Genomic DNA, 57,671 nt, shown 5'->3' with positions numbered 1-57,671 from the left:
GCAAACGATTACGTTGCTGCGCCGCAGCATGAACGCGTGTTTGGAACGTGTGGCACAGAAGAGGGGGTGAGCCCGTGCGCGGCCGATCGGGCGAAATGTGCGGCGCGGGCCGGTTTGCGCGGTACGGAAAACATCTTTCACGCCCTGGCTGCGGTGGAAGGTTGATTACGCTTTCCCTGATAGGGTGCGAATTTTGTCGGGCGTACGATCGCGATTCGATCAACGTTTCGTCAGGAGAAAAGCATGGATCGCCGCTTACGCTGGCTGGCCGTCGCGCTGTCCTGTGCGCTGGCGGGTAGCGCGCACGCGCAGGCCCTCACCGGCACGCTGAAGAAGATCAAGGACACGGGCGTCGTGTCGCTGGGCATTCGCGAATCGTCGGTGCCGTTCTCGTATTCGGACAACCAGCAGAAGAACATCGGCTATTCGCGCGACATCGCGTCGCGCATCATCGACCAGCTGAAGACGGAACTGAACCTGCCGAATCTCGCGGTGAAGGAAATCCCGATCACGTCGCAGAACCGGATTCCGCTGCTGCAGAACGGGACGATCGATTTCGAATGCGGATCGACGACGAATACGCTCGAACGGCAGAAGCAGGCCGCGTTTTCCAACAGCATCTTTTTGTACGGCATCCGCTTCAGCACGCGCAAGGATTCGGGCGTGAAGGACTTTTCCGACCTGGCCGGCAAGACGGTTGCGACGACCGCCGGCACGTCGGACGAGCGCCTGCTGCGCAAGCTCAATGAAGAAAAGGCGATGAACATGACGATCATCAGCGCGAAGGATCACGCCGAAGCGTTCATGAACGTGACGACCGGGCGCGCGGTGGCGTTCGTGATGGACGAGCCGCTGCTGTACGGCGAGATCGCGAAGGACCGCAATCCGGGCGCGTACACGGTGGCGGGCACACCGCTCGTCCACGAGAACTACGCGTGCATGATGCGCAGGGACGATCCGGCGTTCAAGCATGTCGTCGACGGCGTGATTGCGAAAATGCAGACGTCGGGCGCGGCCGAGAAGCTCTACAACCAGTGGTTCACGCAGCCGATTCCGCCGAAGGGCGTAAGCCTCAACTATCCGCTGTCGGCGGAGATGAGGCAGCTGTTCAGGAATCCGACGGATCAGGCGCAGTATTGATCGTCATCTGGCAGTGTGGCGGGGGCCGGTGCGGCGTTTTGCGGGCCCCTGCAGTCGATGCGCGCCGCGTATGCCGGCTGACCAGTCGGCTTTCATGTCGGCTGCGTTGCAGAAATCGTTGCGTTCGCAACGGGCGCGTGCACCTCGGCGGTGATCCTTCGGGATAGCCGCCTTCTCCCGTTCGTTTCCCTTTCCTTGTCGTTATTCAGAGGTACGCCTGATTATCGAAAGTTCGGCCGATATCGCCCATGCCGAACCCCACGCGCACGGCCCGGGCTGGGACAGCAAGCGCATGATCGTCAAGCAGGACGGCGTCGGCTGTTCGGTTCACGAGACGCGCGTGCATGAAGGGGCGGAATTGCATCGGCACGACAAGCACCATTTCGAAACCAACTACGGCGTGGCGGGCGAAGGGGAAGTCGTCGAAACGGCCACCGGCAAGGGGCACCCGATCACGCCCGGCGCGATCTACGCACTGAACCTGAATGATCCGCACCTCCTGCGCGCGACGCGCGACGCGCGGCGATCTGCATCTCGTGTGCGTGATCAATCCGCCGCTGACGGGGCTCGACACGCATCGGTCGAACGGCAGCTACGCGCCGCCCGCGGGGCGAGCAAGCCTGACGACATTCGATGCCGGATTCGTGCGTGCCGCGTTGCGCGGCGCGACGGGAAGGGCGCCGCCGGCGGCGTGCGGGCAACGGCGGCGACAATGAAAAACCGCCGGCGCGTGCCGGCGGTTTCGGTAGCGACGCTGGTCGGCCGGCGACGCGAAACGCGTCAGGCCTTGATTTCCGGCCCGCGTGCGACCGGCACTGCCGGCGCCGTGGAGCGCGCGGGCGGCTGCGCCGGCACGATGACGAGCACCGGCTCGGGCATTGCCCACGGCGGCATCGCGAACCCGACCGGTTGCGGCGCCGACATCCCGAATGCGTTGGCGAGCGCGACGTGCTGGAGCGCCATCATCTGCTGCTGCATCGCGGCCATCTGCGCCTGGGCCGCCTGCATCTGGTACTGCGCGGCCTGCATCTGCCGAAGCGCCGCGGCCGGCGGCATGCCGCCCGACGACGACGTCTGCATCTCGAAGCTCGCGCCGCCTTGCGGGCTCTGCCAGCGCCACGTGCTGACCTTCATCGGGCCGACGGCCGTCTGTACCACGCGTGTTTCGGCTTTCACGGGCACGGTCTGCCCGTTGACGTTGACGAATATCGGCTGGGCGACGGCGGCGCCGGTCTGCCCGGCCAGCGCGAACACGGGCGCGAGCGCCAGTGTGCCCGCCGCCATGAACGAACGGAATCGCATCTTCATATCTCCATCAAACAAGACTGATCGAAGCAATAATGAACGAATCGTGCGGCTCGCGGAGAGAGCCATCGGCGACTATGCGGGGGCCGGCTTAAACCAGAATTAAAGCGGCGCGAGGCCGCCGGTGTCTTACCGACAGCGGATTCCCGGCCATCCCGCAACCGGCATTCAACCTCGCCCGTGCCAGGGTAATCCGGCCGCGCGACCCCACAACAGGCACAATACGGAATTCGCCGCGCCGCACGCGTGTTCGCAATTCGAACATCGCGTGGCTGCGTCACCGCTGCCTGAATCCTTCCCGGTCGTCATGAACGCCACGCCCACTCCCGCGCGCGAGTCGAATTCGCCGCGATTCCTGTTGTTCCTGATCTGCCTGTTCGCGTCCGCCGGCCAGCTCGCAATCGACATCTACGTGCCCGCGCTGCCCGACATGGCACGTTCGTTCGCGACCACGCCGCAGGCGATCCAGTCGAGCGTGTCCGGCTACATGGCGGCCTATGCGCTCGGCCAGCTCATCTTCGGGCCGGTCGCCGATGCATACGGGCGCAAGCGCGTGCTCGCGTTCGGGCTCGTGATCTACACGATCGGCTGCCTGCTGTCGCTCGGCGCGCAGAACCTGGAGACGTTCGTGCTGGCGCGCTGCCTGCAGGGCTTCGGGATCGCGACCACCAACCTGCTCGCGAAGGCGATCATCACCGATTCGTTCTCCGGCCAGGCGCTGATGCACGCGTTTACGTACATGTCGATCGCGTGGGGGCTCGCGCCGATCGTTGCGCCGGTGATCGGCGCGCACCTGCAGGAATGGTTCGGCTGGCGCGCGTGCCTCGTGTTCCTGCTGGTGTACTCGCTGGTGATGTGGGCGCTGCTGTGGCGTTACCGCGAAACCTTGCCGAAACCGGTGCATCTCGAGCCGCGCACGCTGATGACGAACGCGGGCAAGGTGCTGGCGAGCCCGGTGTTCCAGAGCTGCTTCCTGGCACAAGGGCTGTGCTACAGCATCCTGCTCGTGTTCAACATCGTCGGGCCGTTCATGGTGCAGACCACGCTGCACAAGCCGCCGACTTTCTTCGGCTATCTCGCGCTCGGGATCGGGCTGATGTATTTCCTCGGCGGCTTGTCGAACCGGATTCACGGGCCCGGGCTGCCGAGCGCCGAGCAACGGCTGCGCATCGGCGCGCGCGTGATGGCAGGCGCGTCGGTCGCGATGCTGGTGCTGGCGCTGACCGTCGGGCTGCGCGTCTGGACGCTGGCGATGCCGGTGCTCGTGATGGGCTTCTGCGCGGGCGCGATGTACCCGACGCTGATGGCCAAGGGCAACTCGCTGTTTCCGCATATCGCGGGCCTGACGAGCGCGATCCTCGGATGTGCGCTGCTGCTGGTGTCGTCCGCGATGATGGGGCTGGCCGGTTTCGTGTCGATTCATGTGCTGACGCCGCTCGCGGTGTTCTTCGTCGCGCTGTCGTGCATCGTCGTGTGGATGGTCACCAAGCTGCTGCGGTACCTGTCGCAGCAACAGGCGCAGGCCGCGCCCGTCGTGTGCGGGCGCGGAGAGGCCGCGTAAGTGCCGCCTGTCGACCGACCCATGAGCCCGATCCTGCTGAACCGCGTCGCCCGAACCGACGCCGCCGACCTGATCGCCGCCAATCGCGCGAGCCGGCGTCACCATCTGCCGTGGGTCGACGCGTTCACCGACCAGGCGGGTTTCGACCAGTGGTTCGCCCGTTGCCTGACGGGGCCGAACGTCGGCCTCGTCGCGCGCGAGCGTACGTCAGGGGCGGTGGTCGGCGTGGTGAACCTCAACGAGATCGTCGGCGGCGTGTTCCAGAGTGCGTATCTCGGGTACTACGGCATGGCGGCGTTCAGCCGCAAGGGGCTGATGACCGAGGCCATGCGCGCGGCGATCGGCGTCGCGTTCGGCGAACTCGGGCTGCATCGGCTCGAAGCGAACATCCAGCCCGGCAACCACGCGTCGCTTGCGCTGGTTCGGCGGCTCGGTTTCACGAAAGAGGGGTTTTCGCCGCGCTATCTGCGCATCGGCGGCGAATGGCGCGACCACGAACGCTGGGCGCTGCTGGCCGACGGCGAGCCCGAAGCGCGCACCTGACGCCCGCTACCGGGCGATCTTCTTCCCGCCGCCGGCCGCTTACAGCGGATGCGCCGCGCCGGCCTGCGTCAGCAGCGACACGGCAGCCGGGTCCGGCATCCCGTTCGAGTCGATCGCGCCGGCTTTCGCGAGCGCGACGAGATCGCCGTCGACACCCGGCTGCCCGACCGTGAACGGCGTGCTCAGGAAGGCCGATGCCGCGAGCGTGACCGAATAGCGCTGCTGCAGGTTCGTGACCACGGCCGATTGCGCGGCCTGCACGGTGCTCGAGCTGTTCATCGCCTGCTGATAGCGCGGATTACCCTGGAAATTGCCGATCATTGTGGCCGTGTTCGTGCCGAGCTGGGCGGCGAGATAGGCCAGCATCAGTTCGGTCTCGGGGGTTGTATTGAACGTGCCGCCCGCGTACGCGAGCGAATGCAGGCTCGTGCCGCCCGACGTCACGGTGATCGCGCACGGCAGCGCGGCATTGACCGTTACGCTGTAGTTGCCGCCGCCATCCGTCAGCGTTGTCGCCGAACCCGTCACGCAACTGATCGTTACCTGCGCGCTGGCGAGTGCGTCGCCCGTCGCGGCCGTGCCCGAGATCGCGACGGTCTGCGTGTTGTTGTTGAAGCAGACATCCACACCGAAGCAGGCATCGCCGTTGCAAGCCTGCAGCGTCGCGAGGGTGGCGAGGCAGAGCGTGCCCAGCGCGGGGCGGATGAAACGCCTGGGGGGAGTGTTCATGGTCGCTGGCCTTGAGGAGAGTGGGGCAACCGGTCGGCGCCGAAGGTGCGGTGCCGTTCATATTCTAGGTCCCGAATCGGGGCGCTGCTTGCCCGTTTGGCTCGTCAGGCCTGCCTGCGACCGGGAGCGACCTGCCGTCGAGCGTGTCGTGCGCAGTCCTGCTCTGGCGGTTACGCGCGTCAGTTGCGCGGCGGACGAGCCGGCGCCATCACGTAGCCGAGCAACAGGCTCAGTACCATGCTGAGCACGAGCGTGTGCCAATGGCCGATCAGCAACTGCTGATAGTGCTCGCCCATATCCGGCGTGATCCAGCAGCACGTCATGGGATGCAACCGGGCCTGGTGACACTCCAGGATGCCGCCATGCAGATAGGCATCCTACAGCGCATCGCCTGAATACAGCCCCAGGAAGAGCGGGACGATCTGTACGCCGTACTGGAGCAGCTTCCCCTCGGTTTCGGTTGTCATTCTGGTCGACTCCGGAATCGGCCTGCGTCGGTTTGTCGTTTGTGTCCGAATGCATCGCGTGCTCGATATTGTCGACCGAATCCATCGCGGCGCACAATGGCTTGCGGCTTGAGAGGACCGTTCGGAACGTCAGGTGGAAACGGCCTGGAGCGAAGAAAAAGCGGCGACCGATAAAGGTATCCGGATTCACTGCAATCACGGTAAGGCAAGCACCGGGGAAATGATGAGCAAGATCAGTTGTATATGCGGAGACACGATTCGGGACAACTGCGATTCGCTGCCTTACAAGGCAAGGATTCTCAAGGATACGGCGTACGGACCGTTTTTCGACTGGCTGGTGAGCGAGGTGCAAAGCTACGTCGTGGCCGCGCAGCTGGGCGAGACGTCTGATTGGCTCGTGAGTCGCGGTTATTCGAGCGACTACATCGGCTTGCAACTCGATCATGGCAACGTGCTTCACGACCATTTGCACACGCGCCTCCACTGTCTTGAAAGAACCGCGTACGAATGCACCGCGTGCGGCCGGCTGCTGATCGAAACCGCGGAGGACAACCGTTTTGAAACGTATGCGCCGGTATCGGGGAGATATGGCGGCATATTGAAATGACGAGGCCCGGAAGTCGGCTGGAAACCTTTCAGTTCCTTTCACAATTGGTTATGCTGCGGGACGATTAAAAACGACGAGAGAACGCGCCGTTCCCGATGGAGCCGGCGCGCCGTTTCCGACATGAACTTGAAACGACAGACGGGCCGGCCGGGCGGTGAGGGCGATCCGGCATCGCGGGCAGGCACGACCCGAAACGGCATTCGGCGCACGCGCGGCATGAAGGGTGCGGCCGGCAGGCCCGGCTTCTGGCAGGCCGCGGCCTTGCTGGCAAGCGCGGTCCTGCTGTTCGGCGGCGCGGCCACGGCAGCGCCCACCGAAGACGGCGGTACCGCCGTCGCGGCTTCGTCGGTCGCCGCGCTTTTCACCCCGGCCCAGTCGGCCTGTACGCATGTGGCTGCCGCAGCGGCCTATCCGGTCGCCGCACAACCCGAAGCCGCGCCACCGCTGAAAGGCCGCGTGACGGACACGACGGGCGTGCTCGGCACCGCCTGCGCATCCGAACTGACCGACCGCCTCGCTGCGCTCGAACAACGGCTCGGCGTACAGGCAGCGATCCTGCTGGTCGCGTCGACCGGGCAAGCGACGATCGAACAGTTCGCGACCACCGTATTCGACCATTGGAAGCTCGGCAAGGCCGAAGTCAACAACGGGCTGCTGCTCGTCGCAGCGCTCAACGACCATACCGTGCGGATCGAAGTCGGCTACGGGCTCGAAGGGACGATTCCGGACATCGTCGCGGGCCGGATCATCCGCGAGCGGATCGTGCCGGCATTCCGCGAGAACCATATTGAAGCCGGCATCAGCGATGCGGTGGATGCGTTGACGCGCCAAATGTTGCCGGCGGACGTCGCCACACCGGAGCACGCGGCACCCGCGGCAGCGCCCGGCGGGCGCGACGACGCATACGCAACGGAAGCAGCGGCCACGACCGGCGCCACGAACGCATCGCCCCGCGACGCACGAAGCGGCGGCGAAAAGTACCAGCCGAACGGCCTGCCTGAGCGGAAACGCACGAACACGGGCGGCGCGCGCTTCTGGTTCCTGCTCGCGCTTGCCAATGTCGTGCTGGGCGTGGTCGCGCAGTGGCGCCGGCTGCGCCGCAGGGTGGCGCTGCTGGCCGCCTGGCTCGTGGCGGCCGTCGTGCCGATCGTGATGCTGCCGGTCGGCGCGATCTTCAACGGCAGTCCCGGAGCGATGCTGGGTGCGGCGCTGTTCGTCCCGGCGGCGGCCGGTATCGCGCCGTGCCTGCTCGGCATCAACCTGTTTCTGTCGGCGCGCGTGCGCAAATACACGGCGATCGTGGGCGGGACGCTGTTCATGATCATCGCGATCGGGCGCGAGATGGATTATTCGGTCGGGGAAGTGCTGTCCGGCATCTTCAGCGTGCTGTGCGTGCTCGCCGTGATCTGGGCGAAGTTGATGGGCATCGGTTCGTCTTCGTCGTCGTCTTCTTCGTCCGGCTCCCGATCGCGGTCGAGCTCCGATGCGTTCCGCGGCGACGGCGGCTCGAGCGGTGGCGGCGGCGCATCGGGCCGCTGGTAGCGCGCTGCGCACGGCTTTCCCGCGCACCCGATTCTTTTCACCTACCGCTCCAGCCGGAGCGTTCAACCGGAAACAATCCACGATGAAATGGTTTCGAATCCTGCTCGTGTGCTGCGTGCTGGCTCCGCTCGCGGGGTGCGGCTACAACGCGATCCAGTCGTCCGACGAGGACATCAATGCCGCGTGGTCCGAAGTGCTGAACCAGTACCAGCGCCGCGCCGATCTCGTGCCGAACCTCGCGGCGTCGGTGAAGGGCTACGCGTCGCACGAGGCGCGCGTGCTGACCGAGGTGGCGTCGGCCCGTGCGCGCGTGGGCAGCGTGCAGATGACGCCGGAAATGGCGAAGGACCCGGCCGCGCTCGCGGCGTTCGACCAGCGGCAGGGCGAGCTGTCGGCGGCGCTGAGCCGGCTGATGGTGGTGTCCGAGCGCTACCCGGAGCTGAAGGCGAACGAAGCGTTTCGTGATCTGCAGACGCAGCTCGAAGGCACGGAAAACCGCATCGCGGTCGCTACATCAAGACGGTGCAGCACTACAACGTGCAGATCCGCCAGTTCCCGGGCGTCGTGATCGCGAGGATCTTCGGCTACCAGCCGCGTCCGAATTTCGGCGTGGCGAACGCGGCGGCGATCTCGGTCGCGCCGACGCTCGATTTCTCCGCACAGCCGCAGCCGCCAAAGGCAAACGTGGCCGGCGAGTAACGCCGGCTCACGGTCTCACGCGCTCAGGGCTTGCGCGCGGCCGCCTTCGCGAAAGCGCCGCGCACCTCGAAGCCGATCGCATCGGCCACATTGCCGCGCGCATCGACGAGTTCGAGCCGGTGCCGGCCCGGCCACGGCATCCACGCGACGCGATCGGCATGCCCGATCACCTTGTCGTCGAGTCGCCACGCGAATTTCGACGCGCGCCCGGCCGAGCGCTCGAACCAGATCCGCTGGTTCTTCGGCGGAATGTCCGGGTCGATCGCGAAGATCGTACCGTCGGTTGGCGCGCCGATCGTCAGCGGCGCGCGTGCGCCGTCCTTGCCCGGCGTGACGGGGGCGGCGAGCCGGATCGTGTCGAGCGCGGTTCCCGCGATGAACCACTCGTTGCGTGACGGTTCGATATCGCGTTCGAACGTGATGCGGCGCGTCTCGACGCCGACCGGCGCGCGCGGCGCGCGGCTCGGCTGGTCGCGGTGAAGGTAGCCGACGACAGCCGACCACACCGGCGACGCACCCGTGACGCCGGACACGTCCCACATCGGCGAGCCGTCCGCATTGCCGACCCACACACCGACCGTATAGCGCGACGTGAAGCCGACGGTCCAGTTGTCGCGCATGTCCTTGCTCGTGCCGGTCTTGACCGCCGAGAAGAAGCGCGTCGCGAGCGGATTGTCGAAGCCGAACGTGCGCACGCGGGCATTGTTGTCGGAGAGGATGTCGGTCACGACGAAGCTGGCCGCCTCGCTGAACACGCGCGTACCGTCGGTGGCTTGCGCGGCGGCCGATGCGCCGGAAGCCGGCGCGGGCACGGGCACGGGCACGTCGACGACCTTGCGGGCAACGCCGCCGTTCGCGAGCGCGCGGTACGCGTTGGTGAGCGACAGCAGCGTGACGTCCGCACCGCCGAGCGCGAGGCTGAAGCCGTAGTAGTCGCCTTCCTGCGCGAGCGGCAGGCCGAGCGCGGTCAGCGTACGTGCGAAGCGGTGCGGCGTGACGAGCACGAGCGTACGCACGGCCGGCACGTTCAGCGAGCCGCCGAGCGCGCTGCGCACGCTCACCCAGCCCTTGAAATCCTTGTCGTAGTTCTGCGGAATGTACAGGCCGCCGCCGGCGGCGAGGTTGATCGGCGCATCGTCGAGCAGCGACGCGGCCGTCAGCCGTTTCTCGTCGATCGCCTGCGCATAGAGGAACGGCTTGAGCGTCGAGCCGGCCTGACGCGGCGCGAGCACGGCATCGACGTCGCGCGCATTCGACAGCGCGCCGGACGATCCGACCCAGGCACGAATCTCGCCGGTCGCGTTGTCGATCACGACGACCGCGCCGTCCTGCACGTTGCGCCGGTGCGCGGGCGCGTTGAGTTCGGTCAGCGCGCGCATCAGCGTGTCGCGCGCGAAGCGTTGCAGCGGCGCATCGAGCGTCGTGCGCACCTGTGCGCCGGCCGTTGGCCGCACCTCGGCCGCGATGCGTCGCGCGAAGTGCGGGGCGAGGGCGGCGCCGTCGTCGCGCGCGGCGCTGGCCGGACGCGCGGTGACGAGCTGCACGTAGCCGTCGAGCGACGCGCAAGCCTGCTCGGCATGCATGTCGCGCAGGATCCGGCATGCGCGCTCGGCGACTTTCGCGGGCGTCGCATTGGGCGCGCGCACGAGCGCGGCCGCGATCGCGGCTTCGCGGGCGTCGAGGCCCGACGGCGCCTTGCCGAACAGTACCTGCGACAGCGCGGCGAGGCCGATCGTCTCGCCGCGGAACGGCACGAGGTTCAGGTACGCCTCGAGCACCTGGTCCTTGCGCCAGCCGCGTTCGAGCAGCAGCGCGTTGACCGCCTGCGTCGCCTTCTGCGGCAGCGAGCGCTGGCCCGACCGTCGCGGCGAATCGCTGAGCAGTCCGGCGAGCTGCATCGTGACGGTCGATGCGCCGCGCGTGCGCTCGTTCCACAGGTTGCCCCATGCGGCGCCGGCGATGCCGCGCCAGTCGACGCCGCTGTGTTCATAAAAGCGCTTGTCTTCCGACACGACGATCGCCTCGCGAAACGCGGGCGACACATCGGCGAGCGACACCCAGTCGCCGCGCCGTTCGGCGAGGTCGACGCGCGTGCGCTGCAGCGGCGTGCCGTCGCGCGCGAGCAGCACCCAGTCGGAGCTGCGCCAGTTGCGGCGCACCGTGTCGTAGCTCGGCAGCGCATGCGCGACGAGCGGCGCGGCCAGCACGATGGCGATGAATACGCGGCCGGCGAAACGCGCCGGCCGCGGCAATACCGGATCGATCATCAATGTCTCGTTACTTGCCCGGTTCGGCCGGCTTCACGGTCATCGGCGGGTTCGGCCACAGGCCGTACACGGACGGCGCGTAGAGCGCCTCGACGCGCGTCGGCGGCAGCCCGAACGTGCCGACGTTGTTCAGCCGCACCGTGTACTCGACCGAGAATTTGCCCTTCGGCAGATAGTCGTAGTACGCGCGGTAGCCGTCGAAGTCGCGCTCGATGAACGCCGGCCACGCGCCGTCCGGCGTCTTCTCGCCTTGCGTCGCGGCTTCGGAGTCGCGGCCGAGGCCCGAACCGAGGATCGTCGAACCGGCCGGCACCGGATCGTTGACGACGACCCACGTCATGTCGCTCTGCGCATCGATGTCGAGATGCACGCGCACGACGTCGCCGCGCGTCAGCACACCCTTGACGGCGGGCGATACGGGCGTGACCGTCTTCGTGATCCGGTAGCCGGCCGCGAACGGTGAGCGCAGCGGCACCGCCGCGAGGCTTTCGATCGTGGCCCACGGGCGGCCCGTGCCGTCCTGCGTGACGGACAGCGTGGCCGGCGCCTGCGACGCGCGCGGCCACGGCAGCATCACGCTGCGGGCCGCGGCGGCGCGGGTGGCCGGGGTGGCCGACGCCGCCGACGATCCATCGGCGGGCGCGGTAGCCGATGCCTGCGACCACGAGATCGTGCGCTCTTCGCCGCCGAGCGCGACCTTCGTCGCGCCGGCAACCGGCGTGCTCTCGTAGGTGCGCGAGAAGCGCTCGACCGCGAGCAGGCCGAGTGCGTTCGACGTCGTGGTCTGCCATGCACCTTGGCGCTGCAGTGCGAGCAGGCCGGCCGTCACGCGCGGCATCTCGTCCTTCCACGCCGGGTCGCCCGCGAATTCCAGCGCGAGACGCGCCGCGTTGGTCTCGTTGCTGGTCATCAGCCACCACAGGTCGTCGTCGCGCGCGGTCGAGAACACGAGCTGCGTGCCCTGGTACGTGAGGCGTGCCCGCAGGATCTGTTCGACCTGTGCGCGTTTCTCGTCGCGTTGCGGGATGTCCTTCACGCGTGTCAGGATCGCGTGATAGTCGATCACCGCCGACGTCGGCCACTGGTTCGGCGCGATCTCGATCGAGCCGAGCATGCGGCCCTGCGCGGCGCCGTAGCGCGACAGCGCCTCGATCGCGGCCAGCTTGCGCAGGTCGCGATCCTGGCGCGGCGCCCACGTGTTGCGTTCGAGGCGGCCGTCGACGAAGCGCGCGAGCCCGGCCTCGAGCTGGGTGCGCAGGTCTTCCGGCAGCGCGAAGCGCGGGTCGAGGCGGCTTGCTTCGTCGGACACCACGAGCAGGTACGACGACAGCGTCGCGCTGCCGGCATGCGAATCGTCGGACGACGGCGGGAAGTAGCTCGCGAGCCCGTCACTGTCGAGATAGACGGGCATGCGTGCGATCAGCGCCTGCCATTGTGCGGGGTCGCGCAGGCCGATCGCGCGCGAGGTCTGCTGTTCGAGGCAGCGGTACGGATAGCGCTCGAACCAGCGTTTCACGCCGGGTAGCCCGTCGGCAAGCTTCGACTGCAGCGACACCGCGATGCCGCCGCGCGGCAGGCCTCGCGCGTTGTTCGCGGCGCCGGCCGGGGAGGCTACCGGCACCGTCAGCGTGCCGTCGACTTGCGCGAGCGTCGCCTGCTGCACGGTGACCGGCAGTGCGGGCACGACCTTCTGCGCGACTGCCAGCGCGTCGGATGCGCGCTTGCCGCCTTGCTCGGCCGCTTCGATGCGCCAGTTCAGCGCACCGGCCGCGTCGAGCGCCTGCTCGGGCACGGTGATCGTCCACGCGACCTCGGTTGCCGTATTGGCCGCGAGCGATACGGTCTGCGGCGCGACGTCGAGGCCCGTCACGCGCGGCGTCACGACGACCTGCATCGCGCGGTCGGTCGTGTTGCGCAGCGTGACCTGCGCGCGGAACGCGTCGCCTTCGCGCACGAGCGGCGGCAGGCCGGAGATCAACTGCAGATCCTGCGTGCTGCGGATCGACGTGCTGCCGGTGCCGAAGCGGTCGGGGCCGACCGCCGCGATCGCGACGATCCGGAAGCGCGTGAGCGCGTCGTTCAGCGGCACCTCGACGGTCGCGCTGCCGTTCGCATCCAGCGTCACGCGCGGATTCCACAGCAGCAGCGTGTCGAACAGCTCGCGCGTCGGCGCGCTGCCGCCACCGCCGCCTGCCGGCACGGCCTTGCGGCCGAAGTGGCGGCGGCCCACGATTTCCATCTGCGCGGTGGCCGTCTCGACGCCGTACGCGCGCCGCCGCAGCATCGCGTCGAGCAGGTCCCAGCTGTTGTTCGGCATCAGTTCGAGCAGCGCCTCGTCGACGGCCGCGACCGCGATCTGCGTGCCGGCCGGCACGGGCTGGCCATTCGGCAGCGTGACTTTCACGTGCGCCTGCGCCTTGCTGCGCACCGTGTAACGCGTCGCGTCGGTCGTCACGGTCACCCCGAGGCGGTGCACGCCCGTGCCGACCTTGATTTCGCCGAGACCGTAGCGGAACGCCGGCTTCGACAGGTCGACGAACGCGGTCGGCGCTTCATAGTGACGGCCTTCGCGCCAGAACGCGCGCGCCCATTCGACCGGCGCCTTCCAGCCCCACGTGAAGAACGAGTACCACGGCACTTCGCGAATCCGGCCGCGCAGCGCGAGCACCGACACGTAGACGTTCGGCCCCCACGATTCGCCAACCTTCAGGTCGACCGTCGGATTCTTGCCGTTCAGCTCGACGATGTGCGTTTCCATCACGCCGCCGCGTTCGACGGCGACCAGCGCGGTCGCGTAGCGGAACGGCATGCGCACCTGGAAGCGGGCGGTTTCGCCCGGTTCGTACGAGGTTTTCTCCGGGATCACGTCGATCCGGTCGGTGTTGTCGCCGCCGAACCAGAGTTCGTCTTCGCGCGTGACCCACACCGACGTCGATGCATTCGACGTGCGGCCGTCGCCGTCCTTGGCGACCGCGATCAGCTGCACGTTGCCGGCCTGTTCGAGCGTCGCGTCGCAGGCCATGCGGCCCTTGTCGTCGGTCTTGCCCGAGCACAGCACGCCGAGGTCGCGCGTGTCGCTCTTGTTGTCGTACGCATAGAAGCCGCCGACCATCCGCTTGCGCGACGACGTCGTGATGTGCGCGACGCCCTTGATCTCGATCGGCACGGATGCACGCGGCTTGCCTTGCAGGTCGACCGCCAGTGCCTGCACGGGCACGCGCTGGCCGACCGATACCCAGCGGCCCGCCTTGATGCCGGCCACGACCGCGGCCGGCCACAGGATCGTGTCGCCGCGAATCGTCTGCACTTCGCCGTTCGGGTCGGCGAACGTCGCTTCGAGCGCGATGCGCTTCGGTGCATCGACGTCGGGCAGGCCCTTGAGCGTGACCGAGCCCGCACCGTTGCGGTCGAGCGTCAGCGGCAGCTTGTCGGCGATCAGCTTCGTTGCGTCGGGATCGTTGTTCGACGCCGACGCGTTGTCGCCGTCCTGCGAATCGTCGTCGGCATTGCCGTCGCTCGTGTCGGGGCGATACGGCGTGAAGCTGAAATCCTCGAAGCGATCCGCGAACGGCGGCGACGCCCACTTCATCAGTGCCGACACCTGCACCGGCAGGTTCGATGCGCCGCCGCCCGACAGGTAGTCGATCTGCACCGCGAGCGGCGCTTCCTTCACGGCGACGAGCGGGCTTTTCTGCGCGTCGCGTGCGCCGATCGACCCCTTCAGCACCGGCAGGCGGAACGCCTCGACGCGGAAGCTGCCGCTGTAATAGGTGGCGGTCGGCGCGTCCTCCGGGCCGCCTTCGAGTTCGACGCTGTATTCGCCGAGCTTCGCGGCGGCAGGCAGCGTGAACTGCGTGTCCGCGCTGTGGTCGGCCGCCCACGTGAGCGGCAGCTTGTAGGTCTGCCCCGTGCCGAGATGGCGGATCGTCACGCGCGTCGGGTATTGCGCAGGGAACGCGAGGCTCTGCAGCGTTTCGGCGCGGATGAAATGCTTCATCGACACGGTTTCGCCCGCGCGCAGCAGCGTGCGGTCGAAGACCGTATGCGCGCGCACGGTCCGCGCGCTATCGGTGTCGGTCGGCACGTTGAAGCGCCACGATTCGATCCCGCGGTTCCAGCCCGAGCTGACGAACGCCATGTCGGGGCCCGTCTTCGGATCGTTCACACGGGCCGACACGAAGTAGTCGTCGAAGCGTTGTTCCGAATCGGACGAGCTGCATGCGCGCTTCGATTCGAACGCGCCGTCGATCTTCAGCAGGCCCTGTGCGTCGGTCTTGCCGGACGCGATCTCGTCGCCGTTGCAGTCCGACACGCGGATCTGCGCGTTCGGCACGGGCTTGCCCTTGTCGAGCGTCGTGACCCACACGAGGTTGTTTTCGCGGCCCTGTTTCAGGTGCACGGCGAGGTTGGTGACGAGCACCGTGGTGCGCACGTACATGCTCGACGGCTTCGCGAGCAGCGAGCGGCCGAGCGCGGGCGACGCGAGTTCGAGCACATAGAAGCCGGGCTTGTCGATCGGCACGCCGACGACTTCGAACGGGCGCAGTGCCTTCGGGTCCGCCTTCGGCAGCGTCAGCGCCTGCACGCCGGGCTGGCCCTTGAGCAGCGTCAGCGAGCGCACGTCGATGCGGCGATCCTTCGGCGCGGGCGCTTTTTCGCCGGCTTCGCGCGGTACGTAGACGGGGTGCTGGCCCTTGCGTTCGAGCAGGCCGGGAATCTGGCTGTCGATCGAACCGGCCGTCATCGACCAGTTGTCGAAGCGGTCGACCGTGCGCATCCACTGGCGAATCGCGGTGTCGTCGTCGACCTTCAGGTTCGAGAACTGCGCGCCCTGGGTATTGAGGCCGTCGATATGCAGGTCGGCCTCGACGTTGCGCAGCGTGACGGGCACGAGCGCGGGCGAATCGGGTTCGGCGAAGCGCTCGACGATCCCGAACGTGCCCGACGAGAATTTCGCGAGCGGCGGCATCGGCGCGGTGCGCGTCGCGAGCGGGAACAGGTCGGCGTTGGACAGCGAGCGGTCGGTCACGTCGCGCAGGCCCGACGGCAATTCGATCGTCAGGCCGGCCTGTTCGGGCAGCGGCGGGTTGAACGTGACGGTGGTGACTTCCTCGCTCTTGTCGTCGGCCGCGAAGGTCGGCGACAGCGAACCGTCAGGGCCGCGCAGCTTGATCGCCTCGGCGTTCTTGCGCGTGATCGGTGCATTGAACGACAGCGTGAGCGGGCGCAGCGGCGTGCAGGGCGCCTTCGCATTCTCGCGTTCGCACGAGAAGCTCGCGGCGAACGGTGCCCGCACGGTGAAATCGAAGCGCCGCTCCGTCTCGTTCGGGATTCCGCTCGGGCTCGTGACGCCCTTGCCGTATACGAGCTGCATCTTTGCGCTGGCCGGCAGCGCTTGCGCGCACGAGAGCGTCAGCACGCGCGCGGCATCCTTCTTCAGGCCGAAGTGATCGAGCAGCGCGTTGCGCGCATCGTCGTCGGCGGCCGTGACGGGAATGCGGTTGCCGATGCCGGCCGCCTCGCACCAGATGTTTGCGAGCGCCGAGCGCGGTTCGGCCGGGCCGTTCAGCTTCAGCACGAACATCTGCCGTTCCTCGATCTCGCGCGAGCCGGGGCGGACGTTCACCGGGAACGGGCCGCCCGTCTGGAACGTGAAGCGGCGCGGGCCGCTGGCCGCATTGCCGGCGACCGAGCGCAGCGTGTCGTTGAGTGCAACCGAGCAGCGCACGCCGGGCGGCAGGTCGTTTTCGAAGTCGTAAACCCAGGTCTTGTCGTCGAGCCAGTGGCCCTGGCCGCGTGCGGCAGTCGAATCGTTGCAGGTCACGCGGGCGGGGTTCGGCGCGGACGCCGAGCCGAATGCGACCATCGGTTCGTCGAACTTGACGACGGCCTGCCGGACTTCGGTGACTGTGCCTTGCGGCGACACGCTCACCGTGCGCGCCGCGCCCGCATGCAGCGACAGCGCCGTGGCGCCGCCGAGCGCCGCGACGGCGCCAATGCGCCAGAGCAGCCGGGTGGTGTGGTTGGTTTGCGTTGCCTTGTTCTGTTTGTCGTGCTGCTTCATCGCTCGATTGCCCTCGGAGGGAAGCTTTCTGTTTGATTGCACGCGATTCTAACCGACCGACATGTGCACGCATCGCGCCGCACAGTGTGGCGTCAGTGTGCGACATTGGCGGGCGCGCCGCAGATTTGTCGCGCCGACGACACAAAAACGAAGAGAAATATCGATTGTCACGGATGGCGGAACATTTAATGAACTATAAAAAGATTGTTCGATCCGGTTTGTGCGCGTACATTTCAGTTCCGCGCCAATGTTTGAGAAATATCAAGCGTGGTTTTCCCGAATCCGGTGTTCGAGAGAAGGAAACATGCACAACGACAACACCCCCCACTCGCGTCGCGATGGCGACGCAGCCGCAACCGGCATCACGCGGCGTCAATGGCTGCAGGGCGCACTGGCGCTGACGGCGGCGGGCCTCACCGGCTCGCTGGCGTTGCGGGCCCTGGCCGATAATCCCGGCACCGCGCCGCTCGATACGTTCATGACGCTCTCCGAAGCATTGACAGGCAAGAAGGGGCTGAGCCGCGTGCTCGGCCAGCGCTTCCTGCAGGCCTTGCAGAAGGGCTCGTTCAAGACGGCCGACAGCCTGCCGCAACTCGCCGGCGCACTCGCGTCCGGTTCGCTGAATCCCGACCAGGAAGCACTCGCGCTGAAGATTCTTGAAGCGTGGTATCTCGGCATCGTCGACAACGTCGTGATTACCTACGAAGAAGCATTAATGTTCAGCGTCGTATCCGATACGCTCGTGATCCCGTCGTATTGCCCCAACAAACCCGGCTTCTGGGCCGAAAAACCGATCGAGAGGCAAGCCTGATGGCCGATACCGATACGCAAAAGGCCGACGTCGTCGTCGTCGGGTCGGGTGTCGCAGGCGCGATCGTTGCACACCAGCTCGCGATGGCGGGCAAGTCCGTGATCCTGCTGGAAGCCGGCCCGCGCATGCCGCGCTGGGAGATCGTCGAGCGCTTCCGCAACCAGGTCGACAAGACCGATTTCATGGCGCCGTATCCGTCGAGCGCGTGGGCGCCGCATCCGGAATACGGCCCGCCGAACGACTACCTGATCCTGAAGGGCGAGCACAAGTTCAACTCGCAGTACATCCGCGCGGTGGGCGGCACGACGTGGCACTGGGCCGCGTCGGCGTGGCGCTTCATCCCGAACGACTTCAAGATGAAGACCGTGTACGGTGTCGGCCGCGACTGGCCGATCCAGTACGACGACCTCGAACATTACTACCAGCGCGCCGAGGAAGAACTTGGCGTGTGGGGCCCGGGCCCCGAGGAAGATCTTTACTCGCCGCGCAAGGAGCCGTACCCGATGCCGCCGCTGCCGTTGTCGTTCAACGAGCAGACGATCAAGAGCGCGCTCAACGGCTATGACCCGAAGTTCCACGTGGTGACCGAGCCGGTCGCGCGCAACAGCCGCCCGTACGACGGGCGGCCGACTTGTTGCGGCAACAACAACTGTATGCCGATCTGCCCGATCGGCGCGATGTACAACGGCATCGTGCACGTCGAGAAGGCCGAGCAGGCCGGCGCGAAGCTGATCGACAGCGCGGTCGTCTACAAGCTCGAGACCGGGCCGGACAAGCGCATCACCGCCGCGGTCTACAAGGACAAGACGGGCGCCGACCATCGCGTCGAAGGCAAGTACTTCGTGATTGCCGCGAACGGCATCGAGACGCCGAAGATCCTGCTGATGTCCGCGAACCGCGATTTCCCGAACGGTGTCGCGAACAGCTCGGACATGGTCGGCCGCAATTTGATGGACCACCCGGGCACCGGCGTGTCGTTCTACGCGAACGAGAAGCTGTGGCCGGGTCGCGGCCCGCAGGAGATGACGTCGCTGATCGGTTTCCGCGACGGCCCGTTCCGCGCGACCGAAGCCGCGAAGAAGATCCACCTGTCGAACATGTCGCGCATCAACCAGGAAACGCAGAAGATCTTCAAGGGCGGCAAGCTGATGAAGCCCGAGGAGCTCGACGCGCAGATCCGCGACCGTTCCGCGCGCTACGTGCAGTTCGACTGCTTCCACGAAATCCTGCCGCAACCCGAGAACCGCATCGTGCCGAGCAAGACGGCCACCGACGCGATCGGCATCCCGCGCCCCGAGATCACGTATGCGATCGACGACTACGTGAAGCGCGGCGCCGTGCACACGCGCGAGGTCTACGCGACCGCCGCGAAGGTGCTGGGCGGCACCGAAGTCGTCTTCAACGACGAGTTCGCGCCGAACAACCACATCACGGGCGCGACGATCATGGGCGCGGATGCACGCGATTCGGTCGTCGACAAGGACTGCCGCACGTTCGACCATCCGAACCTGTTCATCTCGAGCAGCTCGACGATGCCGACCGTCGGTACGGTGAACGTGACGCTGACGATCGCGGCGCTTGCGCTGCGGATGTCGGACACGCTGAAGAAGGAAGTCTGACCGTGCGGAAATCTACTCTCACCTTCCTCCTCGCCGGCTGCCTCGCGCTGCCGGGGCTCGCACGCGCGGCCGACGCGGCCGATCCGGCGCTGGTCAAGCGCGGCGAATATCTCGCGGTCGCGGGCGACTGCATGGCGTGCCACACCGCGAAGGGCGGCAAGCCGTTCGCGGGCGGTCTCGGCATGCCGATCCCGATGCTCGGCAAGATCTACACGAGCAACATCACGCCCGATCCCGAGACGGGCATCGGCAACTGGTCGGCCGAGGACTTCGAGCGCGCGGTGCGCCACGGGGTGTCGAAGAACGGCGACAACCTGTATCCTGCGATGCCGTACGTGTCTTACGCGAAGATCAATGACGACGACGTACAGGCGTTGTACGCGTACTTCATGCACGGCGTCGAGCCGGTCAAGCAGACGCCGCCGAAGAACGAGATCCCCGCGCTGCTGAGCATGCGCTGGCCGCTGAAGATCTGGAACTGGCTGTTCCTGAAGGACGGCGCGTACGAGCCGAAGCCGGCGCAGAGCGCCGAGTGGAACCGCGGCGCGTATCTCGTCCAGGGGCTTGCTCACTGCAGCACGTGCCACACGCCGCGCGGCATCGCGATGCAGGAGAAGTCGCTCGACGAGACGGGCGGCAGCTTCCTGTCGGGCTCGGTGCTCGCGGGCTGGGATGGCTACAACATCACGTCCGACGCCAACGCGGGGATCGGCGGCTGGACGCAGCAGCAGCTCGTCCAGTACCTGCGCACCGGCAGCGTGCCGGGTCTCGCGCAGGCGGCCGGCCCGATGGCCGAGGCGATCGAGCACAGCTTCTCGAAGATGACGGAAGCCGATATCGGCGCGATCTCGACGTACATTCGCACGGTGCCGGCAGTCGCCAGCGGCGATGCGAAGCAGTCGCGCTCGTCGTGGGGCAAGCCGGCCGAGGACGGGCTGACGCTGCGCGGCGTCGCGCTCGCGTCGTCGGGCATCGATCCGGCGCGGCTCTATCTCGGCAACTGCGCGACCTGCCACCAGATGCAGGGCAAGGGCACGCCGGACGGCTATTACCCGCCGCTGTTCCACAACTCGACGGTCGGCGCGCCGAATCCGGTCAACCTCGTGCAGGTGATCCTGAACGGCGTGCAGCGCAAGGCCGGTAGCGAGGATGTCGGGATGCCCGCGTTCCGCCACGAGCTGTCGGATGCACAGATCGCCGCGCTGACGAACTACGTGACCGGGCAATTCGGCAATCCGGCCGCGAAAGTGACCGAGCAGGACGTCGCGAAGCTGCGTTGACGCGGCGTGTGACGAAGCAGGGCGATAACTGACAAGAGGAGGAGCACAGCACATCGGGTTGTTGCCCGATGCCGGTTGTTGCAGAGCGGGGCGGGCGGCGCAGGCGGCCGCCCGTCCTGGTTCATTCGCAATCCGGTGCGCGGGGCGGGTTCCCGCTACACGCATCGCTTTCGTTGATCGACACCATGACACCGAATCAACCGTTTCTCGCGTCCCAGCGCGATGTGCTGCTGCTGCTTGCCCGGATCCTGCTCGTGATCCTGTTCATCATGTTCGGCTGGAAGAAGATCGCCGACTTCCCCGGTACCATCGCGTTCATGGGTTCGGAAGGCGCGCCCGCGCCGATCATGTCCGCCGCGATCTCCGTCGTGATGGAGCTGTTCGTCGGGATCGCGATCCTGGTCGGCTTCCAGACGCGCGCGCTCGCGCTGCTGCTGGCGCTCTATACGATCGGCACCGGCATCATCGGCCACCACTTCTGGAATATGACGGGCGGTGAGCAGATCAACAACATGATTCATTTCTACAAGAACATCGCGATCGCCGGCGGCCTGTTCGCACTTTGCGCGGCAGGTCCCGGGCGTTTTTCGATCGATCGCGGATAAACGGACCCGCGGCGCGCGCATGGGGCACGCGCTGGTAGGTCGAGACTCCGAGGGGGCTTCATTTTGCGACTCAAACATTTCGCATGGCTGATCGCGGCCGCCACGCCGGCGGCCGGTTTTGCACAGACGAGCGTGACGCTGTACGGCCGCGTCGACGGCGGCATCGAATACCTGAACCACATCGCGAAGCCGAACGGCGGCAGCGGGACCCGCTGGAGCGCCGAAAGCGGCGACTGGGGCACCAGCATGTTCGGGCTGAAGGGCATCGAGGATCTCGGCGGCGGCCTGTCGACGGTCTTCGACCTGGAAACCGCGTTCCAGGTGATGAACGGCCAGACGGGCGGCGGTCGCATGTGGTCGCGGCGCGCGTATGTCGGGCTGAAGAGCGACACGTGGGGCCAGCTGCAGGCCGGCCGCAACCTGTTCATCGACAGCGACGGCGTGTGGGAATTCGACCCGTTCGTGCAGCAGGCGTTTTCGTCGGCCTCGCTCGTGCGCGGCCGCAACTGGCAGCAGACCAGCAACAACATCGAGTATCACAGCCCGGTGATCGGCGGTTTCGACGTGCAGGCGCAATACGCGTTCGGCAACCAGTCACGCGGCTTCAACTACGGTGCGGCCGACGATTTCGGCCGCTCGGACGGGATCATGATCTCGTACCACTCGCCGCTGCTCGACGTGCGCGGCATCTACGACGAACTGCGCGACAGCAACGGCAAGTTCAGCAACATCTTCACCGCGTCGCGCGAATATTTCGTCGGCGCGAACGTGAAGGTGTCGAAGTTCAAGATCCAGGGCGCGTATACGCACTACCAGGCGCCGGACAGCCCGGCCGGCGTGGCCGATCGCGCCGATCACTACTGGCTCGGCGCGACCTACACCGCGACGCCGCAGTGGGCCGTGACGGGCGGCGGGTATTACGTGAAGGTGGGTGACGGCGGCGGCGATGCGTCGCACGATCCGTCGGGGCACGCGATCATGTATGTGCTCGGCACGACGTACAACCTGTCGAAGCGCACGTTTCTGTATGGCACGGTCGCGTATGCGCGCAACGGCGGGAATTCGAACTTCTCGCTGCTCGCGACGCCGCGTGATGCGACGTCGGGCACGAGCCCGATGACGGGCGAGTCGCAGACGGGGGCGTATGTGGGGATGATGCATACGTTCTGAGTAACGCGGCGACGCGGCTTGCACCCAACGCACGGGCAGTGACCACCCGTGCGTTGTTGCGTTTACGGCGTGTGATCGGTATCGATCAGAACATGCAGGTATCGGTCGTCGTCAGCGTTGCAAACGGCCCACCAAGCGTCGCATTGTGATGCGCGACGATCCGCTCGGCCGGCAGTTCTGGCGTATCCATGCAGGTGTGCGCGTCAGTCACGAGCACCGCGCGAAAACCATGCTCGGCAGCCGCGCGGCACACCGTGTCGATACAGTACTGGGTTTTCATTCCTGTGATGACGATCTCGCCGATGCCGGCCTCGCGCAACCATCCGGCCAGTTGCGTGCCCGCGAAGCAACTCGGCTGCGCCTTGTCGAACACGATGTCGTGCGCGGTATCGATCGCGAGTTCCGGTACCAGCGCAGTCAACGGCGTACCGGGTGCGATCGGCGAACCGGCGGGCCCGGTGTGACGCACCGCGAATACCGGCGCACCGGATTCATGCGCTCGACCGATCAACCGGTTGATGTTCGCGAGCACGCGTTCGCCGTCGTACGGACGCTCGGGGCCGTGAAACAGGCCAACCTGCATGTCGACGACGAGCAGTGCGCGTTTCGGGGAAGAGACTTCGGGCATGGCGTTTCTCCTGAGTGACCGATGCGGACGGAGAAACGACAAGACCCCGTCCGGAACCGGCGGGGCCTGTGAGGGATCGCGCTACGACCTTGCGCGCACTTGCCGCACGAGCCCGCCGAAGGCGATCGTGCGCGTCGTGGTCGAGGTGGTGGTCGTGATGTGGCGCATGCAGCGATCATGCACGATGCGCGCGCATCACGTCAATCGCGCATCGTGCATCGGCCACCCGTCAGTCCAGCGCCTTCCCGGCCTTTTCATCCATGCAGCGCACGGCGAGCAGCGTCATCGCGCCGCACCCGATCGCATACCACGCAGGCGCATTCGGATTGCCGGTCGCCGCGATCAGCCAGGTAACGAAGAACTGCGCGAAGCCGCCGAAGATCGCGACGCCGACGCTGTACACGAGCGCGCCGCCGGTCGCGCGCACCGCGCGCGGGAACAGTTCGCCGAGCATCGCGCCCGTCGCGCCGATGTTGATCGCATGCACGATCGACAACGCGGCGATGATCGACAGCAACGACGCGGCGCCGGGCCAGCGGTTCAGCGCGATGAACGCCGGGTAGATCGCGGCCATCAGCACGATGCGCGTCCACCAGACGATCCGGTTGCGCCCGTAGATATCGGACAGGTGGCCGCCGATCGGCGTCACGAGCATCAGGATCGCGCCGGCGACGCAGCCGGCCGTCATCGACAGCCAGGTGGGCAGGTGCAGCACCTGCACGCCGTAGATCGCCATGTAGAACACGATGATGTAATGGATCGACGTGCCGCCGATCGTCACGCCGAGACCGGCGAACACGGCCTTCCCGTGATGGCGCAGCACGTCCGCGAGCGGCAGCGACGCGACCGGTTCGTCGTGTGCGGCAGCGGGTGCGGCGGCCGGCACTTCCTCGACGGTCTTGCGCAGCCAATAGCCGAGCGGCACGAACAGCGTGCCGATGATGAACGGCACGCGCCAGCCCCAGCTTTCGAGCTGCGCGGCGTTCAGCGTCGACGTGAGCGCGACGCCGGTCAGCGCACCGGCGAGCGCGGCGAGCCCCTGGCTCGAGAACTGGAACGACGCATAGAAGCCGCGCCGATGCTGCGGCGCCTGTTCGAGCAGCAGCGTCGTCGATGCGCCGACTTCGCCGCCCGACGCGAACCCTTGCAGCAGGCGCGCGAGCACGAGCAGCAGCGGTGCGGCGAGGCCGATCTGTGCGAAGGTCGGTGCCACCGCGATCGTCGCGGTGCCGAGCGCCATCAGCAGCAGCGTGAGGATCATCGCCTTCTTGCGGCCGGCACGGTCGGCATACATGCCGATCACGAGCCCGCCGAGCGGGCGCGTGACGAAGCCGACGCCGAAGCTCGCAACCGCAAGCATCAATTGCCCGAACGACGAATGCACGGGAAAGAACAGCTTGCCGATCAGGATCGCGAAAAAGCTGTAGACCGTGAAGTCGTAGAACTCGAGCGCGTTGCCGACGGCGGCGGCCGCGATCAGCCGGCGTTTCTTCGCGGCGGCGCGTGCATCGACCGGCGTGCCGGCGAGCGAAAGGGCGGACGTTTCCATGTGGGACTCCCCGGGTGGGCGCGAAACGATGGGATGAAGGGCCGTCAGGCCGCGAGCCAGGCTTCGGCGATGCGAACCCAGTAGCTCGCGCCGATCGCAAGAATGTCGTCGTTGAAGTCGTAGCCGGGGTTGTGCACCATGCAGCCGCCCTTGCTGCCGATCCCGTTGCCGATGAACGCGTAGCAGCCGGGGCGTGCTTCGAGCATGAACGCGAAATCCTCGCTGCCCATCAGCGGCGCCGCGTCGGCTTCGACGCGTTCGGCGCCGAGCATCCGGCGCGCGATGTCGGCCGCGAATTCAGTCGGCTCCGCGTGATTGACGAGCACCGGGTAGCCGTAGTCATAGTCGACTTCCGCCGTGACGCCGAAGCTTTCCGCCTGGCCTTTCGCGAGCGCTTCGATGCGGCGCGCGAGCAGCGCGCGCACGTCGGCGTTGAGCGCGCGCACCGACAGTTTCATCGTGACGGTTTCGGGAATGATGTTGAAGGTCTCGCCGGCTTGCACGCTGCCGACCGTGATGACGGCCGCATGCTGCGCATCGACCTCGCGCGCGACGATCGTCTGCAGTGCAACCATGATGCTGCCCGCGGCCGACATCGGATCGCGCGCGAAGTGCGGCATCGCGCCGTGGCCGCCGACGCCGCGCAGCGTGATCGTCACGCGGTCGGCAGACGCCATCGCGGCGCCGGTGCGGAAGGCCATGTCGCCGGCCGCGCGGCCCGGCATGTTGTGGATCGCGAAGATCGCGTCGCACGGAAAGCGGTCGAACAGGCCGTCGTCCATCATCGCCTTCGCACCGCCGAAGTTTTCCTCGGCCGGCTGGAAGATCAGGTTCAGCGTGCCGGAGAACTGGCGCGTGGCCGCGAGGTGGCGCGCCGCGCACAGCAGCATCGCGGTGTGGCCGTCGTGGCCGCATGCATGCATCTTGTTCGCATGGCGGCTCGCGTACGGCAGGCCCGTGGCTTCCGCGAGCGGCAATGCATCCATGTCGGCGCGCAGCCCGACCGTGCGCGTACCTTGCCCTTCGCGCAGCACGCCGACGACGCCCGTCTTGCCGATGCCGCGATGCACTTCATAGCCCCAGCCGGTGAGCAGCTTCGCGACGAGATCGCTCGTGAGCGTTTCCTCGAACGCGAGCTCGGGGTGTGCGTGGATGCGGCGGCGCACTTCGACCAGCTCGGGTGCGATCGCGGCGATACCGGGGATGACGGGGTTCACGGCTTGCAGCATGGTGTCTCCTGTGGGGCAGGTGGAGCGTTTGACGCACATATGACGAGCAAGCATATAAATTTCTTTTGTCTACCAGAAGCTGATAAATTGCTTTGGTGCTCACCACCGGTTGCCGCTCGGGAATACCCTGAGCCGACTTCTGCCGCGCAGCACAGGGTTTCCACGGATCACGTCTCGCCGCCATGAAATACCATCAGCTGAAAGCGTTCGTCACCGTCGCGGAAGAGGGGAGCATTCGCGCGGCCGCGCGGCGCTTGAACGTGTCGCCGGCAGCGCTGACGAAGGCGGTCAAGGAACTGGAGATCGCACTCGGCGTATCGCTCGTCGTGCGCACCGCGCGCGGCGTGCAACTCACCGCGTTCGGCCAGCAGTTGCAGGTGCGCGCACGGCTGATCGTCGCGGAAATGCAGCGCGCCCGCGACGACATCGAGCAGGCGCAGGGCGCGATGACGGGCGCCGTCGCGGCGGCGATCACGCCGGCCGCCGCGGTGACGATCCTGCCCGATGCGTTTCGCGCGTTCCGGCGCCGCTTCCCGGTGGCGCGCGTCAACCTGATCGAGGGGTTTCCCGGCGTCGCGTTGCCGCGCCTGCACGACGGCTCGCTCGATTTCGCGGTGGCCGTCGTCGTGCCCGAACTGCTGGCAGCCGAATTCGATCACGCGGAACTCTATGCGAGCCGTTCGCTGATCGTCGCCCGCAAGGGGCATCCGCTCGCGTCGGCCACGTCGCTCGCCGATCTCGTCGAGGCCGACTGGCTGATGAACCCGTCGCCGGAAAGCTCGACGCAGGTGCTGTTCAATTCGTTCGTCGCCTACGGGCTGCCGGTGCCCGCGCGCGTCGTCGAATGCCCGAGCTTCGGGCTTGCGCACAGCCTGATGACCGGTTGCGACCTGATTGCGTCGATGCCCGAGCAACTGCTGCAGGGCGAGTGGGCGCGCGACCAGCTCGCGGTGCTGCCGATCCGCGAGCGCCTGCCGGGCGTCTCGGTGCAGGTCATCACGCGTCGCGACAGCCCGCTGACGCCTGCCGCGGCGATGCTGCTCGATTGCCTGCGCGATTCCGCGCGACGCAAGGGGCTGCGATGAACCGGTGCCTGCGGTTCGTAATCGTCATTGCATCGGTATCCTGATGATTTGACGTGCGGCATTGCCGTCGTCTGGCGGGCATGCGGCTTGCGCAGCGAGCACGCCATTGCGGCGCATGCCGCGCGAGCCGGTATCATAGCGGCCGGCCCGCCGCTCCGGCCGGCCTCCAACAACATCGCCATCCGGCATCCAGCAATCAGAGGCATTTCATGACCAGTGCAACCCAATTCGACAACGTATCGGTCGTCAAGCGCGCGAACGTCTATTTCGACGGCAAGTGCGTGTCGCATACCGTGCTCTTCCCGGACGGCACGCGCAAGACGCTCGGCGTGATCCTGCCGTGCGCGCTCAACTTCGGCACGGACGCCCCCGAATTGATGGAAGTGCAGGCCGGCAAGTGCCGCGTGAAGCTCGACGGCAGCAGCGAATGGCAGACCTACGGCGCCGGCGAATCGTTCTCGGTGCCGGGCAAGAGCCGCTTCGACATCGAAGTGCTCGAGACGCTCGATTACGTCTGCAGCTACCTGTAACACGCCCCGCGCAGCAAAAGAAAAGCCCCGCCGAAGCGGGGCTTGTCGCAAGCGGATGGCGCCAAGGCCATCCGGAGCGCCTGTTCTCGTTACAGGCAGGCGTTGATGTCGCCGGCCGACGATGCATCGCCACCGCGGAAACCCACCCAGGTCTTCGCATTGGCGGCGTTGGCCGGGCGCACGATGGCCGCGGCGCCATTCGGCGGCTGCTGGCCCGGCGCATAGACGGCCATGGCGAGGCCGTTCGCGAGTTCATACTGCGATGTCACTTGTTGCTGTGACTTGTCGGCCCAGGTCTTGGCGATGCACTGCGCAACCTGGTCGGCGGGTTTCTGGCTTTGTCCCACGTTTTGGAGGGCAGATTCGGCTGCATGAGCAGAAAATGCCACGGTCAATGCGATGAGCGGTAAGTATTTTGCGTTCACGTTATCTCCCTCGAGTCGTGATTGATTGAGTGGGATGCGCAGCAGGACTGCGTAACAGTGAGATTGCATCGAACGAGCACGGTTCCGGCTATTCCGAAACAAGTTGTTAACGCGCTTGCCAAACGACGGCTCCGATGCTTTGCACTTTGCTGCGGCACGGCATGCATCGTGTGCGGCACGACGTCATGCGTTGCGTGGTCGGCGCGCTGCCCGGTCGTGTGGTGACGTGACGGCCGCGGCGAGCGGCATGTGTCTGCATGCCGTGCCGCGACTCTTTATTTGATCGCGAAGTGGAATGGCTGATTGATGGCCCCGTCGCATGAGTACCATGATGACAAACTTTCGCTCGTCGAATTGTTAACCAACTTCAAACGCGGGAAGCGGCGGAATGCGATGCGGCACGCGAGGGGCGTGCCGCATCGCGCGGAAGAGGTGGTGCGAGCGGGGTGTGCGCAGTGAGGGTGGCGCGCTGCGCGGTGGGTCAGCCGGCCTTGCGCGTGCCGATGTCGCGCAGGTTGGCCGGGACGATCGGGCGGAAGCGCTCGCGCTTCTGTTCGTCGTCGAAGTGCTGGCGCGCGGGCTTGATCAGGTCGCTGCGCGACACGATGCCGGTGATGCGCATCGATTGCTCGCCGGCGACGACGGGCAGGCGCTCGAGTCCGAGCATCGCGAGCCGCGACGCGACGACGCGGCACGTTTCGTGCGCATGCGCGACAACCGGCGCGTGGTTGGCGAACGCAGCGGAGATCGGCGTGTCGGCCGCGGCCTGGGTGCGCTGCGCATCGAGCGTCGCGCGATCGACGAGACCGAGCAGGCGGCCGTTCTGCACGACCGGGTACGCACGGTGCGTCTGCTTCGCGCCGAAGTACTGCGACTCGACGGTATCGAGCGTCGCGGCGCCGTCGATCGTGACGAGCCGGTCGGCTGAGGTCATCACTTCGCCGATGTCATGCCGCTCAAGCGGATCGACGCCGTATTCGCGATAGATGTGATAACCGCGGCGCGCGATCTTTTCCGTCATGATCGAGCGCTTCATCACGATGGTCGAGAAGCCGTGCGCGACGAGCGTCGCCGCGAGCAGCGGCAGCAGCGCGTTCGCGTCATGCGTGAGGCCGAACGCGAACACGATCGCGGTCAGCGGGGCACCGAGCGTGGCGCCGAGCGTCGCGGCCATGCACACGAGCGGCCACAGCGCCGGATCGCCACCCGGCAGCATCGGCGACAGCACGGCGCCGAGGCCGGCGCCGAGCATCAGCAGCGGGGCGAGCACGCCGCCCGACGTGCCCGAGCCGAGTGCGATCACCCACATCACGGCCTTCACGATCAGCAGCGCGAGCGCGATCTTCAATGCGATGTGCTGATGCAGCAGGTCGCCGATCACGTCGTAACCGACACCGAGCGCGCGTGGCTCGAGCCAGCCGCCGATGCCGATCACGATCGCGCCAAGCGCAGGCCACCACATCCAGTGCACCGGCAGCTTCGCGAAGGTGTCCTCGACGCGGTACAGGGCCGCCGACAGGCCGCACGCGAGCGTGCCCGACAGCAGGCCCGCGACGATGCACGACAGCAGCGCAACGGGTGTCGGTGCCGCCGTGGTCAGCGGAAACAGCGGATCGACGCCGAAGAATACGGCGCGAGCGAAACCGGCCACCGCGCACGCGAGCGCGACCGGCAGGAAACTGCGCGGGCGCCATTCGAACAGCAGCAGTTCGACCGCGAGCAGCACGGCGGCGACCGGCGTGCCGAACACGGCTGTCATGCCGGCGGCCGCACCGGCGACGAGCAGCGTTTTGCGCTCGGCAGCGGTCACGTGCACGCATTGCGCGATCAGCGAGCCGAGCGCACCGCCCGTCATGATGATCGGGCCTTCGGCGCCGAACGGGCCGCCGCTGCCGATTACGATGCCGGACGACAGCGGCTTGAGGATCGCGACCTTCGGCGACATGCGGCTCTTGCCGAACAGGATCGCCTCGATCGCTTCGGGAATGCCGTGGCCGCGAATCTTTTCCGAACCGAAACGCGCCATCATCCCCACGATCAGCCCGCCGATCACCGGGATCACGATCACCCATGCGCCCAGCGTGTTGTTCGCGGGCGGACGGTCGACGAACGAGAACTGCTGGTAGAAAAACAGATTCGTGAACAAGTGGATCAGCCCCAACAGCACGAATGCGGCCAGCGTGCCGAGCAGGCCGATCCCGGCGGCAAGCAACGCGATCCTGGGCAGGCGGTCGTTGGTCGCGAAATCGCGTTTGTGTGATCTGTTCATCGGCGTGGAAAATGCAAGGGTCAGTAATCGATCTGGGGAACCTGGAACGCGTCCTTGAGCGACTTCAGCTCGGCGCGATGCATGGCCGCAAGACGGGCGAGCAGTGTCTCGCCGGCCGGCTCGAGGTGGACCTCGACCTGCCGGCGATCCGCTTCGCTCGTCTTGCGCTTCACGAGGCCAAGCGCTTCGCAGCGCGTGACCAGCGCAACGACGCCGTGATGCTGCGCCTGCAGGCGTTCCGCGAGTTCGCCGATGGTTGCCCATTCGCGATGCGGATAACCCTTGATGTGCAGCAGCAGCAGGTATTGCAGCGGCGTTACGCCTTCGCTTTGCGCGGCTCGCTCGGAGAAGCGCTCGAAGCGGCGCATCTGGTAGCGGAATTCGGACAGTTGCTGGAAATCGCTTTTCGCCAGCGCGCGTCGGGTATCGTTCATCGAGGGCGGTCGGACAGTCAGTTTCGGCAGCGATTAATATATCACAACATGACATAAATGGCCGAATCGTGGCGGATTGGATGCACTCCGTGTCGAGCAGGCCGTGACGTGGCGTTACGTGCGCTGCATGCGTTACGCCGCCTCGAGCATCTGCGTCTGCCGATAAAGGCCCGTGACGAGATCCGTCTGGGTAATGATCCCGACGAGCCGGTGAGATGCATCGACGACCGGAATGTGGTGGTGGCCCGAATGCGTCAACAGCGCGGCGAGCGCGGTGATCGGCATCGTTTCCGGCGCGTATGCGACGTCGCGCGTCATCACGGTGGCGACGCTCGCCGGCTGGCCGCCGAACGCTTGCGGCAGCCGCGCGGACAGGCGTTGCCACAGCGGGGTCGGGCGGTGCAGCCGGCGCGTGAGGTCGGCGCGCGTGACGATGCCGGTCAGGTGGCCTTCGCCGTCGACGACGGGCAGCGCCTTCACGCGGTGGCGGTCGAGCAGCGTGAGCGCGGCCGTCACCGACGTCGACGGCGCGACTTCGATGGCGTTCTTCGTCATCAGGTCGGCGCACGTGAGCCGACCGAACGTGCGCGCATACGCTTGCATCTCGGTTTCGCGCAGCAGGGCTTCGAGATCGTCCGGATCGACGTCGAGCCATTCGCCGCGGCGCTTCAGCACCGTGTCGAGGTCGCCGCGCGTGAAACCGCCTCGCGCGGGTGTGGCGCCGCCTGCCTGCGGTTGCGCTTCGGCGCGCACGCCGCCGTGCGGGTAGCGGTGCCCGGTCAGTGCGTGATAGACGAGCGCGGCCGACAGCAGGATGGCCGATTGCAGCACGATCGGCTCCAGCACGAATCTGAACCCGAGCGCATGGATCGCCGGGCCGCCGACCACGGCCGTGAGCGCGACGGCGCCCGACGGCGGGTGCACGCAGCGCAGCACGAACATGCCTCCGATCGCGCATGCGATCGCGACTGCGGCGGCCGTGATCGGATCGGCGATCCATTGGGCGCACGCGACACCGACCGTCGCGGCGACGAGATTGCCGCCAATGATCGGCCACGGTTGCGCGAGCGGGCTCGCCGGTACGGCGAACAGCAGCACGGCCGACGCGCCCATCGGCGCGACGAGCAGCGGCACGAGGCCCGGCACGCCGGGCAGCAGCCGCATCGTCACGCCGACCGTCGCGATGCCGACGAGCGCGCCGGTGCACGAGCGCAGGCGCTCACGCCAGCCCAGCGACATCGGATGGGGAACGAAGCTATGCAGCCATTGCCGCAACGTGCGGCGCGGTTGAGGGGAGCCTGACGACATGGACGGTAAGCGGTAAAGGTGACGGCGCGGATGCGCGCAGCGACAAGCCGCGAATTATATCGTGTTGTGATATAAATTGTCGCGCTGCATCAAGCCGTTGCATGTGCGAGATGCGCGCTGCTTGCAAAAACCTTTCATGCAATGAGAGCTTGCGGGCAGGGGAACCGCGCAAATTTGTCTGCGGCGGCGTACAATTCGGGCCACTGAATCCCCCCGTCATGCCAGAACCACGTACGCGATGCCCGCTCTCCCGCCTTTCTCCCGGCACGGTGATCGATTCGACGTGGTTCGCGGCTGCGTTCCGTTCCTCATCTGACGCGAGCGCTGCCGACGCCTCCCCACTGACTCTCCCCAAGCCAATTCAATGGACATGCTCGAAAACATGCGCCTGTTCGTGCGCGTTGTCGAAGCCGGCAGTTTTACTGCGGTCGCGAAGGAAATCGACGCGACCACCGCGCAGGTGTCGCGCGCGGTATCGAACCTCGAAGCGCACGTACAGACGCGGCTGCTGCATCGCACGACGCGCCATCTCGGCCTCACCGAAAGCGGCGAACGCTATTTCGAGCGCGCGAAATCGATCCTCGCGGAAATCGACTACGCGAACGCGGAGGCGCGCAACGCGCTGCTGCGGCCGAGCGGCAAGATGCGCATCCATGCGATGACGGGGCTCGGGCAGAGTCACGTCGTGTCGTCGATCGTGCGCTACCAGGAGGACAACCCCGACGTGTCGGTCGAGCTGACGCTCGCGCAGCGGATGCCGAATCTCGTCGAAGAGGGCTATGACGTGTCGATCGTGACGGCGTCGCAACTGCCCGATTCGGGCTATGTCGCGCAGACCTGCGGCACGAGTTGCAGCGTGCTCGTCGCGTCGCGCGAATACCTGGCGCGCCACGGCACGCCGCAGTCGCCCGACGAATTGCCGAACCACGTGTGCCTGCGCCTCGATACGCCCGCCTCGCCGGCCGGCGAATGGCGGCTCGAGCGCAGCGATGGCGAGGAGACCGTCTACGCGCTGCAGCCCGCGCCGTTCCAGGTCAACGTGCCGGACGCGCTGTGCGTCGCGGTGCGCGCCGGGCGCGGGATCGCGTGCGTCGCGTTGTACACGGTGCTCGATGACATCCGCGAAGGGCGGCTGATCCGCGTGCTGCCCGAGTATCGGCTGCAGACGGTGAGCGTGTATGCCGTCTACGCGACCCGCCGTTATCTCGACGCGAAGATCCGCACGTTCCTCGACCACCTGCGCACGACGCTCACGCCCGCGCTGGAGAACGACCTGCGCGAACTCGACCGGCTGACGACCGAACAGACGCCGGGTGGCCGCAAGCGCGCGTGACGATCCGAGCGGGCATGCATCGCGCGAACCGCACGTGCCGCGACGAGGTTCATGCGCGCGGCGCGATGCGAATCCGCTCGAAGCGACCCGCGAGCCATCCGTACGCGGCAATGCCGAGCAGGCCGTGTGCAGCGACGAACCATAATGCGCCGGCGAACGAGCCCGTGCTGGCGACGAAGTAGCCGATCACGAGCGGCGTGACGATCCCGGCGATGTTGCCGAGGCCGTTGAACACGCCGCCGCTCAGCCCGACCATCCCTTCCGGCGCCGTGTCGGCGAGCACCGCCCAGCCGACCGCCGCGAGCCCCTTGCCGAAGAATGCGATCGTCATCAGCGCGATCACGACCGCGTTCGACGATGCGCCGTTCGCCAGCACGAGCAGCGTCGCCATCGCCATTCCCACGACGAACGGCGTCTTGCGTGCCTTCGACGGATGCATGCCGCGCCGGATCAGCCAGTCCGACAGTACGCCGCCGAGCACGCCGCCCGTGAACCCGCAGATCGCCGGCAGCGCGGCGACCCAGCCGGCCTCCATGATCGTCATCCCGCGGCCCTTGATCAGGTAGATCGGGAACCACGTGATGAAGAAATAGGTGAGCGCGGTGATGCAGTACTGCCCAATGTAGATCGCCCACAGGTTCCGGTGGCGGAACAGTTGAGACACGTCGTGCCACGACACGCGCGGCCGATGGCGCACGCGGTTTGCCTCGAGATCGACGAGCGCGCCGTGCGCGCGCAGATAGTCGCGTTCCGCGTCGCTCACGCGCGGATGGCCGTGCGGCTCGCGATACCACGCGAACCACAGCGCGGCGAGCGCGATGCCGAGCATCCCCATCCACAGGAACACGTGCTCCCAGCCGAGCGCATGCGTGAGCCAGGCCATCGCGGGCGTGAACAGCACGACGGCCATGTACTGCGCCGAATTGAACAGGGCCGATGCCGTGCCGCGTTCGGCGGTCGGGAACCAGCACGCGACGATTCTCGAGTTGGCCGGGAACGCCGGCGATTCGACGAGGCCGAGCATGAAGCGCATGACGAACAGCGCGAGCGTGGCGGCCGCGCCCTGCACGGCGAGCCAGCCAACCGTGCCCTGCAGCATCGTGAAGACCGACCACAGCAGCAGGCTCAGGCCGTACACGCGCCGGGCGCCGAAGCGGTCGAGCAGCCAGCCGCCCGGGATCTGGCCGATCGCATAGGCCCACGCGAACGCGGAAAAGACGATGCCGAGCTGCACGGGCGTCAGCCTGAGGTCGTGAGCGACGCCGGTTCCGGCGATCGACATCGTTGCGCGATCCGCATAGTTGATGACGGTGACTGCGAAAATCAGCGCGAGGACCGCATAGCGGACGCGGCCGATCGTGCGCGAGGCGGCGGGCGACGCGGCGAGGGCGGCGCCGCTGGATCGATTGGGCATGCGTGTCTCCTGGCCTCCGTCGTGCGGAGGCATCCGGTGTTGTAACGGGTGGCCGCCGTGCGGCGCGGGGATCAGCGCGTGACGCTGGTCGGCGGGCGCTGGCCGGCAAAACACGCGGCAAGATTGGCCAGCACGATCCGGCCCATCTCTTCGCGGGTTTCGCGGGTCGCGCTCGCACGGTGCGGCTGCACGACGACACGGTCGAGCTCGAGCAGCGCGGCCGGCACGTGCGGCTCGTTCGCGAATACGTCGAGGCCGGCGCCGGCGATCGTGCTGTCGGCGAGCGCGCGGATGAGCGCGGCTTCGTCGACCAGCTTGCCGCGCGCGACATTGATCAGGAATCCTTGGGGGCCGAGCGCGGCGAGCACGTCGGCCGTCACGAGCACGTTGCCGTGATCGGCCGATGCCGCGATCACGAGCACGTCGCTGTCGCGCGCGAGCGCGATGAGGTCGGGCACGAAGCGATAGCCGCTGTCGCGATGCTCGCGTGGGCCGAAATAGCTGACGGGCATCCGGAACGCCTGCGCGCGCTGCGCGATTGCGCGTCCGACGCGGCCCAGCCCGACGATGCCAAGCCGCTTGCCGGTCACCTGCGTTGCGAGCGGTTGGGCCGCCTTACCCCAGCGGCCGCCGCGCACGATGCGCTCGCCGGCGCCGAGGTCGCGCAGCGTCATCAGGATCAACCCCATCGCCATGTCGGCGACGTCGTCGGTCAGCACGTCGGGCGTCGTCGTCACGTGAATGCCGCGTGCGCGGGCACGGTCGAGATCGACGGCGTCGGTGCCGATGCCGCTGATCGCGACGATCTCGAGCGCGGGCAGCCGGTCCATCAGCGCGGCGGACAGGCCGTTCGCGCCGCCGGTCACGACGCCGCGAATGCGTGAGGCCACGCGATCGAGCAGCGCGTCCGGTTGCTCGGCCGCATACAGCCGGTGCACCGCGTAACGGGCGGACAGTTCGGCGTCGATGGCGTCGGGGAGCGGCTGGGTGAGCAGGATGTCGATGGTCATGAAGGTCTCGGTCGTCGTGCACGGCGCGGGCCGTGCATCAGGTGCAATCGAGTATAGAAATCGTATCGATATGCGTCTAACATCAAAAGACTATCGATCGATTCAAGAATTGGATGATTGAACTGCACCAGCTTCGCTGCTTCGTCGCGGTCGCCGAGGAACTGCATTTCGGTCGCGCGGCCCGGCGGCTCTTCATGACCCAGCCGCCGCTCAGCCGGCAGATCCAGCTGCTCGAGCATGCGCTCGGCATCGCGCTGCTCGAACGCAGCAGCCGGCAGGTCAGCCTGACCGCGGCCGGCGAGCGGTTCCTGCGCGACGCGCGGCACATCCTCGAATTCTCCGCACGGGCCGAGCAGGCTGCGCAGCGCGTCGCACATGGCGGCGCCGGCCGCATCACGCTCGGCTTCACGGCGGTCAGCGCATACCGGATGATCCCGATGTTGCTGGCGCACGCGGCGCACGCGCTGCCGGACGTCGACATCGAATTGCGCGAGATGGTGTCGACCGTGCAGATCGATGCGCTGGCGTCGCGGATGCTCGACGCGGGCTTCGTGCGCCAGCGTGCCGCGCGTCAGCCGCTCGAATACCGGCTCGTGCAGCGCGAGCCGATGCTGGTTGCGGTCGCGGAAGGCGCATCGCTCGCCGCGTGCGAGCGCATCGGCCCTGACGATCTCGATCGGCAGCCGTTCATCGCGTATTCGCCGAACGAAGGGAAATACTTCCACGACCTGATCTCGGGCCTGTTCGCGAATGCGGGGCGGCTGCCGAACTACCTGCACTACGTCGGGCAGACGCATACGATCCTCGGCCTCGTGCGCGCGGGGCTCGGTGCCGCGCTCGTGCCGGCGTCGGCGCGCGAACTGCATGTCGACGGCGTGATGTTCCGGCCGCTGGCGGGCGCCGACGTGGCGGCCGAGCTGTATCTCGCGTGGCGAGCGGACAACGACAATCCGGCGCTGCCGGTGTTCAACGCGATGGTCGAGCGGTTTCTGCCGCAGGAGCAGGGCGGCGCGCCAACCGCATAAACGCGGAATCCGTCGGTGCGATGTGACAAGCTTTCAATCCGGAAGCTTGCGCAAGCGATGCCAAGCAATCCTCACCGAGCACGACCGGTCGCAGTCCTGCGAATCCTTACCGCGTTGAAAGCCGCTTCGCTCCCCGTGTTCCAAAGGAGGAACGCAGTAGTTCGCTGCACTGCGACAACTGCTTGACGCTGCATGCCGGTCGGCGCAGGATACGTCCGTGCATTTGGAGCGGGACGCGCCGGCCGCGCGGTTCCTGCACCCGCGATACACAGAAGAACAACGATGAGCCTTTACGCACTCATACCGGAATACCGGCCCCGCGTTTGTCGGCCCGCCGGAACAACGCTTCTCCCGACGCCCGGCGCGTCACCTATCCGTCATCCCGTTGCGTACCGTGCATCGGTACACTTTCCCGTCCGCGCGAGCGCCGCGGCGATGGACGGCGCCTGTCCGGCGCGCCGCATCGCAGCGTTGTCTGCCGCTCCTCATCACCGCATCCTGAACGGCGCCTACACCGGCGTCTCGTGACGTCCGTCGCGCCCATCCTTGCATTGCGCCGCCGGCCTGCCTGATTGCCCGGCGGCACCGAAGTCCGAAGCATTTCGATTGAGCTTGAAAAAGCAAACGCAAGCAGTTCGGTTCGAGGTTCAAGGAGAAAAACTCATGTCGCAGCTTTCGAATGAAGAAGCAAACGGCAGTTCGGGGAGTGGCAAGGTCAAGCTGATCAAGTGGGCGATCATCGTCGCCGGCGTCGCAATCGCGGCACCGGCCGCGTTGTTCATCCTGAAGGGGGTGATCGCGCTGGTCACGGCGGGCGTGATCGGCCTCGGCGCGATTTATTTCGCGCCAGTCGTCGCGATGAAGTTCGCGAACCAGAAGGTGAAGATGATCGTCCAGGAGGCGCAGGCCAATCCGATCGAGACGCTGATCAACCAGCTCGCGGAAAAGCGCCAGGCGGCACAGAAATTCGCGGACAGCATCACCGCGTTCCGCACCGAGGTGAAGAACTTCGAGAACAAGACGGAGCTGTTCGAGAAGCAGTATCCGGACGATGCGCCACGCTTCCGGCAGCAGCTCGACACGATGAAGCAGCTGCTCGCGTTCCGCGAGGGGCGCTACAAGCAAGTGCAGGCCGAACTGAAGAATTTCGCGTCGGCGATCGACCGCGCGAAGGCGATGTGGGACATGTCGCAGGCCGCGCAGCAGATGAACAAGCTCGCGGGCCGGCAGGCGTCCGACACGTTCGAGCAGATCAAGACCGACGTGGCCGTCGATTCGGTGATGCGCTCGGTCAACAAGGCGTTCTCCGAAATGGAGACGTCGCTGATGGATAACCCCGAGGTCAAGCAGGCGCAGCAGCAGGCGGTGATGAATGCGCCGCACGCGCCCGGGCTCGAGGCGACGAACCCCGCGCAACTGCCGTCGAAACAACAATAACTTCCTGCAGGCTCGCAACCATGAAAAAACTTCTTGGCGCCATCGCATTTCTGGTCGTGCTCGTCGGCGTATGGATCGTGCATCAGGGCGGCCTGTCGACGCTGATTCCCGCGCATGACGCGGCCCCGGCCTCGACGTCCGCGCAAAGTGGCGACACCGGGCAGTCCGCGCAGGCGTCGCCGTCGTCCAACGTGCTGCCGGCGGGCTTCACGCCGCAGGCCAGCACGCTGAAATCGATTGCCGAAAACGGCATCGTGCGGATCTCCGTGCAGAACCCGAGCGAACCGTTCTTCGGCGAGGACAAGGGCACGCCGCACGGCTTCAACGTCGAATTCGCGCGGCTGCTGTTCGCGGATCCGTCGTTCTCGCACGGTGGCAAGCCGGTCGTCGTCGATACGCGTCACGAGGTCGACACGTATCCGGGCGTGCCCAAGCAGCTGCTCGATACGGACGCGAAGGGGAACCACGTGGTCGACGTGGCGATGGACGGGCTGACGTTCCCGGACAACACGCCGTCGGGCGTGGTCTATTCGGTGCCGTACGTCGACGATTTCGGCTATTCGCTGATCGTGCGGCAGGGCTCCGCGATCCGCTCGACCGACGATCTCGCGGGCAAGACGGTCGGCATCCTGAAGGGCGACCCGGACGTGCGCGCATTCGTCACGCGCCAGTATCCGAACGTGAAGTTCGTTGAAGTCGACGATTCCGATCCGGCGTTCATCGCGAAGAGCATCGACGGCCATACGGTCGACGCGTTCATCTACGACTATCCGTTCGCGGTCAGCTCGATCAAGGACACCGACCTGAAGTTCGCGGTGACCAAGCTCGACGGCTCGAACATCGCGTACAAGATCGGCGTGCGCGCCGACGACCAGGATCTGCTGATCTACCTGAACGCCGCGATCGCGAAGCTCAAGCAGTCGCCGCAGTATCTCGACCTGCTGCGCAAGTACTTCGTCAGCGACCAGGCGGTGACGACCGCGGCCGCGTCGGGCGAGCACACGTATGTGGTGAAGGCGGGCGACACGCTGAACATGATCGCGGCGAGCAAGCTCGGCAGCGGCCAGCGCTATCGCGAGATTCAACGCCGCAACAACCTTGCCAACCCGAACCTGATCCTGGCGGGCCAGCACCTCGTGATTCCGGTGCGGTAACGGCGGCGTGACGTGAACGAAGGAAGCTGAAGGGACGTGAAAGACTGCGCGCGGCCCGGCGGAGGTGATCCGCCGGGCCGCGCGCTTTTCTGCGTCAGTGAGTGATCGACAGGAACAGGTACGCGGCGAACAGCGACAGGTGCACGACGCCGTGCAGCACCGTCGTGCGCCCCTGGCTGAGCGTCAGCGTGCTGACCAGCAGGGTGAGCGCCAGCAGTACGGTTTCCATCGGGCCGATGCCGAGCGTGAGCGGCTGGCCGACCCAGATGAACACGGCCGCGACGGTCGGGATCGTGAGCCCGATACTCGCGAGCGCCGAACCGAGCGCAAGGTTCATGCTGGTCTGCAGGCGATTCGCACGCGCTGCGGTGACGGCCGCGAGCCCTTCCGGCAGCAGCACGAGCGCGGCGATCACGATACCGACCGCGGCTTCGGGCGCGCCGAGCTTCATTACGGCGTGCTCGACGGCCGGCGACAGCAGCTTTGCGAGCAGCACGACCGCGACGAGGCTCGCGAACAGCAGCAGCATGCTGATCACGGCGGTGCGGTTGCTCGGCGGCGCCGCGTGCACCGATTCGTTCGCGCTGTCGTGCGCGGTGAGGAAGTAGTCGCGGTGACGCACGGTCTGCACGAACACGAATGCGCCGTACAGCACGAGCGACGACACGCCGGCGAACGCGAGCTGCGATTTCGAGAAGAACGGGCCGGGTGCGGCGTTCAGGTAGTTCGGCATCACAAGCGACAGCACCGACAGCGACGCCAGCACCGCGAGCGCCTTGCTTGCGCCACGGCCCTGGAAGTCCTGTTCGCCGTGCTTCCACGCGCCGACCAGCAGGCAGATGCCGACGATGCCGTTGCAGATGATCATCACGGCGGCGAACACGGTGTCGCGGGCGAGGCCCGACTTCTCGGGGCCCGCGCCGAGCATCACCGACACGATCAGCGCGACTTCGATGACGGTCACGGCGACCGCGAGCACGAGCGTGCCGAACGGCTCGCCGACGCGGTGCGCGACGACTTCCGCATGGTGGACAGCGGCGAACACGGCGCCGGCGAGTGCGGCGGCGAACACCGCGATGACGAGGCCTTCGGCTGGCACGACGCGCGACAGCGCGAGGACCAGCCATGCGGCAAGCGGGGCCACGAGGGTCCAGCGCGGGAGCTGGTTGGACGAGAGCGGCATGAAGGGTTTCCTTATGCGAGTGGCGGCGCGCGACGCGCCGTCACGGGTTGACGAAGCCCGGCCGAACTATCTGCCGAACGAGGACGATGAAACCGAAAGGTGGCGGCACGCAACGGTGCTGCCCTGGGTTCGCCGCCGTGAGGCAGCGAGGGGCGCGGGCGGGCCGAAGCCCGTCGCTGGATGAAACGGTTCGATGCGGCTGGCCGCACGTGGCGAGGCCGGCACATGAGACGCGGCCCGGGCCGGAGGCTCGGTTCCGACCCCGGAAGGTCGGACGACGGTGGCAGCGTGACACGCGGGTTCCCCCTGAAATCCGGCGAGTTGTCGAATTTTATCAGGCGTTCGGGGGTCGCTATCTCATATTCGAATGCTTTCATTGACCTTTCTGTCCGCAAAAAGTGCCCCGACCTTTCAATTTTTTTGTCTTTGCAGTTTCCGTAACGGTCTCTTGCACGACAAATTCGGGCTCGCCCTGACATAAATCTACCGACCGGTCGGTTTATAATTGCTCACACTTCCACTTCATGACGGATCGCAAGCGATGGCTGTTTCTTCTGCACATTCGGTGAACTCGGGCGCGCTGGCGCCGTCGGCCGTCGTCGGCGTGATCGGTGCCGGCGCGATGGGCGCGGGTATTGCGCAGGTTGCGGCGGCGGCCGGCCATCCGGTGCTGCTTCACGACCTGAGCGACGCCGCCTGCGACAACGCGCTGGCCGGCATCCGTGCGCAGTTCGCGCGGCTCGCGGAGAAGGGCCGGCTCGAACCCGCCCAGGCCGACGCGGCCGGCGCCCGGATTCGCGCGGTGCGTGAACTGGCCGACTTCGCGGGCGCGGCACTGATCGTCGAGGCGGCGGCCGAGCGGCTCGACGTGAAGCGCGAGATCTTCGCAGCCCTTGAGCGCCATGTCGACGACGCGTGCCTGCTGGCCACCAACACGTCGTCGATTTCGATCACGTCGATCGCGGCCGGGCTGCGCGTGCCGCAGCGCGTCGCGGGCCTGCATTTCTTCAACCCGGCGCCGCTGATGGCGCTCGTCGAGGTGGTCAGCGGGCTCGCGACCGCGCCCGACGTCGCGCAGGTTCTTTATGCGACCGCGGCCGCGTGGGGCAAACGACCCGTGATGGCGAAATCGACGCCGGGCTTCATCGTCAATCGCGTCGCGCGGCCGTATTACGCGGAGGCGCTGCGCGTGCTGAACGAGCAGGGCGGCGCGCCGGCATCGATCGACGCGGTGATGCGCGAGGCCGGCGGCTTCCGGATGGGGCCGTTCGAGCTGATGGACCTGATCGGCCACGACGTGAACTTCGCGGTGACCGAGTCGGTGTTCCGCGCGTACTTCAACGATCCGCGCTACACGCCGTCGCTGATCCAGCAGGAACTCGTGAACGCGGGCTTCCTCGGGCGCAAGTCGGGTCGCGGCTTCTATGTGTATGCGAACGGCGCGACGCCGCCCGTGCCCGAATTCGAAACGCCGCGCGACGCGCCGGCCGAAGTCGTGCTGTTCGCACAGGACGGCCCGGCCGCCGCGCTGCACGCGCGCTTTGCCGAACGCATCGCCGGCGCCCGGCTGGCCGCCGCGACCGCCGACGACCTGCTCGCCACGGCCGGCCGCGCATCGATCGCGCTGACCGACGGCCGCACCGCGACCGCGCGCGCCGCGCAGACGGGTGCCGCCGATCTCGTGCTGGTCGACCTTGCGCGCGATTACGCGCAGGCCGGGCTCGTCGCGCTGACGCGCGCGCTCCAGTGCAGCGACGCGGCTTATGCGGACGCGGTCGGCCTGTTCCAGCAGGCCGGTTTTCGCGTGATCGGCGTGGCGGACGTGCCGGGCATGGTCGCGATGCGCACCGTCGCGATGCTCGCGAACGAGGCGGCCGACACGGTGAACCAGGGCGTGTGTTCGCCCGCCGATCTCGATCTCGCGATGGAGAAGGGCGTGAACTACCCGTGCGGCCCGCTCGCGTGGGCCGATGCGATCGGCATCGGCCGCGTGCATCGCGTGCTGTCGAACCTGGCGGCGAGCTACGGCGAGGACCGCTATCGCGTGTCGCCGCGCATTGCCGCGCTGCACGCGGCCGGCCGCACGTTCCGGTCGTAGCCGTCGCCCCCGCTGCTTCGAACACGATAACGACATCACTCCGCTGGAGGAGCACCCCGATGACTCACCCGACGCATCCCGCCGCCGCCCTCGAGCCGATCGAGACTGCCAGTCGCGACGAACTGCACGCGCTGCAACTCGCGCGCCTCAAGTGGTCGCTGCGCCACGCGTACGACAACGTCCCGCACTATCGCCGCACGTTCGATGCGGCGGGCGTGCATCCGGATGACCTGAAGTCGCTCGCCGATCTCGCGAAATTCCCGTTCTCGACCAAGAACGACTTGCGTGACAACTATCCGTTCGGGCTTTTCGCGGTGCCGCGCGAGCAGGTCGTGCGTGTGCACGCGTCGAGCGGCACGACGGGCAAGCCGACGGTGGTCGGCTACACCGCGCGCGACATCGATACCTGGGCGAACGTGACCGCGCGCTCGATCCGCGCGGCGGGCGGCCGTCCCGGCGACACGCTGCACAACGCGTTCGGCTATGGGCTCTTCACCGGCGGCCTCGGGATTCATTACGGCGCGGAGCGGCTCGGCTGCATGGTCGTGCCGATGTCGGGCGGGCAGACCGAGAAGCAGGTGCAGCTGATCCGCGATTTCGAGCCGAAGATCATCCTCGTTACGCCGTCGTACATGCTGAACCTGATCGACGAGATGGTGCGGCAGGGGATGGACCCGGCCGAGTCGTCGCTGAAGATCGGCATCTTCGGCGCCGAGCCGTGGACGCAGGCGCTGCGCGAGGAAGTCGAGACGCGCGTGGGCATCGACGCGCTGGATATCTACGGACTGTCGGAAGTGATGGGCCCGGGCGTCGCGTGCGAATGCGTCGAGACGAAGGACGGCCCGGTGATCTGGGAAGACCATTTCTACCCGGAAATCATCGACCCGGTCACGGGCGAGGTGCTGCCCGACGGCAGCCACGGCGAGCTCGTGTTCACGTCGCTGACGAAGGAAGCGATGCCGGTGATCCGCTACCGCACGCGCGACCTTACCGCGCTGCTGCCGCCGACCGCGCGCGCGATGCGCCGTCTCGCGAAGATCACGGGCCGCTCCGACGACATGCTGATCGTGCGCGGCGTGAACGTGTTCCCGAGCCAGATCGAGGAGATCGTCGTCGCGCTGCCGCAGTTGTCGGGCCAGTTCCAGATCACGCTGTCGCGCGACGGTCACATGGACCGGCTCGACCTCGCGGTCGAGCTGCGCTCCGAGGCGGCCGCGTCCGTCGGCGAAAGCGATCGTGCGGGGCTCGCGCGTGAGCTGCAGCACCGGATCAAGACGATGGTCGGCGTGTCGTCCGGCGTGACGGTGCTGGCGGCGGGCGGCATTCCCGCGACCGCGACCGGCAAGGCCCGGCGCGTGATCGACCGCCGCTAGAGCCCGTTCACGCTCGTAACGGGCTAGCCCCACGACTGATTTTTTCAAACAGGGGAACGTGCGTAGCCGGCCGCATTGCGGCGTCGCGCGTCGCTTGTTTGGCTCGGCCAAACGGCGCTCCCTGCTTCTTGCACTGCGACCGGCAACGCACGTTCGCAGGTCCGTTATGAGTGTGAACAGGCCCTGGCCGCCTGATTCTCATGTTTGCCGTTCAACCCGAGGAAACCTGTTCGATGGATGGATTGAAGACCCTGGCCGTCACGGTCGATGCGCGCGGTATCGCAACCGTCGCGCTGCAGCGCGGCGACGTGCTCAACGCATTCGACGAGACGATGATCGCCGAACTGACCGACGCGTTCACCACGCTCGGCTGGCGCGACGACGTGCGCGCGATCGTGCTGCGTTCGGACGGCCGCGCGTTCTGCGCGGGCGCCGACCTGCAGTGGATGCAGCGCGCGAGCGCGAACGACGCGGAGGCGAACCTGCGCGACGCGCAGCGGTTCGCCGCGATGATGCGCGCGATCCGGCAATGTCCGAAGCCGACGGTGGCGCGTGTGCAGGGCCATGCGTTCGGCGGCGGCGTCGGCCTGTGCGCGGCGTGCGACATCGTGATCGCGAGCGATCACGCGCGCTTCTCGGTCAGCGAAGCCCGTTTCGGGATCCTGCCGGCCGTGATCGGCCCGTACCTGGTCGAGGCGGTCGGCCAGCGCCAGGCGCGCCGGCTCGCGCTGACGGCGACCCAGCTCGCCGCCGGCGAAGCGGTCGCGATCGGCCTGATTCATCAGGCCGTGCCGCTCGATTCGCTCGACGAAGCACTCGACAAGACGCTCGCCGAACTCGGCCGCAACGGCCCGAATGCGCTGATGGAGATCAAGCGCTTCTTCGACGCGATCGGCGAGTATCCGCCGTCGGACGAGCGCGCGGCGTTCACCGCGCAGACGATTTCCCGCGTGCGGGCAACGCCGGAAGCGAAGGAGGGCTTCACCGCGTTCTTCGCGAAGCGTCCGCCGGCATGGGAGGCGGGCGCCGAGTAAGGGGAAACGACGGGGAAACGAAGGCGAAAGGGCGACGATCGACCGCACGACGGGCCCGGCGCGAATTGGGCGGCGCGGGCGCTTGCTCTACAATGCGTGACCTCCGGCGCGCTGCCGGCCCAGCCCCGACCGATTCCTCATCCGATGATCGTCAACCGCCTTATCTCCGAGATCCTGTTCGGCTTCACCGGCCTGATCGGCATCATCAACCCGATCGGCATCGCGTTCCTGTTTCTCGAACGGACCGAGGCGCTCACCGAGCACGAGCGCGATCTGCTCGCGAGGAAGGTCGCGTTCAACGCGTTCATCGTGCTGATGGTCGCGTTCTTCGCCGGGACGCCGGTGCTGCATTTCTTCGGGATTTCGATGGAAGCGCTGCGGATCGGCGGCGGCTTCGCGGTTGCCGTCGCGGGCTGGCAGATGCTGAACGAACCCGACGGCCCGGGCGGCGGCGACACGCCGGTCAAGCCGATCGACGCGAACGCGATCATGACGCGCGCGTTCTTCCCGTTGACCATGCCGCTGACGGTCGGCCCCGGCTCGATCGCGACCGCGATCGCGCTGAATGCGAACCGCACGCACAAGCTGTCGGAATTCATGCTGTCGAGCATCGTGTCGATCGCCGTCTCCGTGCTGGTCGCGATCGTGATCTGGCAGGTCTACAGCCGCTCCGCGCTGCTGTCGCGCTACCTCGGCAGCGAAGGCACCAAGGTCGCGAAGCGCGTGTCGGCCTTCCTGCTGCTGTGCATCGGCGTGCAGATCATGCTGACCGGCTTCTCCGCGTTCCTGCAGCCGATCGCCGACCAGGTCAAGTAAGCAAGTCAGCAAGGAAACGGCCGGCGCCGCTGCGCAGCCGGCGCCCCGTGCGATCTCGCGCTGACGGGCACTGCCTTCGTACGATGCGGCGACGCCGCACGCATTTTTACCGCCCGGGATACCATGCGACGGTTCGGCGGATGCGCGGCGCGCGTCCGGCCGTCCGCTCAACTTCAATGGCGAGGCGTGCAATGGATTACGTGAAATTCGGATCGACAGGGCTGGAGGTGTCCAGGCTGGTGCTGGGTTGCATGACGTTCGGCTAACCGTCACGCGGCACGCATCCGTGGACGCTGCCGGAAGCGGAGAGCCGCCCGATCATCCAGCGGGCGGTCGAAGCCGGCATCAACTTCTTCGATACCGCGAACATGTATTCCGACGGCACGTCGGAGGAGATCGTCGGCCGTGCGCTGCGCGATTTCGCGAAACGCGACGAGATCGTGATCGCGACCAAGGTGTTCTACCGGATGCGGCCGGGGCCGAACGGCGCGGGGCTGTCGCGCAAGGCGATCATGACCGACATCGACCAGAGCCTGAAGCGGCTCGGCACCGACTATGTCGATCTCTACCAGATTCACCGCTGGGACGACGGCACGCCGCTCGAGGAAACGCTCGAGGCGCTGCACGATGTCGTGAAGGCCGGCAAGGCACGCTACATCGGCGCATCGTCGATGTTCGCGTGGCAGTTCGCGAAGGCGCTGCACACGTCGAAGCAGCACGGCTGGACCCGCTTCGTCAGCATGCAGAACCACCTGAACCTGCTGTATCGGGAAGAAGAGCGGGAAATGCTGCCGCTGTGCGCAGACGAAGGGATCGCGGTGATTCCGTGGAGCCCGCTCGCGCGCGGCCGCCTGACCCGCAACTGGGACGAGTCGACCGAGCGGCAGCAGAGCGACGCGGTCGGCCAGCGGCTTTACGATGCGACGGCGGAGTCGGACAAGGCGGTCGTCGACGCCGTTGCGACGATCGCGGCCGCCCGCAACGTGCCGCGTGCGCAGGTCGCGCTCGCCTGGGTCGCGCAGAAGCGCGGGGTGACCGCGCCGATCGTCGGCATTTCGAAGGCGCGGCAGCTGGACGACGCACTGGCCGCGCTCGAGCTGAAACTGACCGACGACGAGATCGCCACGCTCGAACGCCCGTACGTGCCGCACGCGGTCGCCGGGATCAACTGAGCGGCGGCGCCGCGCGGCCGTCAGCGCGCGGCGTCGAGCATCGGGTAGGTGAACAGGCCGAAGTGGACGATGTTCAGTCCCGCATGCGCGAGCGCGGATGCGAGCAGCCCGCCGCGCCGCCAGGCGAGGCCGTAGCCGATGCCGGCCACCGTGCCGAGCACGATCCATTGCCAGCCGCCGGCTGCATGCGCGGCGCCGAACAGCACCGAGCCGATCGCCAGCGCGACCCATGGCCCCCATGCGAATCCGCGCAGCGCGCGCGTCAGCCCGCCCTGCACGTAGCCGCGGAACAGCGCTTCCTCGGCGAGCGTCACGATCAGCAGGTTGTTCACGAGCCACAGCCAGCCCGACGGCGGCCACTTGGGCGCCCAGCCGACCATCCCGAATGCGAGCGCGCCGGCCAGGCATGCGGCCGCCGTTACGACGGCCGCCACCGCGCCGGTGCGCAGCGCGCGCGACAGCGGGATGTCGGGGGCGACCCACGGCAGCACCCACACCAGCCACAGGCCCACGAGCGGTTTGTCGAGGTTCAGGTACATCGTGAACGGCACGGCATCCGGCGTGAAGCGCGTCGGGCCGATCACGCGCGGATTGTGGAAGCCCGGGATCAGGTGCAGGCTGAGCGCGATCGCGAGCGCGGCAAAGACGCCGTGCGCGGCGATGCGCACCGCGCGCGCTCGCTCGGGCATCACGCCCCAGGCGGCCGCGGCCAGCAACGCGAGGGGCGCCAGCGCGAGCGGCGCGAGCTTGCCGAACGCCAGCGCGCACGCATAGCCGAGCGCGGCAAGGCCGACGCTCAGGCCGTGCTGCGGGCGATGCCACGCGAACGCGGCGGCCGTGAACAGGGCGAGCCAGATCGTGGCGGACGGAAGGAGCGAAAGGGACATGACAGGAGCGGCATTCGTCGGACGAGACGCCGCGCATCATACAGCAGCCGTCTTGCCATGCTGGCCGGAACCGTCGGCGGTCAGCGGGCGGCGGTTTCCGTGACGCCGTCGCGGCCCGGGATGTGGACGCTGTTGCGCTCGCGCATCCGCCGCCGGTACCAGAACGTCCACAGCAGCAGGCAGCCGAACACGGTGTAGCCCATGACCGGCGACACGACCAGCACGCGTTCGACCGGCCAGGTCACGACCATCCAGAGGCGCAGCAGCATTTCCAGGGTCATGAACGCGCCCCAGACGAAGGTCATCCGCCGGAGCATTTGACGCAGCCCCGGCTGTGCGTTCCAGACGGCTTCGAAATGCGCGGCGCCGCCATCCATCTCGCGGGCCACGGTGGCGCGGGCGAGATAGAAGATCAGCGGGCGTTCGCGGAACAGCGACAGCAGGAACACGACGCCGATCGTGCCCGACGCGAGCGATTCGCGCATCAGCAGCGTGCGCGGGCTGCCGCCGAGCGCCATCCCGATGATCGACAGCGCGATGCCGAGCAGCACGATGGCCGCCACCGCATCGACGCGGCGCGAGCGGATGAATTCGACGATCGACCAGATGATCGGCGGGATCGCCGACGCATACAGCGCGCCGGTTTCGCCGAAATAGGGCTGAGCAGCCCGGTAGGCAACCCAGGGCAGCACCAGGTTGACGAAGAGTTCGAGAATCAGTCCGGCTCGCGGTTTCACGGTGAGCAATTCCACGCAGGTTGGGGCGAACGTGCGACGGGCGTGGTGGCCCGCGGTTGCCCCGAAAAGGGTTCGGTCCAGTATATCGAAGAATCGGGCGGGGATGCGGTGCCGCCCCGGCCGCTTGCCGCCGGCGCCGCCGTCACGGAAGCGCCGCGGCCGGCAGCGTGATCGTGACCGTGGTGCCCTGCTGCACGACGCTGTGCACGTGGATGGCGCCTTCGTGCCGCTCGACGACGGCGGCAATGAGGGGGAAATGGCAGGCTGGCGCGCCGCCCGTTCAGGGTGACACTTGCAGCATGCGTACCGCGGCGCGCATCGCTGCCGCGGCCGCGCGTGCGGTCAGGCGACGCCGGGCTGAACGATGATCTTCACGTTCCGGTCCTTGTGGTTGACCAGTTCCTCGAAGCCGTGCGAGACGATGTCGCCGAGCGTGATGCGCCCGGTGATGAGCGGTTGCACGTCGATGCGGCCGTCCGCGATGAAGCGGATCACGTCCGCGAATTCGCCGTTGTACGCGAGCGAGCCGATCACTTCCTTCTCGGTCGACACGATGTCGAAGAAGTTGAACGGCGCCGGCTCCTCGAAGATGCCGACCATCACCGACTTGCCGGCCTTGCGGATCACGTCGATCGCGAGCTTCGCCGTGGTTGTATGCCCGATGCACTCGAACGACACGTCGGCGCCGTAGCCGCCGGTCAGCGCCTTGACTTCCGCGATCGCGTCGGACGTCTTCGGATCGACGACGACGCTCGCGCCGACTTCCAGCGCCTTCTGCTTGCGCGCGGCCGACATTTCCAGCGCGATCACGCGCCCGGCGCCTGCGGCCTTCGCGCACATGATCGTGCACAGGCCGATCGTGCCCGCGCCGACCACGACGACGGTCTGCCCGACGATGTTGCCGGCCTTCTTCACCGCATGCAGCCCGACCGCAAGCGGCTCGATCAGCGCGCCGGCCTCGGTCGGGAAATCGTCGGGCAGCTTGTACAGCAACTCGGCCGGTACGTTCACGTATTCGGCGAATGCGCCGTTGTTCATCAGCCCGGTGAACGCAAGGTTCTCGCAGATGTTGTACAGCCCATGCCTGCAATACCAGCAGGTGCCGCAATGCTGGCATGCGTCGGCCGTCACGCGGTCGCCGACCGTGAAGCCCGTCACGCCCGCGCCGAGTTCGGCGATCTCGCCGCTGAACTCGTGGCCGAGGATGCACTGGCCCTTCAGGCCCGTCAGTGGATGCGGCGCGTCGACCGGGATGAAGACGGGGCCCGCGACGTATTCGTGCAGGTCGGAGCCGCAGATCCCGCACCAGTGCACGCGAATCGTGACCCAGCCTGCCGGCGGGCGCTCCGGAACGGGTACCTGTTCGACGCGGATGTCGTGGCGGCCGTGCCAGACGGCGGCTTTCATGCTGGGAGCTGTGGTCGATGCCGGTGTACTCACGTTGCTGTCTCCATCGGGTTGTCGTCGGGCGCGAGGCGTGGCTGCCGGTGCGCCCGTCGCGCGATTGCGCGATCGACCGGTATGCAGGAACGGGGCCAGCCTGAGTGGGGGCGCCGGGCGGCGATCCGACCGGATGTGCGTGGTGCGATGCGGTATTTCCCGGTTCGTTGACAGGAAAAGGTCTGACGGGGGCGCGGCGTGAAGTTTGCTGCGAAAGCTGAACGACACGCCGGTGAGACGCTGGGACGTTCGTCTCAGCGCCGTGAGACGAATCGTGAGACGCGCGGCGATGGCCGGTGTGGTGCGACGCGCATTCAGGCGACGACTTCGTCGACCGCAACCGGTGCGAGCAGCGTGAACCCGGCCGCGCGGCACAGCGACAGGCCGGCCTCGGTCGACACGAGCCACACGCGCTGCGCGCCGCGTTGCCGGGCATGCGCGACGATCGCGACGAGCAACTGCATCGCGAGGCCGCGGCGGCGGTACGCGTCGGCCGTCCCGACCCGGTCGACGACGATATCGCGCGCCGACGCAAAGCCATAGCGCGCGGCGGCGGCGATCTGCCCATCCAGCCGGTGTGCGAACAGGAACGCGGCCGGATTCGGCTGGAGCGGCGGGAACGGGGCGTGCGCATTGAACCTATCGATGTCGTGCGGGGTGTGGCAGGCGAGCGCCCGCGCGAGCGCATCGTCGGCGGGCAGCCTGCCGATATCGGCAGCCATGAAATGCTCGTTCGACAGCCGGCGAGTCCTGCCTTGCAGCGCGGCCGGCAGCGGCGCGGCGCCGTAGCGCGTGATCCACGCGCCGACGCTGAACGGGCCGTCGCCATTCGCCGGCGCGCCCTCGATCACGACGTGCTCGAATGGCCGCCCCATGCCGGCGTCGAATTGCACGACCTGGCCGTCCGGGCTGTCGTGCAGCGGCGCATCGCGCCGGTCGGCATGCGGTCGTTTGCAGCGTCGTCGGGGCGAAGCCGACAGCTTGGATCAGGCAGGCGCACGCTGCCATGCCGGCCCATTGCCGCGATTGGCGGAACGGATCGTTGCGCACATTACCCCTTTACTTGAAGTGAACTTCAATTTGTATCATGTGCGGCAGTCCGATCTCGGACGCGTGACGCATCCCGTTGCACGCGGCCGTTTCAACGGAGGGGGAGATGCCCGAATCGCCTGTCGCGGCCGATGCCGCCACGCTGCCGTCGCGCGGCGACCGGGCCGCAGTCGCGAACGTCGTGCTCGCGAGCATCGTGTCGGCGTTGCACGTCGGCAAGGCGACGATCGTATTGCCGTCGCTCCAGCACGAGTTCGGCGGCTCGCTCGCGTTGCCGAGCGGGATCATGCCGGTGTTTCCGTTCGGCGGCGTGTTCGGCGGCATCGCGGCCTGCCTGCCGGTACGCCACCGGCGCCGCTCGGCATCGGCCACGTCGTGCAGGAGCAACGATCTCGGACAGGTGGTCGGGCCGCCGGCGATCGGCGCGATCGTCGGTGCATTTGGCTGGTCGGGCGGCATCCGGCTGATGCTCGCGGCCGCCGTTACCGGCGCGGCGATCGGCCTGTCGCTGCCGCGCGAACCGATGGGCCGGCGCTGGGCGCGGCGCCGTTCAACCTGCACGGAAATCCGTCAAGCATGCTCAACACCATGGAAAGCCTGATTTGCGAAGAAGACGTGCCGTGCGATGCGCCGGCACGGGTCGAAGACGATGCGATGCCGCCGCGTGGCGGCGTCGCGCATCCGCTCGCGACGCTCGGTCGAGCGCCGGTTCCCGAGCACGCCGCCGCGGCCGTCTCGCCGTTGCGCCCGCAACTGTTCGTCACGGTGCTGGAGGCGGATGACAACGCGCTGCTGATTCGCTGGGTCGAGAGCGGCCGGTGCCATTACGGCGAGCAGCGCTGGCGCTTGCGCGTCGCGTTGCAGCCGGGCCGCTGCGCGATCTCGGGGCAGCCGATCGAGCCGGGCGAGCCGGTATTCCGGCCGGTGCGGCGGCCCGTGCCGGCCAATGGCGACGAGATGATCCGCCGGGCGTCGGTGCCGGGTGCCGCCGGCGTGGCGTGTGGCGTTGCGCCGGACGGTGACGACGCACACGCTCCGGCCGGCGTTTCCGGCTGAATGCCGGCCGGCTGCGACGCCGCGCTACTTCTTCAGGTCGTGCCGGTACTGGATGAACCCGGCGTGGTTCGCGAGCTTGTCGTACAGCGCGCGCGCCGTCGTGTTGGTTTCGTGCGTGAGCCAGTACACGCGGCTCGCGCCGGCTTCGCGGGCATGTTCGTACACGGCCTCGATCAGCGCGCCGCCCGCGCCTTGCCCGCGTGCGTCGGGGGCGGTGTACAGGTCCTGCAGGTAGCAGTACGGCCCTTCGGTCCAGCACGAACGGTGGTAGATCGAATGCACGATCCCGACCAGCACACCTGACGCGTCGAATGCGCCAAGCACGAACATCGGCTCGGCGGGATCCATCAGGCGCGCCCACGTCGTCGCGAACACCGCCTCGCTCAGCGCGGTGTCGTAGAACTTCTGATAACCCTGCCACAGCGGGCGCCACGCGGCTTCGTCGGCGGCGACGAGCGGGCGCACCGTGACGCGCGTCGCGTCATTCGCGCGGCTGGCCGCATCGCGCGCGTGAGCCTGCGCGTGGCGGATGGCGGTAAGCGACTGGCGCTGCTTGCCTTGCGCGTCGAAGTTCTCCGGAGCGAGCCACGCGTCGAACGCGGCGCGGACATCCGGCCATTCGCTGTCGATGATCGAGAACCACGCGGTGTCGCGATTGCGGCCGCGATAGACGATCGCCTGCCGGAACGTGCCTTCGTAGCGGAAGCCGAGCCGTGCGGCGGCCTTGCGTGACGGGATGTTCAGGTCGTCGCACTTCCATTCGTAGCGCCGGTAGCCGAGCGTGTCGAACGCGTACTTCATCAGCAGGAACTGCGCTTCGGTCGAAATGGGCGTGCGCTTGAGCAGCCGCGAGAACGTGACGGAGCCGACCTCGATCACGCCGTTGGCCGGATCGATGCGCATCAGCGCGAGCGTGCCGACCGCGCGGCCCGTGGCACGGTCGATCACCGTGTAATGCAGCGGATCCGGGCTCGCCTGCGCGATCCGCGCGTAGTCGCGGTAGCTCGATTCGTCGGCGTACGGGCCGTGTGCAAGATAGGTCCAGTCGCTGCCGTCCGGCGCCTGTGCGTAGGCGGCGTGCAGGTCGGCCGCATGGCGCTCGGCGTCGAGCGGTTCGAGCCGGCAGTAGCGGCCTTCGAGCACGATGCGTTCCGGGCGCGGGCGCGCGGACCAGTCGGGAACGGGGTGGCCGATGGGTTGCTGGAAAGCGTTGGTGAGCGTGGACAAGGTCGATCTCGCTTCGGTTGGCGGCCGGCGACATGCCGGCATGCAGACGATCGTAGTCGCGGCGAGGTACCATGAGAAGCGCCAGGGATCGGCAAATTTATGGTGCCACGCGTTTCGGGGCGCGGGCCACGAGCCGTCCTGCACTCGCCGTGCGCCGCTAGCCGTGCGCGACGTTCCGACATTTTCACGCTGCGATGTTCCGATGACGACTGTCCTTCCTTCCGGCGATGCACCGCTGCTGCCGCTCGACGCGCCGCTGGCGCGCACGCCGGGCGCGCCTTCGCTGCAGCGCCAGTTGCTGCGCCGCGTGCGCGACGCGATTCTCGGCGGCGCGATGCCGGCCGGCACGCGGCTGCCCGGCACGCGCGCGCTGGCCGAAACGCTCGGCGTGTCGCGCAACACGACAGCCGCCGTCTACGAGCAGCTCGTCGCGGAAGGCTTCCTGCAGTCCGATCGCCGCGGCACGCGCGTGGTCGGGCTTTCACGGCCGGCGCCGCCGCGCCGGCGTGCCGCGCCGCCGGCCGTTGCGCAGCGGCTCGGCCGGATTCGCCCGAGCCGCATCGACACCGGCGAATCGGAGGGCTTCCGGCCGGGTGTGCCCGCGCTGACGCATTTCCCGGCGGACGCATGGCGCCACGCGATCGACCGCGCGCTGCGCCGCGCCGGCCGCGACCTGCTCGGCTATGGCGATCCGCTCGGCGAGCGTGCGCTGCGCGAATCGATCGCGCGCCACCTGGCCGTGACACGCGGCGTGCGCTGCGATCCCGAGCAGATCGTGATCACGGAAGGCGCACAGGGCGCGATCGCGCTGTGCGCGCAGTTGCTGACGAACCCGGGCGATACGGTGTGGGTCGAGGAGCCCGGCTATCGCGGCGCGCGCACCGCGATGCAGGCGGCCGACCTCGACGTCGTGCCGATGCCGGTCGACGCGGAAGGGCTGCGCACGGAAGCAGACGACTGGCGCGAGCGGACGCCGCGCCTTGTCTATACGACGCCGTCGAACCAGTTCCCGACCGGCGCCGTGCTGTCGATCTCGCGCCGGCTCGCGCTGATCGATGCCGCGCGCCGGCATCGCGCGTGGATCATCGAGGACGACTACGACAGCGAATTCCGTCATACCGGCGAGCCGATCGGCGCGATGCACGGGCTCGCGCCGGATTCGCCCGTCGTCTATCTCGGCTCGTTCAGCAAGACGATGTTTCCGGCGCTGCGGATCGGTTTTCTCGTGCTGCCCGACGCGTTGCTGGCGGCGGTGCGGCCGGTGTTGCCGGAGATGCTGCGCGGCGGGACGCGCCACGTGCAGCTTGCGCTGGCCGATTTCATCGAGACCGGCGAGTACGGCCGCCATCTCGGCCGCATGCGCCGGCTGTACCGCGACCGGCGGCGATTGCTGCTCGCCGCGCTCGACCGCACCCTGAGCGTGCCGCATCAGATCGAGGGCGGGCCGTGCGGGCTGCATCTCGCACTGCGGCTGCCGGCGCGCTACCGCGATCGCGCGATCGTCGACGCGGCGCGTGCGCACGGCATCGGGCCGTTTCCGCTGTCGGGCTTTTCGATCGATGCGGCATCGGCGGGCAACGGGCTCGTGCTCGGTTTCGGCAATACGTCGGCCGACGCGTTCGAGCCGATGTTGCGGATGCTGTCGGCGATCGCGGAGCGGGTGGGTGGGGCGTGAGGTGAGACTCGCCGTTCAATCACGACAACTTATTTTGCCGACCTTTTAAATGTTGACTCTTCAAAATCAAGGTTGATGTTCGTCGATTTTTGGTCTCGCTCCCCGAGCTGAACGTGCTGCGGTCTTGATCGTCAAAAATGGTCGCGTGGTGGATGTGCGGATTGACGAATCGCGCACTTTGTTCACAACGAATGCCGTGGCGGCTTCACGCCTGCCGTGTCGCCCGGCATTCGGGTTTCGATTCGTATGTTCGAACAGGCCGCGTGGACTATAAATGGAGGCGTGTACCGGTGCTTGTCGGGTGCCTGCGCGTCTCGCGCATGTCGGCGCCGCGACGCCCGGGGGAGGTGCACCGTGGTTCGCCAGACGCTTGCTCGCGCCGTGCTTCGCACCGCGTTGATCGGGGGCGTGTTCGCCGGCTGTTTGCCGGCCTCGCCGGCCGCCCTCGCCGGAACGCTCTCGCCGCCCGTTACGCCCCACCCCATGAAGCAGCGCCCGGCCGCTGCGCCTTACGCGATGCCGGTCGATTTTCCGGCAATCGTCGACCGCTACGGACCGGCGGTCGTGACCATCATGACCACCGCACCCGACCAGCAGGCGAGCGGTCCGTCTTTCACGATCCTCGATCCCGACGATCCGCTCGCCGCGTTCTTCCGGCACGACGCACCGCCGCCCGCGCAGGGCCCGCAAGCGCAGGCGCAAGCGCAAGCGCCGGCACCCGACACGGCGCCACGTGCGGTATCGGGCAGCGGCTCGGGTTTCATCGTCAGCGCGGATGGCCTGGTGCTGACTTCGGCCCACGTAGTGGACGACGCGACCGACATGACGGTGCGGCTCACCGACCGCCGCGAATTCAAGGCGACCGTGCTGGCCGTCGATCCGCAAAGCGACGTCGCCGTGCTGCGCGTCAACGCGACGAAGCTGCCGTTCGTGCGCGTCGGCGATTCGTCGAAAGTGCGCGCGGGCGAACCGGTGATGACGATCGGTGCGCCGGACGGATCGGGCAACACGGTCACGGCCGGCATCGTCAGCGCGACATCGCACCGGCTGCCGGACGGCAGCGCGTTTCCGTTCTTCGAAACCGACATCGCGCCGAACCCCGACAACTCGGGCGGCCCCGTGTTCAATCGGGCGGGCGACGTGATCGGTATCGCCGTGCAGGTTTATACGGGCACCGACCGCTACGCGAGCACGACGTTCGCGATCCCGATCGCGTTTGCGGCAAAGGTGCGTGCGCAACTGCAGAAGCAGATGCAGGCTCAGGCGCAACCGTCCCAGGCGCCGGACGCGTCGTCCGGCAATGCGCTCGGCGTCGACGTGCAGGATGTCGGCATCGGGCTCGCCACGGCGTTCGGGCTGCCGCGTCCGGCGGGCGCGCTCGTCAACGGCGTCGCGCCCGGCTCGCCGGCTGCCGCGGCCGGCGTGCGGCCCGGCGACGTGATCGTGAAGCTGGGTGACAAGACGATCGGCCGCTCGGCCGAACTGAACGACCTGGCCGCCGCGCTGCCGCCCGGCCAGAAGGCGCCGCTGCGGCTGATCCGCAACCGCGCGCCGGTGATGCTGACGATCACGGGCGCCGACGAGGCGGCCGGCAATGCGGGCACGACCGTCGGCATGGCTGCGCCGAAGGAGGCCGCACGACCGGGGCCGGGAGCAGGGGCGGGCGACGGCGGCGATCGTCTCGGGCTGACGATGCACGCGCTGAGCGACGACGAGCGCCGTTCGACGGGTCTCGCGGTCGGGATGATGGTGGACGCGGTGCGCGGCCCGGCAGCCAAGGCCGGCATCCAGCCGGGCGATGTCGTGCTGGAGCTCAACGACACGCTGCTGGAGACGCCGGACGACATCCAGTCGCTCGAAGCGAGCGGCGGCAGCGTGATCGCGGTGCTGATCCAGCGCAACAACGCGCGCAAGTTCGTGTCGGTGCGCGCGCGTTAGGGCGTTGACGCGGTCGGTATCGTCCCCCTACCATCGTCCGATATCGCACGCAGTCAGCCAGTCAACCAGGAGCCATCCGGCATGCAGGCAGCCATCTTCATCGTAGTCGTCCACAGGCGCAGGGTCCGGTAGCGGCACCGCGCCGGCACCCATGCGCCCCCGACTCGTTCGGGGGCTTTTTTTTCGTTGCGCACGGCCGTGCGGCACGTGCGTGGAGGGCATCCGCTTGCAATCGAACCTGCCGATCGCTTCCGAACGGGCGTCGCCGCGACACGCGACGCTGATCCTGCTGTGCGCGTGCTCGGTGCTGCCGCTGAGCCTGTTCCTGCCGTCGCTGCCGGCCATCGCGCGCGACCTGCGCGCCGACTATGCGCTCGTCGCGCTGTCGCTCGGCGGTTATGCGGCCGTGGCCGCGTCGCTCGAGTTCGTGATGGGGCCGCTGTCGGACCGGTTCGGGCGGCGGCCGGTCGTGCTGGCGAGCGTCGGCGTGTTCGCGCTCGGCTCGCTCGGCTGCGCGATGGCGACCGATATTCGTGCGTTCCTCGCCTGTCGGCTGATGCAGGCGGCGATCACGTCGGTCTATCCGGTGTCGATGGCGACGATCCGGGATACCGGCGGCGGTGCCCGCGTGGCGAGCCGGATCGGCTATGCGGCGATGGCGGCCGCGTTCGCGCCGATGCTCGGCCCGACGCTCGGCGGCGCGATCGACCAGACGATGGGTTGGCGCGCGAGTTTCTGGCTGCTCG

At 67.5% G+C, this 57,671-nt stretch carries 45 protein-coding genes and 4 pseudogenes (1 of these 49 running past the window's edge); 29 read left to right on the top strand and 20 right to left on the bottom strand.

The features are described 5' to 3' along the window. The first annotated feature begins 243 nt into the window (after positions 1-243). From HWX39_RS06860 to HWX39_RS36135, 3 genes and pseudogenes are all read left to right on the top strand, one after another. Positions 244-1,140 carry a glutamate/aspartate ABC transporter substrate-binding protein gene (locus tag HWX39_RS06860; RefSeq protein ID WP_175966436.1) on the top strand — a complete coding sequence of 299 codons (897 nt, stop codon included), beginning with the start codon at positions 244-246 and terminating at the stop codon, positions 1,138-1,140. Between the two features lie 163 nt (positions 1,141-1,303). Next, positions 1,304-1,600: pseudogene (locus HWX39_RS36140) on the top strand (ectoine synthase); the annotation flags it as partial. Positions 1,601-1,625: 25 nt separating this feature from the next. After that, positions 1,626-1,856, top strand: coding sequence for an ectoine synthase (locus tag HWX39_RS36135; protein ID WP_244134937.1), 231 nt, complete (start codon positions 1,626-1,628; stop codon positions 1,854-1,856). Positions 1,857-1,920: 64 nt separating this feature from the next. On the opposite strand, the gene HWX39_RS06850 is transcribed toward HWX39_RS36135, so the two are convergent. After that, positions 1,921-2,442 carry a hypothetical protein gene (locus HWX39_RS06850; RefSeq protein ID WP_175966434.1) on the bottom strand — a complete coding sequence of 174 codons (522 nt, stop codon included), beginning with the start codon at positions 2,440-2,442 and terminating at the stop codon, positions 1,921-1,923. 310 nt (positions 2,443-2,752) lie between these two features. Between HWX39_RS06850 and HWX39_RS06845 the strand changes: the two genes are divergently transcribed. Both HWX39_RS06845 and HWX39_RS06840 read left to right on the top strand, forming a co-directional pair. Continuing rightward, the gene (locus tag HWX39_RS06845; protein WP_175967617.1) at positions 2,753-4,006 is read left to right on the top strand and encodes a multidrug effflux MFS transporter; all 1,254 of its coding nucleotides are present in this window, start codon (positions 2,753-2,755) and stop codon (positions 4,004-4,006) included. A gap of 21 nt (positions 4,007-4,027) precedes the next feature. Continuing rightward, the gene (locus HWX39_RS06840; RefSeq protein WP_175966432.1) at positions 4,028-4,549 is read left to right on the top strand and encodes a GNAT family protein; all 522 of its coding nucleotides are present in this window, start codon (positions 4,028-4,030) and stop codon (positions 4,547-4,549) included. Between the two features lie 39 nt (positions 4,550-4,588). On the opposite strand, the gene HWX39_RS06835 is transcribed toward HWX39_RS06840, so the two are convergent. Together HWX39_RS06835 and HWX39_RS36130 are read right to left on the bottom strand one after the other, a co-directional pair. Further along, a complete protein-coding gene (locus tag HWX39_RS06835) occupies positions 4,589-5,278 on the bottom strand; it encodes a hypothetical protein (protein ID WP_175966430.1) in 690 nt (229 codons plus the stop codon). 179 nt (positions 5,279-5,457) lie between these two features. After that, positions 5,458-5,601 carry a hypothetical protein gene (locus tag HWX39_RS36130; protein WP_244134936.1) on the bottom strand — a complete coding sequence of 48 codons (144 nt, stop codon included), beginning with the start codon at positions 5,599-5,601 and terminating at the stop codon, positions 5,458-5,460. Between the two features lie 277 nt (positions 5,602-5,878). Between HWX39_RS36130 and HWX39_RS06825 the strand changes: the two genes are divergently transcribed. From HWX39_RS06825 to HWX39_RS06815, 3 genes and pseudogenes are all read left to right on the top strand, one after another. Continuing rightward, positions 5,879-6,352 carry a hypothetical protein gene (locus HWX39_RS06825; RefSeq protein WP_175966428.1) on the top strand — a complete coding sequence of 158 codons (474 nt, stop codon included), beginning with the start codon at positions 5,879-5,881 and terminating at the stop codon, positions 6,350-6,352. Between the two features lie 120 nt (positions 6,353-6,472). After that, entirely contained in the window at positions 6,473-7,894 is a 1,422-nt protein-coding gene (locus HWX39_RS06820; protein ID WP_175966425.1) for a TPM domain-containing protein, read from the top strand. Between the two features lie 82 nt (positions 7,895-7,976). Next, positions 7,977-8,593: pseudogene (locus tag HWX39_RS06815) on the top strand (LemA family protein). Between the two features lie 23 nt (positions 8,594-8,616). Here HWX39_RS06815 and pbpC read toward each other — a convergent pair. Together pbpC and HWX39_RS06805 are read right to left on the bottom strand one after the other, a co-directional pair. Then, a complete protein-coding gene (gene pbpC / locus HWX39_RS06810) occupies positions 8,617-10,860 on the bottom strand; it encodes a penicillin-binding protein 1C (protein ID WP_175966423.1) in 2,244 nt (747 codons plus the stop codon). A 10-nt stretch (positions 10,861-10,870) separates the two neighbouring features. Then, on the bottom strand, positions 10,871-16,924 hold the full coding sequence (locus HWX39_RS06805; RefSeq protein WP_175966421.1) for an MG2 domain-containing protein: 6,054 nt from the start codon (positions 16,922-16,924) through the stop codon (positions 10,871-10,873). A 304-nt stretch (positions 16,925-17,228) separates the two neighbouring features. On the opposite strand from HWX39_RS06805, the gene HWX39_RS06800 reads away from it, so the two are divergent. The 5 genes from HWX39_RS06800 (at position 17,229) to HWX39_RS06780 (ending at position 22,409) form a co-directional block, all read left to right on the top strand. Then, positions 17,229-17,735 (top strand): sugar dehydrogenase complex small subunit, encoded by a 507-nt coding sequence (locus tag HWX39_RS06800; protein ID WP_175966419.1) that lies wholly within the window; start codon positions 17,229-17,231, stop codon positions 17,733-17,735. Continuing rightward, the gene (locus tag HWX39_RS06795) at positions 17,735-19,354 is read left to right on the top strand and encodes a GMC family oxidoreductase (RefSeq protein ID WP_124493636.1); all 1,620 of its coding nucleotides are present in this window, start codon (positions 17,735-17,737) and stop codon (positions 19,352-19,354) included. The genes HWX39_RS06800 and HWX39_RS06795 overlap by 1 nt, the downstream gene beginning before the upstream one ends. Positions 19,355-19,356: 2 nt before the next feature. Beyond that, positions 19,357-20,634 (top strand): cytochrome c, encoded by a 1,278-nt coding sequence (locus tag HWX39_RS06790; RefSeq protein ID WP_175966417.1) that lies wholly within the window; start codon positions 19,357-19,359, stop codon positions 20,632-20,634. Positions 20,635-20,819: 185 nt separating this feature from the next. After that, entirely contained in the window at positions 20,820-21,239 is a 420-nt protein-coding gene (locus HWX39_RS06785) for a DoxX family protein (RefSeq protein ID WP_175966415.1), read from the top strand. A gap of 63 nt (positions 21,240-21,302) precedes the next feature. After that, positions 21,303-22,409 carry a porin gene (locus tag HWX39_RS06780; RefSeq protein ID WP_175966412.1) on the top strand — a complete coding sequence of 369 codons (1,107 nt, stop codon included), beginning with the start codon at positions 21,303-21,305 and terminating at the stop codon, positions 22,407-22,409. Between the two features lie 85 nt (positions 22,410-22,494). On the opposite strand, the gene HWX39_RS06775 is transcribed toward HWX39_RS06780, so the two are convergent. The 3 genes from HWX39_RS06775 to HWX39_RS06765 form a co-directional block, all read right to left on the bottom strand. Further along, positions 22,495-23,037: a cysteine hydrolase family protein gene (locus HWX39_RS06775; protein WP_175966410.1), complete on the bottom strand. Its 543-nt coding sequence runs from the start codon at positions 23,035-23,037 to the stop codon at positions 22,495-22,497. Between the two features lie 229 nt (positions 23,038-23,266). Then, the gene (locus tag HWX39_RS06770; protein WP_175966408.1) at positions 23,267-24,586 is read right to left on the bottom strand and encodes an MFS transporter; all 1,320 of its coding nucleotides are present in this window, start codon (positions 24,584-24,586) and stop codon (positions 23,267-23,269) included. Between the two features lie 44 nt (positions 24,587-24,630). Then, positions 24,631-25,815 carry a M20 aminoacylase family protein gene (locus HWX39_RS06765; RefSeq protein WP_175966405.1) on the bottom strand — a complete coding sequence of 395 codons (1,185 nt, stop codon included), beginning with the start codon at positions 25,813-25,815 and terminating at the stop codon, positions 24,631-24,633. 182 nt (positions 25,816-25,997) lie between these two features. On the opposite strand from HWX39_RS06765, the gene HWX39_RS06760 reads away from it, so the two are divergent. Both HWX39_RS06760 and HWX39_RS06755 read left to right on the top strand, forming a co-directional pair. Next, entirely contained in the window at positions 25,998-26,900 is a 903-nt protein-coding gene (locus HWX39_RS06760) for a LysR substrate-binding domain-containing protein (RefSeq protein WP_175966403.1), read from the top strand. A gap of 209 nt (positions 26,901-27,109) precedes the next feature. After that, positions 27,110-27,430 (top strand): pyrimidine/purine nucleoside phosphorylase, encoded by a 321-nt coding sequence (locus tag HWX39_RS06755; protein ID WP_006478890.1) that lies wholly within the window; start codon positions 27,110-27,112, stop codon positions 27,428-27,430. An 89-nt stretch (positions 27,431-27,519) separates the two neighbouring features. On the opposite strand, the gene HWX39_RS06750 is transcribed toward HWX39_RS06755, so the two are convergent. From HWX39_RS06750 to HWX39_RS06735, 4 genes are all read right to left on the bottom strand, one after another. Then, complete coding sequence (locus HWX39_RS06750) at positions 27,520-27,855, bottom strand: hypothetical protein (RefSeq protein WP_175966401.1); 336 nt, start codon at positions 27,853-27,855, stop codon at positions 27,520-27,522. A gap of 481 nt (positions 27,856-28,336) precedes the next feature. Beyond that, positions 28,337-30,124, bottom strand: a complete 1,788-nt coding sequence (locus tag HWX39_RS06745; RefSeq protein WP_175966399.1) for a chloride channel protein — start codon at positions 30,122-30,124, stop codon at positions 28,337-28,339. Positions 30,125-30,144: 20 nt separating this feature from the next. After that, a complete protein-coding gene (locus HWX39_RS06740) occupies positions 30,145-30,558 on the bottom strand; it encodes a helix-turn-helix domain-containing protein (protein WP_085037382.1) in 414 nt (137 codons plus the stop codon). 132 nt (positions 30,559-30,690) lie between these two features. After that, on the bottom strand, positions 30,691-31,866 hold the full coding sequence (locus HWX39_RS06735) for an HPP family protein (protein WP_175966397.1): 1,176 nt from the start codon (positions 31,864-31,866) through the stop codon (positions 30,691-30,693). A gap of 364 nt (positions 31,867-32,230) precedes the next feature. Between HWX39_RS06735 and HWX39_RS06730 the strand changes: the two genes are divergently transcribed. After that, on the top strand, positions 32,231-33,199 hold the full coding sequence (locus HWX39_RS06730) for a LysR family transcriptional regulator (RefSeq protein WP_175966395.1): 969 nt from the start codon (positions 32,231-32,233) through the stop codon (positions 33,197-33,199). 49 nt (positions 33,200-33,248) lie between these two features. Here the strand turns inward: HWX39_RS06730 and HWX39_RS06725 are convergent, their stop codons facing one another. After that, complete coding sequence (locus tag HWX39_RS06725) at positions 33,249-34,613, bottom strand: MFS transporter (protein ID WP_175966393.1); 1,365 nt, start codon at positions 34,611-34,613, stop codon at positions 33,249-33,251. 71 nt (positions 34,614-34,684) lie between these two features. Continuing rightward, positions 34,685-35,623, bottom strand: coding sequence for a 2-hydroxyacid dehydrogenase (locus tag HWX39_RS06720; protein WP_175966391.1), 939 nt, complete (start codon positions 35,621-35,623; stop codon positions 34,685-34,687). Positions 35,624-35,736: 113 nt separating this feature from the next. Between HWX39_RS06720 and HWX39_RS06715 the strand changes: the two genes are divergently transcribed. The 3 genes from HWX39_RS06715 (at position 35,737) to HWX39_RS06705 (ending at position 39,239) form a co-directional block, all read left to right on the top strand. Then, on the top strand, positions 35,737-36,648 hold the full coding sequence (locus tag HWX39_RS06715) for a LysR substrate-binding domain-containing protein (RefSeq protein ID WP_175966388.1): 912 nt from the start codon (positions 35,737-35,739) through the stop codon (positions 36,646-36,648). Between the two features lie 663 nt (positions 36,649-37,311). Beyond that, positions 37,312-38,085 (top strand): hypothetical protein, encoded by a 774-nt coding sequence (locus HWX39_RS06710; RefSeq protein ID WP_175966386.1) that lies wholly within the window; start codon positions 37,312-37,314, stop codon positions 38,083-38,085. A gap of 20 nt (positions 38,086-38,105) precedes the next feature. After that, positions 38,106-39,239, top strand: a complete 1,134-nt coding sequence (locus HWX39_RS06705) for a transporter substrate-binding domain-containing protein (protein WP_175966384.1) — start codon at positions 38,106-38,108, stop codon at positions 39,237-39,239. A gap of 94 nt (positions 39,240-39,333) precedes the next feature. On the opposite strand, the gene HWX39_RS06700 is transcribed toward HWX39_RS06705, so the two are convergent. Then, positions 39,334-40,422 (bottom strand): ionic transporter y4hA, encoded by a 1,089-nt coding sequence (locus HWX39_RS06700; protein WP_175966382.1) that lies wholly within the window; start codon positions 40,420-40,422, stop codon positions 39,334-39,336. A 541-nt stretch (positions 40,423-40,963) separates the two neighbouring features. Between HWX39_RS06700 and HWX39_RS06695 the strand changes: the two genes are divergently transcribed. The 5 genes and pseudogenes from HWX39_RS06695 to HWX39_RS06675 all read left to right on the top strand — a co-directional run bounded on the left by HWX39_RS06695 (position 40,964) and on the right by HWX39_RS06675 (position 46,915). Further along, complete coding sequence (locus HWX39_RS06695; RefSeq protein WP_175966380.1) at positions 40,964-42,520, top strand: 3-hydroxyacyl-CoA dehydrogenase; 1,557 nt, start codon at positions 40,964-40,966, stop codon at positions 42,518-42,520. 59 nt (positions 42,521-42,579) lie between these two features. Continuing rightward, positions 42,580-43,893 (top strand): phenylacetate--CoA ligase PaaK, encoded by a 1,314-nt coding sequence (gene paaK, locus HWX39_RS06690; RefSeq protein ID WP_175966378.1) that lies wholly within the window; start codon positions 42,580-42,582, stop codon positions 43,891-43,893. A gap of 233 nt (positions 43,894-44,126) precedes the next feature. Then, the gene (locus tag HWX39_RS06685; RefSeq protein WP_175966376.1) at positions 44,127-44,927 is read left to right on the top strand and encodes an enoyl-CoA hydratase-related protein; all 801 of its coding nucleotides are present in this window, start codon (positions 44,127-44,129) and stop codon (positions 44,925-44,927) included. A 144-nt stretch (positions 44,928-45,071) separates the two neighbouring features. Next, entirely contained in the window at positions 45,072-45,743 is a 672-nt protein-coding gene (locus HWX39_RS06680; RefSeq protein ID WP_175966374.1) for a MarC family protein, read from the top strand. Between the two features lie 191 nt (positions 45,744-45,934). After that, a pseudogene (locus tag HWX39_RS06675) lies at positions 45,935-46,915 on the top strand (aldo/keto reductase). Between the two features lie 20 nt (positions 46,916-46,935). On the opposite strand, the gene HWX39_RS06670 reads toward HWX39_RS06675, so the two are convergent. The 4 genes from HWX39_RS06670 to HWX39_RS06655 all read right to left on the bottom strand — a co-directional run bounded on the left by HWX39_RS06670 (position 46,936) and on the right by HWX39_RS06655 (position 50,872). Next, entirely contained in the window at positions 46,936-47,802 is an 867-nt protein-coding gene (locus HWX39_RS06670; protein WP_175966372.1) for a CPBP family intramembrane glutamic endopeptidase, read from the bottom strand. 80 nt (positions 47,803-47,882) lie between these two features. After that, entirely contained in the window at positions 47,883-48,539 is a 657-nt protein-coding gene (locus tag HWX39_RS06665; protein WP_175966370.1) for a VC0807 family protein, read from the bottom strand. A 342-nt stretch (positions 48,540-48,881) separates the two neighbouring features. After that, a complete protein-coding gene (locus HWX39_RS06660; RefSeq protein WP_175966368.1) occupies positions 48,882-49,946 on the bottom strand; it encodes a 2,3-butanediol dehydrogenase in 1,065 nt (354 codons plus the stop codon). Positions 49,947-50,293: 347 nt separating this feature from the next. Then, a complete protein-coding gene (locus HWX39_RS06655) occupies positions 50,294-50,872 on the bottom strand; it encodes a GNAT family N-acetyltransferase (RefSeq protein WP_244134935.1) in 579 nt (192 codons plus the stop codon). 263 nt (positions 50,873-51,135) lie between these two features. Between HWX39_RS06655 and HWX39_RS06650 the strand changes: the two are divergent. Beyond that, positions 51,136-51,375: pseudogene (locus HWX39_RS06650) on the top strand (MFS transporter); the annotation flags it as partial. Positions 51,376-51,605: 230 nt separating this feature from the next. Continuing rightward, positions 51,606-52,085, top strand: coding sequence for a DUF3331 domain-containing protein (locus tag HWX39_RS06645; RefSeq protein WP_175966366.1), 480 nt, complete (start codon positions 51,606-51,608; stop codon positions 52,083-52,085). A 24-nt stretch (positions 52,086-52,109) separates the two neighbouring features. On the opposite strand, the gene HWX39_RS06640 is transcribed toward HWX39_RS06645, so the two are convergent. Then, positions 52,110-53,312: a GNAT family N-acetyltransferase gene (locus HWX39_RS06640; protein WP_244134934.1), complete on the bottom strand. Its 1,203-nt coding sequence runs from the start codon at positions 53,310-53,312 to the stop codon at positions 52,110-52,112. A 202-nt stretch (positions 53,313-53,514) separates the two neighbouring features. Here HWX39_RS06640 and HWX39_RS06635 point away from each other — a divergent pair, with 202 nt between their 5' ends. The 3 genes from HWX39_RS06635 to HWX39_RS06625 form a co-directional block, all read left to right on the top strand. Continuing rightward, the gene (locus HWX39_RS06635; protein ID WP_175966362.1) at positions 53,515-54,987 is read left to right on the top strand and encodes a PLP-dependent aminotransferase family protein; all 1,473 of its coding nucleotides are present in this window, start codon (positions 53,515-53,517) and stop codon (positions 54,985-54,987) included. 354 nt (positions 54,988-55,341) lie between these two features. Continuing rightward, positions 55,342-56,925 carry a trypsin-like peptidase domain-containing protein gene (locus tag HWX39_RS06630; RefSeq protein WP_175966360.1) on the top strand — a complete coding sequence of 528 codons (1,584 nt, stop codon included), beginning with the start codon at positions 55,342-55,344 and terminating at the stop codon, positions 56,923-56,925. Between the two features lie 226 nt (positions 56,926-57,151). Further along, positions 57,152-57,671: the 5' portion of an MFS transporter gene (locus HWX39_RS06625; RefSeq protein WP_175966358.1), read on the top strand. It continues 692 nt past the right edge of the window; only the first 520 of its 1,212 coding nucleotides appear in the window; its start codon is at positions 57,152-57,154; its stop codon lies beyond the right edge, outside the window.

Source organism: Burkholderia sp. BCC0322 (assembly GCF_902833045.1).
Lineage (GTDB): Bacteria > Pseudomonadota > Gammaproteobacteria > Burkholderiales > Burkholderiaceae > Burkholderia.
This window is presented reverse-complemented; position numbering and strand designations above follow the sequence as displayed.

Coding starts and splice junctions, on each gene's coding strand:
- HWX39_RS06725 (WP_175966393.1), bottom strand. CDS start 34,613: ATGCCCAATCGATCCAGCGGCGCCGCCCTCGCCGCGTCGCCCGCCGCC.
- HWX39_RS06795 (WP_124493636.1), top strand. CDS start 17,735: ATGGCCGATACCGATACGCAAAAGGCCGACGTCGTCGTCGTCGGGTCG.
- HWX39_RS06755 (WP_006478890.1), top strand. CDS start 27,110: ATGACCAGTGCAACCCAATTCGACAACGTATCGGTCGTCAAGCGCGCG.
- HWX39_RS06710 (WP_175966386.1), top strand. CDS start 37,312: ATGTCGCAGCTTTCGAATGAAGAAGCAAACGGCAGTTCGGGGAGTGGC.
- HWX39_RS06730 (WP_175966395.1), top strand. CDS start 32,231: ATGGACATGCTCGAAAACATGCGCCTGTTCGTGCGCGTTGTCGAAGCC.
- paaK (WP_175966378.1), top strand. CDS start 42,580: ATGACTCACCCGACGCATCCCGCCGCCGCCCTCGAGCCGATCGAGACT.
- HWX39_RS06670 (WP_175966372.1), bottom strand. CDS start 47,802: ATGTCCCTTTCGCTCCTTCCGTCCGCCACGATCTGGCTCGCCCTGTTC.
- HWX39_RS06685 (WP_175966376.1), top strand. CDS start 44,127: ATGGATGGATTGAAGACCCTGGCCGTCACGGTCGATGCGCGCGGTATC.
- HWX39_RS06800 (WP_175966419.1), top strand. CDS start 17,229: ATGCACAACGACAACACCCCCCACTCGCGTCGCGATGGCGACGCAGCC.
- HWX39_RS06785 (WP_175966415.1), top strand. CDS start 20,820: ATGACACCGAATCAACCGTTTCTCGCGTCCCAGCGCGATGTGCTGCTG.
- HWX39_RS06765 (WP_175966405.1), bottom strand. CDS start 25,815: ATGCTGCAAGCCGTGAACCCCGTCATCCCCGGTATCGCCGCGATCGCA.
- HWX39_RS06705 (WP_175966384.1), top strand. CDS start 38,106: ATGAAAAAACTTCTTGGCGCCATCGCATTTCTGGTCGTGCTCGTCGGC.
- HWX39_RS06835 (WP_175966430.1), bottom strand. CDS start 5,278: ATGAACACTCCCCCCAGGCGTTTCATCCGCCCCGCGCTGGGCACGCTC.
- HWX39_RS06845 (WP_175967617.1), top strand. CDS start 2,753: ATGAACGCCACGCCCACTCCCGCGCGCGAGTCGAATTCGCCGCGATTC.
- HWX39_RS06735 (WP_175966397.1), bottom strand. CDS start 31,866: ATGTCGTCAGGCTCCCCTCAACCGCGCCGCACGTTGCGGCAATGGCTG.
- HWX39_RS06770 (WP_175966408.1), bottom strand. CDS start 24,586: ATGGAAACGTCCGCCCTTTCGCTCGCCGGCACGCCGGTCGATGCACGC.
- HWX39_RS06745 (WP_175966399.1), bottom strand. CDS start 30,124: ATGAACAGATCACACAAACGCGATTTCGCGACCAACGACCGCCTGCCC.
- HWX39_RS36135 (WP_244134937.1), top strand. CDS start 1,626: ATGATCCGCACCTCCTGCGCGCGACGCGCGACGCGCGGCGATCTGCAT.
- HWX39_RS06680 (WP_175966374.1), top strand. CDS start 45,072: ATGATCGTCAACCGCCTTATCTCCGAGATCCTGTTCGGCTTCACCGGC.
- HWX39_RS06645 (WP_175966366.1), top strand. CDS start 51,606: ATGCTCAACACCATGGAAAGCCTGATTTGCGAAGAAGACGTGCCGTGC.
- HWX39_RS06775 (WP_175966410.1), bottom strand. CDS start 23,037: ATGCCCGAAGTCTCTTCCCCGAAACGCGCACTGCTCGTCGTCGACATG.
- HWX39_RS06695 (WP_175966380.1), top strand. CDS start 40,964: ATGGCTGTTTCTTCTGCACATTCGGTGAACTCGGGCGCGCTGGCGCCG.
- HWX39_RS06715 (WP_175966388.1), top strand. CDS start 35,737: ATGATTGAACTGCACCAGCTTCGCTGCTTCGTCGCGGTCGCCGAGGAA.
- HWX39_RS06850 (WP_175966434.1), bottom strand. CDS start 2,442: ATGCGATTCCGTTCGTTCATGGCGGCGGGCACACTGGCGCTCGCGCCC.
- HWX39_RS06760 (WP_175966403.1), top strand. CDS start 25,998: ATGAAATACCATCAGCTGAAAGCGTTCGTCACCGTCGCGGAAGAGGGG.
- HWX39_RS06820 (WP_175966425.1), top strand. CDS start 6,473: ATGAACTTGAAACGACAGACGGGCCGGCCGGGCGGTGAGGGCGATCCG.
- HWX39_RS06840 (WP_175966432.1), top strand. CDS start 4,028: ATGAGCCCGATCCTGCTGAACCGCGTCGCCCGAACCGACGCCGCCGAC.
- pbpC (WP_175966423.1), bottom strand. CDS start 10,860: ATGATCGATCCGGTATTGCCGCGGCCGGCGCGTTTCGCCGGCCGCGTA.
- HWX39_RS06635 (WP_175966362.1), top strand. CDS start 53,515: ATGACGACTGTCCTTCCTTCCGGCGATGCACCGCTGCTGCCGCTCGAC.
- HWX39_RS06805 (WP_175966421.1), bottom strand. CDS start 16,924: ATGAAGCAGCACGACAAACAGAACAAGGCAACGCAAACCAACCACACC.
- HWX39_RS06660 (WP_175966368.1), bottom strand. CDS start 49,946: ATGAAAGCCGCCGTCTGGCACGGCCGCCACGACATCCGCGTCGAACAG.
- HWX39_RS06860 (WP_175966436.1), top strand. CDS start 244: ATGGATCGCCGCTTACGCTGGCTGGCCGTCGCGCTGTCCTGTGCGCTG.
- HWX39_RS06700 (WP_175966382.1), bottom strand. CDS start 40,422: ATGCCGCTCTCGTCCAACCAGCTCCCGCGCTGGACCCTCGTGGCCCCG.
- HWX39_RS36130 (WP_244134936.1), bottom strand. CDS start 5,601: ATGACGTGCTGCTGGATCACGCCGGATATGGGCGAGCACTATCAGCAG.
- HWX39_RS06740 (WP_085037382.1), bottom strand. CDS start 30,558: ATGAACGATACCCGACGCGCGCTGGCGAAAAGCGATTTCCAGCAACTG.
- HWX39_RS06720 (WP_175966391.1), bottom strand. CDS start 35,623: ATGACCATCGACATCCTGCTCACCCAGCCGCTCCCCGACGCCATCGAC.